Source organism: Alteromonas sp. AWJ4_197 (assembly GCF_056160285.1).
On sequence record NZ_JBSWWW010000003.1, the window covers coordinates 403,700 to 461,370 of the forward strand.

Annotated in this window: 44 protein-coding genes (2 of these 44 running past the window's edge); 16 read left to right on the forward strand and 28 right to left on the reverse strand. The window is 48.6% G+C overall.

The features are described 5' to 3' along the window. Window positions 1-2,048, reverse strand: the 5' portion of a protein-coding gene (locus ACXAGC_RS08395) for a TonB-dependent receptor (RefSeq protein ID WP_474844003.1). 349 nt of this gene lie to the left of the window's left edge; 2,048 of the gene's 2,397 nt are visible here — the first part of the coding sequence; its start codon is at window positions 2,046-2,048; the stop codon falls past the left edge of the window. Window positions 2,049-2,137: 89 nt separating this feature from the next. Here ACXAGC_RS08395 and ACXAGC_RS08400 point away from each other — a divergent pair, with 89 nt between their 5' ends. The 3 genes from ACXAGC_RS08400 to ACXAGC_RS08410 are packed head-to-tail and all read left to right on the forward strand — an operon-like array spanning window position 2,138 to window position 3,782. Then, a complete protein-coding gene (locus ACXAGC_RS08400) occupies window positions 2,138-2,356 on the forward strand; it encodes a hypothetical protein (protein WP_474844004.1) in 219 nt (72 codons plus the stop codon). Then, window positions 2,353-2,772: a TraR/DksA C4-type zinc finger protein gene (locus tag ACXAGC_RS08405; protein ID WP_474844005.1), complete on the forward strand. Its 420-nt coding sequence runs from the start codon at window positions 2,353-2,355 to the stop codon at window positions 2,770-2,772. Before ACXAGC_RS08400 ends, ACXAGC_RS08405 begins: the two co-directional genes overlap by 4 nt. After that, window positions 2,772-3,782, forward strand: a complete 1,011-nt coding sequence (locus ACXAGC_RS08410) for a CobW family GTP-binding protein (RefSeq protein WP_474844006.1) — start codon at window positions 2,772-2,774, stop codon at window positions 3,780-3,782. Before ACXAGC_RS08405 ends, ACXAGC_RS08410 begins: the two co-directional genes overlap by 1 nt. Here ACXAGC_RS08410 and ACXAGC_RS08415 read toward each other — a convergent pair. From ACXAGC_RS08415 to ACXAGC_RS08455, 9 genes are all read right to left on the reverse strand, one after another. Then, window positions 3,772-4,449: a hypothetical protein gene (locus ACXAGC_RS08415; RefSeq protein WP_474844007.1), complete on the reverse strand. Its 678-nt coding sequence runs from the start codon at window positions 4,447-4,449 to the stop codon at window positions 3,772-3,774. The genes ACXAGC_RS08410 and ACXAGC_RS08415 overlap by 11 nt on opposite strands. 128 nt (window positions 4,450-4,577) lie before the next feature. Beyond that, the gene (locus tag ACXAGC_RS08420) at window positions 4,578-4,739 is read right to left on the reverse strand and encodes a DUF533 domain-containing protein (RefSeq protein ID WP_474844008.1); all 162 of its coding nucleotides are present in this window, start codon (window positions 4,737-4,739) and stop codon (window positions 4,578-4,580) included. Between the two features lie 127 nt (window positions 4,740-4,866). Next, window positions 4,867-5,925, reverse strand: coding sequence for an L-rhamnose/proton symporter RhaT (gene rhaT, locus ACXAGC_RS08425; protein ID WP_119499531.1), 1,059 nt, complete (start codon window positions 5,923-5,925; stop codon window positions 4,867-4,869). A 307-nt stretch (window positions 5,926-6,232) separates the two neighbouring features. Then, complete coding sequence (locus tag ACXAGC_RS08430; protein WP_119499530.1) at window positions 6,233-7,378, reverse strand: alpha-hydroxy acid oxidase; 1,146 nt, start codon at window positions 7,376-7,378, stop codon at window positions 6,233-6,235. Window positions 7,379-7,479: 101 nt separating this feature from the next. Next, window positions 7,480-8,775 carry a sugar isomerase gene (locus ACXAGC_RS08435; RefSeq protein WP_474844009.1) on the reverse strand — a complete coding sequence of 432 codons (1,296 nt, stop codon included), beginning with the start codon at window positions 8,773-8,775 and terminating at the stop codon, window positions 7,480-7,482. A gap of 10 nt (window positions 8,776-8,785) precedes the next feature. Beyond that, the gene (locus tag ACXAGC_RS08440) at window positions 8,786-10,978 is read right to left on the reverse strand and encodes a bifunctional rhamnulose-1-phosphate aldolase/short-chain dehydrogenase (protein WP_474844010.1); all 2,193 of its coding nucleotides are present in this window, start codon (window positions 10,976-10,978) and stop codon (window positions 8,786-8,788) included. A 278-nt stretch (window positions 10,979-11,256) separates the two neighbouring features. Then, complete coding sequence (locus ACXAGC_RS08445) at window positions 11,257-12,042, reverse strand: DeoR/GlpR family DNA-binding transcription regulator (RefSeq protein ID WP_119499527.1); 786 nt, start codon at window positions 12,040-12,042, stop codon at window positions 11,257-11,259. A 100-nt stretch (window positions 12,043-12,142) separates the two neighbouring features. Continuing rightward, on the reverse strand, window positions 12,143-13,522 hold the full coding sequence (locus tag ACXAGC_RS08450) for an FGGY-family carbohydrate kinase (protein ID WP_474844011.1): 1,380 nt from the start codon (window positions 13,520-13,522) through the stop codon (window positions 12,143-12,145). Window positions 13,523-13,648: 126 nt separating this feature from the next. Next, window positions 13,649-16,309 carry a TonB-dependent receptor plug domain-containing protein gene (locus ACXAGC_RS08455; RefSeq protein ID WP_474844012.1) on the reverse strand — a complete coding sequence of 887 codons (2,661 nt, stop codon included), beginning with the start codon at window positions 16,307-16,309 and terminating at the stop codon, window positions 13,649-13,651. A 499-nt stretch (window positions 16,310-16,808) separates the two neighbouring features. Between ACXAGC_RS08455 and ACXAGC_RS08460 the strand changes: the two genes are divergently transcribed. Beyond that, on the forward strand, window positions 16,809-20,441 hold the full coding sequence (locus ACXAGC_RS08460) for a family 78 glycoside hydrolase catalytic domain (protein WP_474844013.1): 3,633 nt from the start codon (window positions 16,809-16,811) through the stop codon (window positions 20,439-20,441). Between the two features lie 23 nt (window positions 20,442-20,464). Continuing rightward, window positions 20,465-22,477 carry a glycoside hydrolase family 3 protein gene (locus ACXAGC_RS08465; protein ID WP_474844014.1) on the forward strand — a complete coding sequence of 671 codons (2,013 nt, stop codon included), beginning with the start codon at window positions 20,465-20,467 and terminating at the stop codon, window positions 22,475-22,477. Window positions 22,478-22,594: 117 nt separating this feature from the next. Here ACXAGC_RS08465 and ACXAGC_RS08470 read toward each other — a convergent pair whose 3' ends face one another. The 5 genes from ACXAGC_RS08470 to ACXAGC_RS08490 form a co-directional block, all read right to left on the reverse strand. After that, a complete protein-coding gene (locus tag ACXAGC_RS08470) occupies window positions 22,595-24,427 on the reverse strand; it encodes a glycoside hydrolase family 2 protein (RefSeq protein ID WP_474844015.1) in 1,833 nt (610 codons plus the stop codon). A gap of 29 nt (window positions 24,428-24,456) precedes the next feature. Next, window positions 24,457-27,144: a family 78 glycoside hydrolase catalytic domain gene (locus ACXAGC_RS08475; RefSeq protein WP_474844016.1), complete on the reverse strand. Its 2,688-nt coding sequence runs from the start codon at window positions 27,142-27,144 to the stop codon at window positions 24,457-24,459. Next, on the reverse strand, window positions 27,134-30,016 hold the full coding sequence (locus tag ACXAGC_RS08480) for a TonB-dependent receptor (RefSeq protein WP_474844017.1): 2,883 nt from the start codon (window positions 30,014-30,016) through the stop codon (window positions 27,134-27,136). Before ACXAGC_RS08480 ends, ACXAGC_RS08475 begins: the two co-directional genes overlap by 11 nt. A 419-nt stretch (window positions 30,017-30,435) precedes the next feature. Then, window positions 30,436-31,206 (reverse strand): type I methionyl aminopeptidase, encoded by a 771-nt coding sequence (gene map / locus ACXAGC_RS08485; protein WP_474844018.1) that lies wholly within the window; start codon window positions 31,204-31,206, stop codon window positions 30,436-30,438. Further along, on the reverse strand, window positions 31,199-31,405 hold the full coding sequence (locus tag ACXAGC_RS08490; RefSeq protein WP_303573285.1) for a ParD-like family protein: 207 nt from the start codon (window positions 31,403-31,405) through the stop codon (window positions 31,199-31,201). The genes map and ACXAGC_RS08490 overlap by 8 nt, the downstream gene beginning before the upstream one ends. Before the next feature lie 237 nt (window positions 31,406-31,642). Between ACXAGC_RS08490 and ACXAGC_RS08495 the strand changes: the two genes are divergently transcribed. The 4 genes from ACXAGC_RS08495 to ACXAGC_RS08510 all read left to right on the forward strand — a co-directional run bounded on the left by ACXAGC_RS08495 (window position 31,643) and on the right by ACXAGC_RS08510 (window position 35,551). Then, a complete protein-coding gene (locus ACXAGC_RS08495; protein WP_474844019.1) occupies window positions 31,643-32,785 on the forward strand; it encodes an MBL fold metallo-hydrolase in 1,143 nt (380 codons plus the stop codon). 103 nt (window positions 32,786-32,888) lie between these two features. Further along, complete coding sequence (locus ACXAGC_RS08500) at window positions 32,889-34,097, forward strand: sensor histidine kinase (protein ID WP_474844020.1); 1,209 nt, start codon at window positions 32,889-32,891, stop codon at window positions 34,095-34,097. Window positions 34,098-34,207: 110 nt separating this feature from the next. Then, window positions 34,208-34,570: a RidA family protein gene (locus tag ACXAGC_RS08505; RefSeq protein WP_303573281.1), complete on the forward strand. Its 363-nt coding sequence runs from the start codon at window positions 34,208-34,210 to the stop codon at window positions 34,568-34,570. Between the two features lie 174 nt (window positions 34,571-34,744). Then, window positions 34,745-35,551 carry a sensor histidine kinase gene (locus ACXAGC_RS08510; protein WP_474844021.1) on the forward strand — a complete coding sequence of 269 codons (807 nt, stop codon included), beginning with the start codon at window positions 34,745-34,747 and terminating at the stop codon, window positions 35,549-35,551. On the opposite strand, the gene ACXAGC_RS08515 is transcribed toward ACXAGC_RS08510, so the two are convergent. Both ACXAGC_RS08515 and ACXAGC_RS08520 read right to left on the reverse strand, forming a co-directional pair. Continuing rightward, window positions 35,552-36,049 carry an MFS transporter gene (locus ACXAGC_RS08515; RefSeq protein ID WP_474844022.1) on the reverse strand — a complete coding sequence of 166 codons (498 nt, stop codon included), beginning with the start codon at window positions 36,047-36,049 and terminating at the stop codon, window positions 35,552-35,554. Beyond that, the gene (locus ACXAGC_RS08520; RefSeq protein ID WP_474844023.1) at window positions 36,003-36,743 is read right to left on the reverse strand and encodes an MFS transporter; all 741 of its coding nucleotides are present in this window, start codon (window positions 36,741-36,743) and stop codon (window positions 36,003-36,005) included. Before ACXAGC_RS08520 ends, ACXAGC_RS08515 begins: the two co-directional genes overlap by 47 nt. Window positions 36,744-36,904: 161 nt before the next feature. Between ACXAGC_RS08520 and ACXAGC_RS08525 the strand changes: the two genes are divergently transcribed. Further along, window positions 36,905-37,798 (forward strand): LysR family transcriptional regulator, encoded by an 894-nt coding sequence (locus tag ACXAGC_RS08525; RefSeq protein ID WP_474844153.1) that lies wholly within the window; start codon window positions 36,905-36,907, stop codon window positions 37,796-37,798. A 20-nt stretch (window positions 37,799-37,818) separates the two neighbouring features. Here ACXAGC_RS08525 and ACXAGC_RS08530 read toward each other — a convergent pair whose 3' ends face one another. Together ACXAGC_RS08530 and ACXAGC_RS08535 are read right to left on the reverse strand one after the other, a co-directional pair. Further along, window positions 37,819-38,754 (reverse strand): AraC family transcriptional regulator, encoded by a 936-nt coding sequence (locus tag ACXAGC_RS08530; protein ID WP_474844024.1) that lies wholly within the window; start codon window positions 38,752-38,754, stop codon window positions 37,819-37,821. A 452-nt stretch (window positions 38,755-39,206) separates the two neighbouring features. Continuing rightward, window positions 39,207-39,626, reverse strand: a complete 420-nt coding sequence (locus tag ACXAGC_RS08535) for an acyl-CoA thioesterase (RefSeq protein ID WP_474844025.1) — start codon at window positions 39,624-39,626, stop codon at window positions 39,207-39,209. Between the two features lie 290 nt (window positions 39,627-39,916). Here ACXAGC_RS08535 and ACXAGC_RS08540 point away from each other — a divergent pair, with 290 nt between their 5' ends. Together ACXAGC_RS08540 and ACXAGC_RS08545 are read left to right on the forward strand one after the other, a co-directional pair. Continuing rightward, window positions 39,917-40,624 (forward strand): Crp/Fnr family transcriptional regulator, encoded by a 708-nt coding sequence (locus tag ACXAGC_RS08540; RefSeq protein ID WP_303573276.1) that lies wholly within the window; start codon window positions 39,917-39,919, stop codon window positions 40,622-40,624. A gap of 212 nt (window positions 40,625-40,836) precedes the next feature. Beyond that, on the forward strand, window positions 40,837-41,145 hold the full coding sequence (locus ACXAGC_RS08545) for a c-type cytochrome (protein WP_474844026.1): 309 nt from the start codon (window positions 40,837-40,839) through the stop codon (window positions 41,143-41,145). A 57-nt stretch (window positions 41,146-41,202) separates the two neighbouring features. On the opposite strand, the gene ACXAGC_RS08550 is transcribed toward ACXAGC_RS08545, so the two are convergent. Together ACXAGC_RS08550 and ACXAGC_RS08555 are read right to left on the reverse strand one after the other, a co-directional pair. Continuing rightward, entirely contained in the window at window positions 41,203-42,621 is a 1,419-nt protein-coding gene (locus tag ACXAGC_RS08550) for a sodium/proline symporter (protein WP_474844027.1), read from the reverse strand. Between the two features lie 118 nt (window positions 42,622-42,739). Continuing rightward, window positions 42,740-43,585: a cupin domain-containing protein gene (locus tag ACXAGC_RS08555; RefSeq protein WP_474844028.1), complete on the reverse strand. Its 846-nt coding sequence runs from the start codon at window positions 43,583-43,585 to the stop codon at window positions 42,740-42,742. Window positions 43,586-43,752: 167 nt separating this feature from the next. Here ACXAGC_RS08555 and ACXAGC_RS08560 point away from each other — a divergent pair, with 167 nt between their 5' ends. Continuing rightward, a complete protein-coding gene (locus ACXAGC_RS08560; protein WP_474844029.1) occupies window positions 43,753-44,940 on the forward strand; it encodes a CaiB/BaiF CoA transferase family protein in 1,188 nt (395 codons plus the stop codon). 109 nt (window positions 44,941-45,049) lie between these two features. Here ACXAGC_RS08560 and ACXAGC_RS08565 read toward each other — a convergent pair whose 3' ends face one another. Then, window positions 45,050-45,835, reverse strand: a complete 786-nt coding sequence (locus ACXAGC_RS08565; protein WP_474844030.1) for a GntR family transcriptional regulator — start codon at window positions 45,833-45,835, stop codon at window positions 45,050-45,052. A gap of 383 nt (window positions 45,836-46,218) precedes the next feature. Then, window positions 46,219-47,562 carry a cytosine permease gene (locus tag ACXAGC_RS08570; protein WP_474844031.1) on the reverse strand — a complete coding sequence of 448 codons (1,344 nt, stop codon included), beginning with the start codon at window positions 47,560-47,562 and terminating at the stop codon, window positions 46,219-46,221. A gap of 218 nt (window positions 47,563-47,780) precedes the next feature. Between ACXAGC_RS08570 and ACXAGC_RS08575 the strand changes: the two genes are divergently transcribed. The 3 genes from ACXAGC_RS08575 to ACXAGC_RS08585 all read left to right on the forward strand — a co-directional run bounded on the left by ACXAGC_RS08575 (window position 47,781) and on the right by ACXAGC_RS08585 (window position 52,173). Further along, window positions 47,781-48,656: an alpha/beta hydrolase family protein gene (locus ACXAGC_RS08575; protein ID WP_474844032.1), complete on the forward strand. Its 876-nt coding sequence runs from the start codon at window positions 47,781-47,783 to the stop codon at window positions 48,654-48,656. Between the two features lie 108 nt (window positions 48,657-48,764). Continuing rightward, the gene (locus ACXAGC_RS08580) at window positions 48,765-50,213 is read left to right on the forward strand and encodes an NAD-dependent succinate-semialdehyde dehydrogenase (RefSeq protein ID WP_474844033.1); all 1,449 of its coding nucleotides are present in this window, start codon (window positions 48,765-48,767) and stop codon (window positions 50,211-50,213) included. 52 nt (window positions 50,214-50,265) lie between these two features. Further along, a complete protein-coding gene (locus ACXAGC_RS08585) occupies window positions 50,266-52,173 on the forward strand; it encodes an alpha/beta fold hydrolase (protein ID WP_474844034.1) in 1,908 nt (635 codons plus the stop codon). A 137-nt stretch (window positions 52,174-52,310) separates the two neighbouring features. Here the strand turns inward: ACXAGC_RS08585 and ACXAGC_RS08590 are convergent, their stop codons facing one another. From ACXAGC_RS08590 to ACXAGC_RS08610, 5 genes are all read right to left on the reverse strand, one after another. Continuing rightward, window positions 52,311-52,991: a hypothetical protein gene (locus ACXAGC_RS08590; RefSeq protein ID WP_474844035.1), complete on the reverse strand. Its 681-nt coding sequence runs from the start codon at window positions 52,989-52,991 to the stop codon at window positions 52,311-52,313. Window positions 52,992-53,060: 69 nt separating this feature from the next. Next, on the reverse strand, window positions 53,061-54,611 hold the full coding sequence (locus ACXAGC_RS08595; RefSeq protein ID WP_474844036.1) for a TonB-dependent receptor: 1,551 nt from the start codon (window positions 54,609-54,611) through the stop codon (window positions 53,061-53,063). After that, window positions 54,593-55,516, reverse strand: a complete 924-nt coding sequence (locus tag ACXAGC_RS08600; RefSeq protein WP_474844037.1) for a TonB-dependent receptor plug domain-containing protein — start codon at window positions 55,514-55,516, stop codon at window positions 54,593-54,595. The genes ACXAGC_RS08595 and ACXAGC_RS08600 overlap by 19 nt, the downstream gene beginning before the upstream one ends. Before the next feature lie 269 nt (window positions 55,517-55,785). Continuing rightward, window positions 55,786-57,228: a flavin monoamine oxidase family protein gene (locus ACXAGC_RS08605; RefSeq protein ID WP_474844038.1), complete on the reverse strand. Its 1,443-nt coding sequence runs from the start codon at window positions 57,226-57,228 to the stop codon at window positions 55,786-55,788. Between the two features lie 142 nt (window positions 57,229-57,370). Then, window positions 57,371-57,671 carry the end of a Crp/Fnr family transcriptional regulator gene (locus ACXAGC_RS08610; RefSeq protein WP_474844039.1) on the reverse strand. Its footprint extends 407 nt past the window's final position, so the window shows 301 of its 708 coding nt (coding positions 408-708); the start codon falls outside the window, past its right edge — the gene reads right to left on this strand; the stop codon is at window positions 57,371-57,373.

Genomic DNA, 57,671 nt, shown 5'->3' on the forward strand with positions numbered 1-57,671 from the left:
GAAAATACCTGCGCCTTGAACTCGTCAGTCACCTGCCAGGCAACCTGCGCCTCAAAACCATGTAAAATCGCATCATCTGATTCAAACAGGTAAACCGGCAACTCACTGCTATGATCGTGAGCCTCCTCTGCCTCTTCTTCACCATGATCATGACTGTGACCACTTTCGGCAAACAGCCCCGTATCGATTTGATAGTAGTAATTATCTATCTGGTTATAGAAAGCATTAAAAATGAAGCCAATGTCACCATCAGTTTTTCTGAAGGTCACATCGATGTTGTTTGCCGTTTCTAAATCGATGGCTTTTGAAGCCAGACCTAACGCACTTTCTTCATCACCGGTCAATTCAAACAACGCACCGATCTCATAAGTACGGGTACCGATATGAGGACCAAATGACAATAACTCTGATGCAGAAGGTGCACGCTGAGAGCGGGATACCGAAATACCAATGTTATAGCCGGGTGTAAAATCCCACACTAAACCCGCTGAAAGTGAGACTGGCGTGAATTTCTGATCCACACTAAACACACGGGTAACCGTTGTTTCACTCTCGTGATCATGGTCATGTTCGTCTTCAGCTTCTTCTTCATCATGAGCATGAGCAGAAAGCTGAGGCAACTGCACCTGAGCAGCGTCGAGAGTAACCCGTTCAATCCGCGCACCGAGTTGTAACAGGAAGTCGCCAAAGTGCCTTTCTTCCATCAGGCCCAGAGCAATCATTTCCGCTTCAGACGGAGGAGTAAATGCTTCCTCCCCCTGCGCGGCCACTTCACTGTTTTTATAGTGAAGACTTAAGCCACCCTGCCATTCAGAAAATGGCGAGTGCATAATATCGAAACGGATTTCGTCGGTAGTGTTTTCAAAAATTGTACCGGCAGCGCCGTTTTCAATTTCGGCATGTTCGTAATCGGTATGGCCCGCGCGAAACTGAACGCGGTCAATCCATTCTCCTTTTAGCCGGTACTCACCAAGAACCTGTACCTTTGTTTGCTCAAGATCAGCAAACACATTTTCTTCGGCTTCTTCGCCACCATGAGAATGTCCGGGAATACCGTATTCACGGTTAAACCGTTCTACCGCCACACCCACGTAGCCGTTATCCATCAGATAGCTGCCGCCGAGGGTCAGCCCGTCAGACTTTTCAGCACTGTTTTTAACAACATGTTCAGCATCCTGGCCGTCTTCATCCATGTCCGGCGCAACGGGCGTGTCGTAGTCGTCAGACTCCCGCCAGTAGCCATCTGCATAAACGGCAAATTTATCAACGCCGGTGGTAACATTAAAAGAGCCCAGTTTCTGGTTATTCACCGAGTCAGTTTCGAGCAACCATTCGCCCCGGGTATCATTGTCTGTCGGGATCCGGCCGTCTACCACATTCACTACACCGCCGATTGCACCGCTGCCATAAAATAATGTTGCCGGCCCCCGTAACACTTCTATCTGCTGAGAAGTAGACGCTTCAGAGGCAACGGAATGATCAGGCCCCACGCGGGATACATCACTGACATCCAGACCATTTTGAGCAATCAAAACCCGTGGCCCGCTTAATCCGCGGATGATGGGTGTACTGGCTACATTGCCATGAAAATTCGACTGTACGCCCGGCAGGTTCTCCAGTGTATCGCCCAAAGTAGCTGCCTGTTGACGTCGCAATGACTCTCCGGAAAGAACACTGACCGGCGCCGCCGACTCCATGGATGAAAGATGCATGGGCGTTGCAGTCACATCAATAACTTCGATGGCACTTCTTGTCAGCGCCAGTTGAATATTTGCTGGTGACTGCTCTCCTACCGATATGGTTTTGTGCAAATGAGCATATCCGGGAGCAGAAGCATGGATGACATACTCACCGGGTTCGATTTCCGGAAACACAAAGCTTCCGTTCGCATCAGCGACAACCTCAAGCCCTAATGCTTCAATCTCAATGGTTGCCTTAGCCAGCGTCTGCCCTGACGCATTTTTAACTGAACCCTGTACCCCTTGCGCATTCACGACAAAGGGAATGACTGTCGCGATGGCCGCAGCGACATAGCTTAGCTTAAACATCCACTCTCCAAAGAAATGTTATATTATAACAATTAATAGAATGTTATAATGTAACAAGTGCAATTACAACAGGAAAAGGATGATACGCCGTGACCTCACCACTCATACCACAAAGCTATCAGGAATGGGTGCACTGCATTACCGTTGAATGTGGTCTGCAACTCGACAGTCAATTTATAGCTGCCCGTATCGGGGCACTGAGCAATGAAAAATCTGAACACACACGACAATTCATACAGTTGTATGGAAGAAGTCATCACACCCGGATTTTAGGTTGGTTCCGGCAAGCTGGTCAGGAGGAAAAATGAGGGAACTCACAAAAGAGCAAATACTGTCCGCGTCCGAAGATGAGTATATGAACGATGCGCAGCTCGCCTTTTTCAAATCGTTACTGCTCGAACTTAAAGACAAGACCATGCTTCACATTGAAGATGTAAAAGAGTCATTAAGCTCTCCTCCCGAATTCAGTGATGATGTAGACCGCGCACAGTATGAAGAGGAATCCAGACTGGCCCTGAGAATTCTGGACAGAGAACGCATGCTTCTGGGCAAGATAGCCAAATCATTAAAGCAAATTGAAAACAAAAGTTACGGCTATTGCCTGGAAAGTGGCGATCCCATTGGTATACCCCGTTTATTGATCAGGCCAGTTTCAGAATATTGTGCTGACATCAAGCAGATAAACGAAGGCAAAGAGCAACACTTTTACTCAGGCAGGAAATAATGCGTATTAACCGGATATCGGCGGCGGTACCCACCAACATCATTACCGGTTTTCTGGGTGTGGGGAAAACGTCCGCTATTCTGAACTTACTCAAACAGAAGCCCGGACATGAGCGCTGGGCGGTACTGGTTAACGAATTCGGCGAGGTAGGTATTGATGGCAGTTTAATGCGTGGACAATATTCTGAAGAGAAAGGCGTGTATGTTAAAGAAGTGCCCGGCGGGTGCATGTGCTGTTCAGCAAAGCTGCCAATGCAAATTGCTTTAAATCAGCTGCTGGCGAAAGCCAATCCTCACAGGTTGATTATTGAACCTACCGGGCTCGGACACCCGAAAGAGGTGATTGATATTCTCAGCGAACCTCACTATCACGATGTCATTTCACTGCAAAAAACAATTACGCTGGTTGATGCCAGAAAACTGTGTGACAGGCGGTATACAGAACATGACAAGTTTAACCAGCAAATTGATATTGCGGACCTTATTCTCGCTAACAAGCAGGCGCTTTACTCTGATGCCGACAGGAATGCACTCAGAGGATATATAAAACAGCGAAAAGGAGATATGTTCACTACGCTGTTTACTGACTTTGGCGAAATAGCCGTGAATATCCTCGAAGGAAAAACACAGATATCACAAAGGTGGGGTCACATTTCGGGCCAAACTAAATTTCCGCTGCCGGACACTCAGGGTGCTCCGGACGTCCTTCTTCCTGAAAACGGGATCCTCAAATCTGAAAATAGCGGCGAAGGATACCGGTCTGTGGGCTGGCAATTTGACGTCCGCTATACCTTCAGGCGTAAAGCATTCAGAGATTGGGCTGTGACGTTTAAAAGTAGCCGGATTAAAGCTGTGGTAATCACAGATGAGGGTGTTTTGGGGCTCAACATTGAAGGCGATGAAATGACGGAAATGTTTCTTGATGACTGCACTGAGAGTCGTATTGAAATCATTGCTCCGCAGACAGATGACTGCCGGGAGCAACGATTACTGGACTGTATTAAAGCTTAGCGACATCCTGGGTTTTCACACCGCATGCACCATGACTGCGTTTTTCATGGAAGGCCACTTCCAGTGACTGCATCATCGGAGCATGATGGTCGATAGTCAGCAGATGTTTTTCTACCCGTCTGGCATCAAATGCTGTAAAGAATGATTTCAGGAATACTTCGTTGGTATCGTCCTGCACCAGCACCCGGGCACCGGTCTGCACGATAATAATGTCATCGTCTTTTAAGTTGTAGCGTTTCGCCAGAGACTCGATTTTACTCAGATACGCTTCGGCTTTTTCCGGTGAGTTAGCAAGGATAGCCGGAATTTTAGCGGCTTCAGACAAAGGGATTTTTTCTTTCCCTAAGATGTACATATTGTCCTGCGTGAAGTGTACCCAGTTTTTTGAAGCTTTTTCTACAATCGCAATTTGTGCAGCGTTTTGCGCCTGTTCAAGATAACTCAGTCCTGTTTCAGGATAGTCTGCCAGTAATTCCAGATTCAGTTGCACCTGCGACTGAGAGTTATTGCCGATAACGGTAAGCAGCTTGTTCTGGCTCACATTTTCGGAACTGGCGGTTTCACAAAGATCACTTGGAAGATAATAATACTCACCCTCGCTGATGGCGCTGACGGGTGAAGACACGGCGGCGAACGCCAATACTGCTGCACTACATAACTTTTTCATAATCTGTCCTGAATGGGTATCTGCATCGACTGATTAAAAATGTAGCACAACAATATCGTTTTTATGGTTCTGGAAAAAGATACCTTTGGATGGGATTTGAAAACTTTCAGGTATGAAATTTTATTCGTTTAGGTTCTGCCACTCTCGTTCAGACGGCGTACCATTTCATCATCCAACCGCAGCAAAGCCGCTAATTCTCTGAGGTAGACCTTCTCCATATGGTTCTGTTCATCGATTACCAACAATGATGCCAGGTATATTTCTGCGGCCATTGCGGGTGAAGTTGCCATTGCCGCCACGAAGGTAATTAAGTTTTGTCACTTAACCGGCTGACAATACAGCTCAGCGTACCGGAGAGAGATTAAGCGCGCCAACCTACTGGAAACCATACCAAGGCCGGCGCCAGGGACTGTTACGTTATTGCAGAGAGTTACCTACGCCGATCACCAGCGTGGCAAGAACAAGTAAAGAGATACCGGTCAGCAGCAGCATACGACTCTTTTTATTGCTGCCTTTCCATTCCATCAACGCTAATCCCCACAGCGTGGAGAAAATGATGATACTGGCCATATGAATGGTCCAGCTGGAGAACTCGTACTTACCCATGTTGCTTTCGCCCATGGTGTAAAAGAAGAACTGGAAGTACCAGAATGCACCGCCTAATGCAGCCAGCAGATAGTTTTTCACCATCGTGTTGCCCTGCAGACGCTCAGTGCCTTTGGCGACCTGACCAAAAAACTCTTTGGCAGAACCATTTTTCGCAATCAGATAAATACACCAGACGGCGTTAGTCGTTAAACCACCCAGCAATACAACACACAATACAGGCAATCCCTGCCAGAGATGATCGGTGCCGGCTTCAAGAGTCAGTTCACGGATGGGTTTACCCGCCGCAATACCGAAAGCAAAACAGGCAGACATGACGCCGGAAAACGCGGCGATGGCTAAGCCTTTTTTCATATCAATGGTTTCGGCTTCTTCTGTGGTGCCGAGACTCCGGTTCTTTTCAGCTGTCGCCCTGGCAACAACAATAACTCCGACGAGGGTCATCAACGTACCGCCTACAGCAAACTGGCCACTGGTGGTCGCCAGTACGGCACCGATAGTGCCATCGAATATAGGTGGGCCTAACGTCCCTAATACTGTGGTAAGACCCAACACAATAGCCATGCCGGACGAGATCCCCATGTAGCGTACAGCCAGACCAAAGGTTAAACCGCCAAAGCCCCAGCCCAGACCCCAAAGGAAACATTGCTGCAATGTGCTTGCCGGCGTACTGCCCAGTACACCAAATAAATCTTCGGTCTGGACCATCGCGAAAAACCACGGGCACAGGAACCAGCTGAAAATACCACCGGTCAGCCAGAAGATTTCCCACGACCACTTTTGAATGCGTTTGTACGGAACATAGAAACTGGCAGAGAACAAACCGCCCAGCCAGTGAAACAATACCCCTAGTAATGGATTTGGTGTCATGCCTTTACTCCCGGTACACCACCCGCATGTAATTTTTAAGTAACGGGTTTACATCATTTAAACAATACAATTGCCAGCATACACAATAATTTTATGTAAATCACACACTTTTAATCATTTCCAATCACAAATATTCAAAAGTAGTAATCATGAGGTGCAGGGATACGCATACAGTGATGTATTTAAAGGAGATCCGTAGAACTGTTAACGGATTGGGTCGGGCTTAAAGAAGAGAGGGAGAACAACATAAAGATTGCACGCAAGCTAGCCTGCATGCGTGCTTCATTTTACAAAGCGTACAAAACGCTTATCTGAATCGCACGTGGTCGCGGTTCAGCTCGCTGATTTTGCTGCAGCCCATCAGGCGCATGTCCCGTTCGATTTCAGCCACCATTTGCTGCATCGCACGCTCTACGCCCTTCTGACCTGCCGCTGCCAGAGCATAAAGATAGTAGCGCCCCAGTCCGACTGCTTTCGCACCCAGCGCTAATGCCTTGAGTACATGCGTACCGCGCTGAATACCACTGTCGAACATAACATCAATCTGGTCACCGACGGCATCAACAATTTCAGCCAGGTGATCGAAAGAACTTCGGGAACCATCAAGCTGACGGCCACCGTGGTTTGAAATCACAATGCCGGTACAGCCGATATCAACGGCACGTTTAGCATCGTCGGCACTCATAATGCCTTTGAGACAGAACTGGCCGTCCCAGAATTTCACCATCTCTGCCACGTCTTTCCAGTTCATCGACGGGTCGAGCATATTTGTAAAGTAGTCACCGATAGAGCTGGTTGAACCGCCCATATTAATGTGGGCATCAAGTTGCGGCAGCGAAAATTTTTCATGGGTGACATAGTTAATGCCCCACGCCGGCTTAGTCGCAAACTGCCACAAACCCGCCAGATTCAACCGGAAAGGAATGGAGAAACCGGTACGTAAATCCCGCTCGCGGTTACCGCCGGTAATGGAATCGACAGTAAGCATCATCACTTCGATACCGGACTCTTTCGCCCGTTCCATCATGGCCCTGTTGAGACCGCGATCTTTATGGAAATAGAACTGATATACCTGAGGCGTGTCGTATTGCTTAGCAATTTCCTCCATGCTGACTGTGCCGAGGGACGACACACCAAACATGGTACCGAATTGCTCTGCGACCGCTGCCACAGCCCGTTCACCCTGATGATGAAACAAACGTTGCAGTGCGGTTGGTGACAAATAAACCGGCAACTGCAGTTTTTGCCCCATCACTTCAACGCTCAAATCAATATCTTTCACGCCGGTGAGTACGCGGGGGATCAGATCACACTCACGGAAAGCCGACGTGTTACGGCGTAACGTGGTTTCATCGTCAGCACCGCCATCGATATAGTTAAAAATTGGCCCGGGCAAACGCTTCTGCGCCAACTTACGAAAATCATGAAAATTATGACACTGGCTTAATCGCATTATTGTTTTCCGTTCTCATGCTACAGATCCACAGCCCTCAGATACAAAACAGCCCGCAAACGCGAGCTGTATCTTCAGGCCAGATTCACAGTCCGTCTGAATCAGACGATACCAGAACCGGTGGCATTGGGGTCGCGTGGACGCTCTTTTGCCATGGTTTCACGATAACCAACACCTCGGTAAACACCAAGAGGATTGATTGGTGAACCTTTACGGTAACGCGCCATCGCCAGAATAGGTGATACATCCAGGTTGAACGCATTTTTCAGCTCAAGTGACGCCATCAGTGCATCGTTGTCTTCCTGGAAACCATACAGGGCTTCGCGGTTAACCAGCAATGCTTTTACGTAAGAGCGCTGTACCTCAATGGCTGAATTGATCAGGCTTTCTGCAGGATCGGTCACGTTGTGTGACTGATCAAGCATGTACGCCGGACCGAACTCGTCCTGCTGACGATATTCAGCATCAACCAGTTCGTTGAAGATCAGGAACTGCTGATACGGATGCAGTGAACCACTGTCCAGGTCATCGTCGCCATATTTACTGTCATTGAAGTGGAAACCGCCCAGCTTCTTGAACTGAATTAAACGCGACACAATCATTTCAATGTTGGTATTCGGTGCATGGTGACCCAAATCAACCAGAGACTTACACTTAGGCCCTAAGTGCATAGCGGCCAGCAGGTTTGAACCCCAGTCCTGAATAATAGTGGAGTAAAATGCAGGCTCGAACATTTTGTGTTCAATGTGCATTTCCCAGTCATCCGGCAAGCCTTTATATATTTCTTCCATGCTGGCAAGGTAACGCTCGAATGCACGTTGGAAATGTTGCTGACCGGGATGGTTTGAACCGTCGCCAACCCATACTGTCAGGCTTTTAGCACCGAGTTGCTGACCGTAGCCAATTACATCAAGGTTGTGCTGAATCGCCAGCTCACGGGATTCTTTCTTAGTGTTACTCAAACTACCATACTTGTAAGAATGTTCCTGACCACGCTGATCCTGGAACGTGTTTGAGTTCACCGATACCCACTTCAGACCATACTCATCGGCTTTTTGCTTCAGCTCAGAGAAATCGTCAACCACATCCCAGGGGAAGTGAGGTGATACGCTGTCAGTACAACCTGACATTTCGTTGATCACTGCGCAGTCTTCCAGCTTTTCCCAGATGTTGCGTGGCTCGCCTTCACCCGGGAAACGGGCAAAACGGGTGCCGCCGGTACCTGTACCCCATGAAGGTACGGCAACCTGGAATTCACCGGCCAGCTCAGTGATTTTCTCAATATCGATATCCTGGCGTGCCAGCTTTTCTGCAAGTGCAGCGTAATCTGCGTCTAAGTGCCCTTTCAGCTTTTCGTTGTCATCGCTGATAATGGATGCATCAATTCTTCTTAACATAAGTCACCTCTTATCTCAGGAAAGCTTCATGCAGACCGCCGTCTACACTGATCACTTGCCCGGTTGTTTTGCTCAGTTGACCGGATACAAGAAGATAGGCCGCCTCGGCTTGATCATCCGGTGTGATAGGTTGTTTGGTTAACGTGCGCTGTGCATAGAATTGCGCCAGCTTGTCACGTAATTCTTCCGTGCTTTCACTTTCATCATGAGCAATGTCGTACTTGGTCAGTGATGAAATCACGCGGTCTCTCGGGAACATGTTACTGCCCTGCACAACTGTTGCCGGTGCCAGTGCATTCACGTTGACCAGCGGTGACAAGGTAACCGCCAGTTCGCGAACCAGATGGTTTGCCGCCGCTTTACTGGTGTCGTACGCCAGAGAACCTTTCTTCGATACAGCTGCATTCACGCTGGTAGTCAGTACCAGTGCGCCTTTCAGGCCCTGCGCTTCCCAGATTTTCTGAGCCGTTGAGCCAACGACGTAACCACCTTTCACATTCACGCCGAAGCTCAGGTCGAAGATTTGATCATTCTTCGCCATGTCTGCGCCTTCTGCGATGAATACACCGGCAGTCACAATCACTTTATCCAGACCGCCATACGCCAGCAGTACCTGTGTGAACAGCGCTTCAACGGTTTCACGTTTAGTGATGTCAGCCTGAAGTGCCACAGCCGGGCCACAGGCAGAAATTCCAGTACCGGCTACACCAATTCCCTGACCATACTTGTCGGTAAGTTCTTTCGCGGTGCGCTGTGCATTCTCAAGATTAAGGTCTGCACACACTACGTGGGCACCTTCTTTAGCAACACGGTGCGCTGTCGCTTTACCGATACCGTCACCGGCACCAATCACCACAACCACGTCGCGGGCCAGTGGCGCTTCTGCCGGCATACGCTGAAGTTTTGCTTCTTCTAACGCCCAGTATTCAATATCAAACGCTTCCTGAGCAGGCAGCGCGGTATATTCAGAAATCGCTTCTGCACCACGCATTACTTCAATAGCACAGTTATAGAATTCTGCAGTAACGCGGGATTCACTCTTGTTCTTACCCCAGGCAATCATGCCTACACCCGGAATCAGTACAACCGTCGGGCTCGGGTCACGCATAGCCGGAGAATCTTCACGCTTACAGGCTTCGTAATATGCCGTGTAATCTTCACGATATTTTTCCAGACCGGCTTTAAACTTAGTGATCAGGGTATCGAAATCATCATTCTGCGGATCGAAATCGACAAACAGTGGCTTAATCTTGGTGCGCAGGAAATGGTCAGGACACGATGTACCTAACTCAGCCAGACGGGGCGCATCGACACTGTTTACGAACCGCAGTGTGGCATCGTCAGTTTGAACAGTACCGATGAACTTCACTTTATTAGAAAGCAGGCCACGGGCTACCGGTAAAAAGTCTTTTAACAGATCAGTACGGGCCGCATCGTCCAGAGACTGATACTTCTGACCGCCAAAGGTCATTTCGCCTTTGTCGTGCTCTTCAATGTAACGTGCCGCTGTTTCGATAACCCATAAAGAGGTTTCGTAACAGCTTTTACTTTCAGATGACCAGTTGGTATGACCGTGCTGACCTAACAGAATACCCCAGATGTCAGGGCTCGCAGCGTAAGTGTCTTCACACAGTTTCGCCGCTTCCCAACCGGGACGCATCCACGGCACATAGGCCAGCTTGCCGCCCCAGATCACTTCAGTCAGTTCTTTCTGCGCCTTACAGGATGCAACGGAGATAACGGCATTCGGGTGCAGGTGATCAACGTGCTTTTCGTCAATCATTGAATGCAGAGGCGTATCAATCGACGAGGCCCGTGGATTCAGACAGAAGTTACAGTGCTTGAACATGCCGACCATGCGGTCTTCACCGGCAGACTTATAGCCTTTATCTGAATAGTCCTGATACACGCCGTCAAGTGCGTTCAGTTTGTCCTGGTATAAAGAAGAGAAGTTTTCTTTCTTTGATGTACGCAGGTCGCCACCGGAACCTTTTACCCACAGCACTTCAGTTTCTTCACCGGTCAACGGATCTTTTTCCATTAACTTAGCCGAAGTATTACCGCCGCCGGTATTAGTAATACGCTGGTCTTCGCCCAGCTTATTCGAGCGGTATACCAGGTTTTCTACGGGATCGAGTTTATCTGCAACCTCGTCTTCCCACAGATATTTAACGTGTTTGTATTCATCTGGCTGATAAGGCATTTATAGGCATCCTGTGAAGTTAATTAATTGAAACTGGTCTTTTGTGAGACTCATTAATTCATTAATGATTCAATATACATCCAATACAATCTTTGTCAATCATTTCCAATCACAATATAACAGAATTGTTACAAGTATTTTAAGGGTTGTATAAATCTATTCAGGAATGACGCTTTGCGGATGTTTAGCAGTTGTTAATGAAGGCAGGGCTGATTCAGAGACAGAAGCTGAAAAGAACGCGGAAGGATACCGCGCTCAGTTTGTACGAGTGGTAAATCCTAATCGCAGGCCTCGACCACAATCACATTCACACCGAATTCGCGGATTTTATCCAGTGCTTCCGGTGCTGCATTGCTGTCGGTGATGACCGTATCGACTTCAGACAATCCGCAGAAAATCAGATTACCTTTCACACCAATTTTACTGCTGTCAGCCAGTACGATAAGTTTATCGGCCCGCTTACGGAGTTTTTGCTCCGCCAGAATTAACAACGGATCGGTTTCCATGACGCCGAATTCACTGACACCGGGTGAACCCATGAACATTTTACTGCCACGGTAGTTTTGTGTTGTATCGTTTTCAAATGAGCTGAGAATGATACTTTGCTTGCGGTACACTTCCCCGCCGGGTAGGGTTACCTGATTCTGACTGTTTTCCAGTAGCTCATGTGCAAGTACGAAGGAGTTCGTCAGAATGTTCATGCGTCTTTCGGCGAGAAACTCAGACATCATGAACGTGGAGGTACCGCCATTGATGATAATAGATTCGCCGTCTTCACACATGTCAGTGGCCGCTTTGGCAATGAGTTGCTTGGTACTGGTATTGCGCTCTCTGTCCACCAGAAAAGCATTACCGGAAAGGCGGATATTAGACACGGTCTTACTGTCTAACACCTGCGCGCCGCCGCGAATTTTTTTAATTTTCTTCGCATCAGCCAGTTTGTTTAAGTCTCGACGAATGGTCGCTTCAGACGAGTTAAGTTGCGCGCACAAGTCGCGCACACTCACAAAGGTGCTCTCATCAAGGATATCCAGAATGAGCTGGTGACGTTGCTTCTCCAGCATGGTGTTGCCTGTATAATTGTTATTCGTGTAAGCGATAATATAGTCACCTGTTCAAGCACAATCAATCAAAAAACCAAGTTTTTGATTGAATATGATAGATTCATCCCATCGATTTGTACCACTTTTCCCGGTACGCTTCCAATTTATCAAACGCAGAAGGTTCACAGGGCACTAAGTCCAGTTCAGCTGCAGCCTGCTTATCAAAGTGAATTAAACTTGCCGCGCCCATTACTGTTCCCGTGTTATCACGGGAGAGCATGACAGTCTGGTCCGGACGCAGCTGTGCGACTAACTTGCATAACATGGGGTTCTTCAGGAAAGCCCCTTCTATATATATTGTGCCGGTTGAATGCAGATCAGTTAACCGTTGATCAATCATCAGCGCACAGTACAGCGTCGCAATAGCCTGAGGAGCAGGCGGCGCATCCGGACATAATTGTTTCGCAGTAAGGCCACCGAAGGGGCCATTCCCCTGACTGTAATCCGGCGTCACCATCCAGCCTTTATCCAGCGCCTGCTGAATATCCCCGGCTTCAGCACTCATGCGAATGTTGCCGCCCAGAGAAGTACAGATGCTTTCGTATTCCCGTCCGCCCATGAAACGTGCGCAACTGACGGGGTTAGAGAAAATATCCACGTTGGCCAGGGTATCTTTATAGCTGGCAAGTTTGCCGGTGTAACCGTTTGCCTGCATCAGAATGGTCCAGGTTCCGGTAGAAATCACGTTGAAACTCTCGCCGCTTTTCGCCAGTGACAAATAGCGCAGCAGGCTGGCATTGCTGTCGTGGATACCGGCAAAAATCTCGCACTGTTCAGATAATCCGGTTTCCTTTGCAACCTTCGCTGACACGGTGCCAAGACAATCCCATGCGTTTTTAAGTGCCGGCATTTTTTCCCGCCAGCCACACTTATCAATCAGCGAAGAGTAGTCTTTTTTCTGAGGTTGCCACATATCAGTATGACACCCCAAAGATGTTACTTCTGCAGCCGGTGAGCCGCCGAGACGCCAGGCCCAGTACTGCGGGTAAAGCAAAATGGTTGAGGCTGAGTCGAACGCCTCTTTATACTTCTGCTGTAACCAGAACAATTGTTTACCCAGATTCAAACCTGCAGGCAATGCGGGGGATAAGGTTTCTGAAAAGTCAGGATGCACACTTTCATAAGCATCAGAGCAACTCTCTACGCCCTGAAATTCATAATCAAGGACCGGCAGTGCCAGTTGCTCCCCTTCAGGGGCGTTCGTATTCACTAACGCAGCCGTCGCTCCGTGAGTGGTGACGACAAAAGCGTTGATATCAGGCGTAAGTGTGCATGAGCGTAAGGTTTCTGCCAGCCAGTTCCATATGCCTTCCACATCTGCCTGAGGATACATGCCGGCAATGGGCGCATTCTTACAGCTGAAGCTGGCGCATTCTTTACCGTTATCTACCAACAGCAATTTAATGTGGGTTTTGCCTATATCCAGAACGGCTTTAAGCATGATTTTTCTCCTGCATTTATTGTGTTCCGTCATGTTGCTTTCGTCAGTACTCAGGCCATTTTTAAGCCTTACTTTGAACGACAAAAAGCGGAGTCTGCAGACTCCGCTTTCAGTTCATGCACTAAATTACATCTTCAGATTCAGTCCCAGATAAATCACACGGCCCAGTGTTGAACCACTGATAAAGCCGTTTGCATCATCATAGTAAACTGCATCTTCGTCGAACAGGTTGTCTACGTTTACAGTAACAGATGCTTCTTCCACAAACTCATATTCGCCTAAATCGTACTTACCGAACAGATTTACTGTGGTCAGAGAGTCTGCTGAAGCAACCGCGTTTTCCCAGCCATCGGTGTGAAGAATACGCACAGTACCCAGCATGTTTTCGTAAGTCGCACCTACCTGAGCTAGCAGGTTGTAGTCACCACGCTCATCGGTACCTTTTTCATCCTGATACGCCGCGCCCTGTACAGGCTGGAATGTTCTGTCCAGTGTATAAGAGCCGGCAACGCTGGCATTCACGCTACCAAAGCTGGTTTGCCATTCTTTAGCGATGTCGAAATCGATACCCGACAGTTTTGTGGCCGTCATATTTTTACGGCGGGCATCGAAAAGGACGTAGGCTGAATTGCCGTCAGCGTAAAGACTCTCGATTGACTGACCGTCAATGCGCATGCCGTCAGCCGCTGCCAGCGCCTCATCCAGTGTTGGATTGATTGTGTAGTAATCCGAGTAACCTTCCGTACTGAACAGTACGCTTGGCGTATAGAACGGCGCAAGGCTGATAGCACTTGAATAGTCCACATCGAAATAGGTCATGCTGACTTTCAAACCCTCAGAGAACTCTGGTGTCCAGTCGAAACCTACGCTGTATGACTCAGATTCTTCAGGCTGCAGCCCGTCGCTACCACCGGCCAGAATAATAGTACCGCGATAGAAATCGCTGGCTTCGCTATCTGGTGCCGTCCAGGGGCTCACACCCAGAGTAATAGCGCGGGTATCAACGGCTGCACCGGAGTCTGCCAGACTTGGCGCCTGGAATGAGGTACCCCATTGTGCACGCAGACGTAAGTTGTCAGTAGGAGAATAATCCACACCAATCTTCGGATTAGTTGTACTGCCCACATCGTTGTAACTGTCGTAACGGATGGATGCAGTAAAGTCGATAGTACCGGCATCGATGTCATCCATCACCGGCACAACCACTTCACTGAAAACAGACTTCACGTTACGTGATGCGGATGTTTCTGTCATTTGCAGGGCATCTGCTGCGCCACCGCCGAACGACACGTCGTAGTTTTGCTTAAAGTATTCGGTACCCACAGCCAGCATCACATCACCGGCCGGTAAAGAATAAATAGCACCATCCAGTGTCAGACGGATCTGATGGTGAGTTTGCTTGGCATCGCCCAGTGTACCGTAGTAAGAAAGGATACTGCTCAGTACCGCAGGATCTGTTGAAGCTACATCGTACGGGTTCAGCGCTGTAGATACATCCGTTCCGGCCAGCGCAGTAGCAACGGCAGTCGCATTTACGCCGGTTTCTTCGCCGTGGGTTTCCGCCCAGCCGTAACTGTATGCGGCTTTCAGACGCCAGTAGTTCGGTAATTCTACGGTCAGCTCCGGCATGAAAGAGAATGCTTTAAAGTCGCTGCTGTTTTTCGCGCCCGGGCCAACTACGTCAGAAAAATTGAAGTCGACAGTTTGCGAAGTTTCATCACCGATAGCAGTAAAATAAGGGTTATCTGATGTAATTGTGCCTGAAGCACCCAGATCCGTTAACGCGTTGGTCGCATCGCCGGTAATATCCACGCCCCAGTCACTGTAGTACGTGTTCAGATTAAGGAAAACGTTGTCAGAAAATTCCTGCTCCAGAGCCAGGAAAATGGTGTCCTGCTTTTGCTCCGGTACATAAGAAATACCATCGTTAGGATCACATAAGTTACTGCCTTCGGTCAGCGTGTCCATGCGGTAACTGGTCCCGTTTGCCGTGATATTGCCCGGGCTGCACTGACGGGTACGGTAGTCACCGCCGCCGTTGCTTGTACTGTCAGCAGTAATAAAATCACGCTCAGAGCCCATCACATCACCGTTTTCCGCATGATAGAAAGACAACATCGCCGCACCGGAATCCCATGAAGTGCCGGCAGTCAGGTTAAGGGAACCTGCGGTATAACTGTCACCGAATCCACCTTCGAGGTTTACGGTCACACCATCTTTCGGACGCTGGGTGATAAAGTTAACCACCCCGGCAATGGCATCAGAACCGTAAATGGAAGAACCACCATCCATTACCACTTCTACCGTGCTTAATACTGATGGAGGAATGGCCGCAGCATTTGGTACGGTTTGGATAATACCGGAACCCGGTAAACGTAAACCGTTCAGCAGTACCAGTGTCGTGCTACCACCACCGGTACCGATATCCCGCAGTTTCGGCATTGGCATGCCCTGACCAATATCAGTCGCCATAGTAGGACGGCTGTTGAAGGTGCTGGTCATTTGCGGAATTTGTGCAAGAAGTTCGTTACTGTCAGGCACACCAATTTCAGCGACATCCTCTTCTGAAATCCCTACAACGTTAGTACCTACCGGTGTTGCACCGCGGATAAGAGTACCGGTTGCTGAACCACGAACTTCAATGGTTTCTACCATTGGATCCGGTTCAGATTGTGCAGACTCTGCTTCCTGTGCAACTGCACATTGAGAAAAAGAAGCAGTGATAAGTGCCGCGAGTACAGAACGGCGGAAAACTGGTGTGGTTGTCAGTCCTGAAAATGAAGCCATTTTCAACTCCTTGCGTGGTTGTGTCAGTGATTTATCTAATTTTTGGCAGCGTGTTATTTTTATTAAAACTGCTCGATATTAATTAACATTGAGGCAACAAAGTACATCGACAATCATATACAGTCAATAACAATCACAAACAAATATGATTAATACCAGCTATTGATAAAATTCGCGAATAAAAAACAACCAATTTTTTCTGGACTGACAGATTGACGCAGAACTGAATGTAAAGTTGATAAAACACGCTTTGCAGCGGATCTAAAATGCGCTAATCACTCTACAGAGCACTACACCGGCGCGGGTTATTCAGTCCGGTTGGTACCACTCACACGCCTCCAAAACCTTTCGTTTCCGGTGACCCGCCGTTAACACATTGACAACATCTATGTGCTTAGGGCAACATGCCAATCACTTTCAATCATAACGTTTCAGAAGACTCGCGCTAATCGCAGGTTTCACTGAACAGATTGCCACCAGGTACGTACTGGAGATTTGCATGCGCAAACTAATACTCACTCTTGCTGTTGCAGCACCCGCCACGTTACTTTCAGCTTGCGGAGGAACTGGCAGCGTCGGAAGTGTTACTGATCAGTTTGATCTTGCAGCACTGAAAACTGAATATCGCACTCAGCCCATTGGCATTGACGTCACCGCGCCCCGTTTCAGTTGGCAGATGTCTGCTAAAGGCGGAGCTAAAGGCCTTAGCCAGTCTGCTTACCGGATCCGCGTAACAGATGAAAACGGCGCGCAGGTATGGGACTCCGGCAAACAAAACTCCTCAGAAGCACTGCATATTACCTATAAAGGCAAACCTTTAAGCCCCCGTACACAGTACACCTGGCAGCTGACGGTATGGGACAGCGAAGGCGATGCGAGTGAGGCCACGTCTACTTTTGAAACAGGCTTACTCGATACATCTCTGAATGCCTGGAATGGTGCGACCTGGATTGGTGGCGATGACAACGCCCTCCCCCTGTATGGCGATTATCTGCCTCTCTTCCGTATCGGCGCAGACATCACCATTGCAGAAGGTGGCACAGCCGGCGGTATTGTTTATGCGGCTAATGACCCGAGAATGATGGATAAGTATAAGAACATCTATCAGGTAGAAAGCGGTGAAGACGAGAGTTATTTTAAGATTGAGCTGGACGTGGAAGGTGTTGAAAACGGTGCACCGGCAAAATTAAACTTTTACCGTGCAGGTTACACGCCGGATGACAACGCAGATACGCCGGTAAAATCTTTCGATATTAAGCAATCATTGATCAATGCTTACAACCGTTTTAAACCTCACCACCTGCTTATCAATAATGAATTCGGCAATGTTACCGTTCAGTTAGATGGCAGCCCTGCATTCTGGGTGGGTGCAGATTCTGAAGAAAAATCAGGATTCCAGATGATGTTTCCGCCACTGGTGGAAGGGGCAACGGTACAGCTGAATCCTCTGGGTCACAACCACGACTACGTCACCTATGGCATGCTTAACGATATCGGTGTAGCGGCAGATGCTGGTACAACCGTCACAGTAAGCAACCTGACGGTGAGCAACATGCATACGCCGCACAGCGTGCTGTTTAATGGCGCTGAGCATGGCGCTGAATTCGCAGAAAAATCTACGCAGGTCAGCGATACCAAGGCAGGGATTACTTTCACCGGTTCTGATGACAGCCAGCTGGTTGTTGTTGATACCCAAAGTAACGGTATGCCGCAACTGCGTACTGAGTTTGATGTGGCAGAAAAGGCCGTCAGCAAAGCCCGTTTGTATGTGACCGCGCGGGGCATTTACGAATACTACGTAAACGGTGAAAAGGTCAGTAACGATTATTACAACCCGGGCCTTACCCAATACAACCTGACCCACCTTTATCAGTCTTATGATGTCACCAGTGCCATTCAAAAAGGTGAAAACGCCATGGGCGCACGGCTGGGCGAAGGTTGGTGGAGCGGTATGCTGGGCTTCGGCAACACCTGGAATGGCTTCGGCGATCGTCAGTCATTGCTCGCGCAACTGGTCATTACCTATGAAGACGGTTCTGAGAGTATTGTGGTTACCCAACCGGGCAGCTGGCAGTTCAGCGACACGTCACCGGTAGTGTACGGCAGTTTGTCTATGGGTGAAGTGTACGATGCCCGAATCGCAGAAGCGCAGGCAGGCTGGGCGACCCCGTCGTTTGAAGGCGAATGGGAACCGGCAGCCGAAATTTCTCTTGAAGAAACAAAAGCGCAGAATGTGCAGCCAAATATGATGCGCCCTGCACAAACGCTGTCGTACGACAATATGAAGCTTATCGGGCAAATCGGTGAACCGGCCCGTGAATTTACCACCGTTCAGGCAAAAAGTGTGGAAGAGGTGCGACCCGGCGTGTTTGTCTATGACCTTGGACAAAATATCGTTGGCGTACCTCGTCTGCATTTCCAAGACGGTAAATCAGGCGAAGCCGTTACCGTACGCTTTGCCGAAATGCTCTATCCGGACTTACCGGAATCAGGCCCGAACGTGGGCATGATCATGACAGAAAATTATCGTGCCGCACTCAGTCAGGATATCTATATCATGGCTGACGGCGAGCAAACCTTTGAGCCACATTTCACTTCTCATGGCTTCCAGTACATTGAAGTAACAGGCATTGAAAAACCTCTGCCCCTTGAAGCGGTTAACGGCGTTGTTGTGAGTTCTGTACAGGCGCTGACTGCCAGTTACGAATGTTCAGACGACAAGGTTAATCAGCTATGGTCAAACCTGACATGGTCTAACGTAGATAACTTTCTGTCTGTACCGACTGACTGTCCCCAGCGAAACGAGCGTATGGGCTGGTCCGGCGACATCAACGTGTTTGCCCCTACCGCAACGTATGTGAGTGATGCCTCACAGTTTATGCGTCGCCATTTGCAAGCCATGCGGGATACTCAGGCTGACAGTGGCCGGTATGCAGACGTTGCTCCTGTTGGCGGCGGCTTCGGTGGTGTGCTGTGGGGCGTAGCCGGTATTACCGTCGCGTGGGAAACTTACTGGCAGTATGGTGATAAAGGCTTACTCGCTGAACACTACGCGTCTATGAATGAATACATGACATTCCTGCATGACTCCATCGACAGCGAAACCGGCTTAAGCACTGACTCAGGTTTAGGAGACTGGTTAGGCCCGCAGAACAATCAGTTAGGTGCAGATTATCTGGCTACTGCTTATCACATTTATGCGCTGGATATTATGGCGCAGGTAGCAGCGGTACTGGGCGATGATGCGCAGGCCCGCGAGTACCGCAAACAGTATGATGAACGTAAAGCCTTCTTTAACGATAAGTTCGTTAATGATGAACAGCAAACCGTTGGTCTCGTAGGCGGCCCAAGTATGTTTAATCCGGTGGCTCAACCGGCAGAATGGGCAGTAGCAGACACCCAAACCTCCTTTGCGGTTGGTCTGGCAATGAACGCATTCAACGAAGACAACGCTGCAGCGATGGCAGAGAAGCTGACCCGTTCGGTATCGTCACAAAACGTTGACGATGCAGGGAAAACCCGCCCCGCTTACTCCCTGATGACCGGCTTTATCGGCACGGCTTGGATCAGCAAAGCGCTGTCTGAGAATGGCTATACCGGTGATGCATACCGCTTATTGCTCAACGACCAGTATCCGTCGTGGTTGTATCCTATCGACCAGGGTGCGACAACAATTTGGGAACGCCTGAACGGTTACACGGTTGAAGACGGATTCGGTGGCAATAACAGCATGAACTCCTTCAATCACTATTCATTCGGTGCTATCGGTGAATGGTTAATCAGTCACTCAGGCGGTATTCAGCGACTGAGCCCCGGTTTTAAAACCTTCGCGTTGAAGCCGGAGTTTGATCCGCAGAATGAAATTGACTGGGTAAAAGCAGAATATGATTCACCTTATGGAAAAATTTCGAGCCACTGGCAAGTAAAAGATGGTAAGTTTAACTACCGGGTAACCATTCCTGCTAACACGACAGCAACAATTTCGTTACCCGGCGCGCAACAAGCATTGAAGATTGATGGCGAGAGTGTGAATGCCAGTAAGTTCGTAACTAACGTTTCCCGTGCCGATGAAATGAACACCTTTTCTCTCGGCTCTGGTACTTACCAAATCACAGGCGCCGTTAACGAATAATTATCCGGTCAAGGACACGATTAATGAAAAAGCATACAGCAACATTGGGTAGTGCCTGCCTTATCACTACCGCTATGCTTACTGGTTGTGGCGAGAAACCCTCGCCCGGCCAGGTTGAGCAACCGAAGAAAGATAGCGCCCCTGTAAGCCAGGTGGCGGTTAAAACCACCAGCAAAACCGTTATCGAACAGGACGGCCTGACTTTCCGGGATTTGAATGCCGATGGCAAACTTACCCCGTATGAGGACTGGCGTTTACCCGTTGAAGAACGTGTGGCCGACCTGGTCGCCCGCATGACGCTGGAAGAAAAAGCCGGTGAAATGGTGCATGGCACCCTTCCGGGTAAGAACGGCTTTGCGGGTTTTTCTCAGGATGGCTATGACATCGATGTCGCCACATCATTATTCAAAGACAAACACATCGGCAGTTACATCAGCCGCCTGAACATGTCTCCATCAGATCTGGCCGTTGAGAACAACAAAGTCCAGGCGCTGGCAGAAACCACCCGGTTGGGTATTCCTGCCATTATCAGTACCGATCCACGCAACCACTTCCAGTACGTGTTAGGTGCTGCCGAGTCTACCGATGGTTTCACCCAATGGCCTGAGCCTCTTGGTTTTGGTGCGCTGAACGATCCTGAAGTGACCGAACAGTTTGGTGACATTACCCGTCAGGAATATCGTGCAACCGGTTTTACCATGGCCTTGTCTCCGCAGGCTGACTTAGCCACCGAGCCCCGCTGGCCCCGTATCATTGCCACCTTCGGTAGCGATGCTGGTGAAGTGAGTAAGCAGGTGGGCGCGTACATTCGTGGTTTCCAGGGCAGCTCTGATGGCATCACGCCGGAAGGCGTATCTACCGTTACCAAACACTGGGTGGGTTACGGTGCAGCGGTAGATGGTTTTGATGGCCATAACTACTACGGCCGCAATGCACAGCTGGACGATACCAGCTTTGAAGATCATATCCGTGCATTTGACGGTGCTTTCGAAGCAAAAACCACCGGCATTATGCCCGCGTACCCTATCTTACACGGCATCACTGTAGACGGTGAACCGGTAGAAGCTGTAAGCCCGGGCTTCAATAAACAAATACTGCAAAACCTGCTGCGCGGCGATGCCGGCTTTAAAGGCGTTGTGGTTTCAGACTGGGCGGTAACCCGGGACTGTAGTGAAGAATGTAAGGCACCGACGAAACCACAAGGCGTGCGGGAAATTGCGACGCCGTGGGGGGTGGAGGATCTGACTATTCCTGAGCGTTTCGTGAAAGGTATTACTGCAGGTATCGACCAGTTTGGCGGTGAAGACCAGCCTGAGATCATCGTTAACGCGGTACATGAAGGCAAACTGACAGAAGCGCGCATCGATGAGTCGGCCACGCGTATTCTCACGCTGAAGTTTGAGCTTGGTTTATTCGACAACCCCTACGTGGATGAAGCTACTGCAGCATCGAATGTGGGTAAACCGGAATGGCGGGCACTGGCACGGGAAGTTCAGGCAAAATCTCAGGTGCTACTGAAAAATGCAGATAAGCTGCTTCCACTGGCAGACTCGATGAAGAAAGTGTTCGTTGATGGCTTAAATGCAGAGGCACTCACCGCTCGTGGCTTTGAAGTTGTGACCGATCCGGCCCAGGCCGACTTCGCGATTTTCCGTTTCTCAACGCCAAGTGAAAAACTGCATCCGAACCACTTCTTCGGCAGCCGCCAGAATGAAGGCCGCGTGTCATTCCGCGAAGATGATGAGAAGTATCAGCAAATGTTGGCCGTTAGCCAGCAAGTGCCAACTATTTTATCCGTCTTCCTGGAACGCCCCATGGTCATGGGTGAATTGAACAATACCGCAGGCGCTATTCTGGCTAACTTCGGTAGTGCTGACGATGCCGTGATTGATGTGCTTACCGGCAAGGTATCACCCACCGGCACCCTGCCACTGGAACTGCCGTCTTCTGATGAAGCTGTAGAAGCACAGAAACCCGGTTACGCAGACGACAGCGAAAACCCGCTGTACAAGCGCCGCGCGGGACTGACGTTCTAATCCTGATGTTTAAGCGCTAATGAAAAGGCAGCTTCGGCTGCCTTTGTTATTTTTAGTGTTCTTCATCTCATTGATGAAGTCAGCTTTGATATCAATGAAATAATAAAAGCAGTCCGCCTACTTCTTCTCGTAGTATCGCTTAAGTACGTCGAAGGCCTGTTTTTTCTCGCCTTTTTCAGACATGAGGCCTTTGCGATTAAAGTCGTCCTGTATTTCGGGAAGCAATCGACGAGGAGAGCGAAAATCGGTCAAAATCCAAGGGGACATACCACTTAACCCGTCAATTTTATCCAACATGGTGACAGTTTTATCGTAAAGATCTGCTTGATATTCTTCTGTCCATCGCTCGTCTTTCTCTCCATGCAGACCATATTTCGCGCCAGCACCAAATTCGCTTACAAACACGGGTTTGTCATAAGGAATACGCCACGAAACTTTCGTAAGTAATTCAGGTGTACCACCATACCAACCAATATATTGATTGAAACTAACAATATCGACTGCTTCCGCCAGCGGATCTTCAACCACTGTCAGGTTTTCAACTTCACTGTCCCAATGGTTCTCCATAGCTGCAGAAATCAGGCGAGTACCATCGAGTTCACGAGCAGTATCAATCAAATCGGTAAGAAATTTAGTCCGCTCAGCTTTAACCGGCGTCTCGTTAGCAATGGACCAGATGATGACATTAGCGCGATTGCGGTCGCGAATAATCATGTCAGACAGTTGAGTCTCCGCATTTTCATACGTCTCTTTGTTAGTCCACGCGATTGTCCAGTAAACCGGAATTTCAGACCACACCATGATGCCGCGCTCTTCAGCCAAACGCACCATATCTTCGCTATGAGGATAGTGAGCTAACCGAATGAAGTTCACTCCCAAAGATTTTGCCCAATCTAGTTGAGTTTTTCTGTCCTCGTGAGAGCTTACTCGTCCCCCGCCATTCTTAGCGAACTCCTCGTGCAGGCTTATTCCTTTTAGAAACACCGGCTCACCATTCAGTAAAATCTGCTTACCTTTTGTCTCAATGGTTCTAAAACCCATTTTGTCAGTGATACTGTCGGTTTCACTCTTTATTTCAACTTCATAAAGCTTAGGTGATTCAGGAGACCACAGTGAAAGCTGTGGTGCCGAAATACTAAACGAAGCTAAACCCTGCTTGTCAGTTTTCACTTTAACCGACTTGTTTAACTCAGGAATAGAGACCGTAATAGCCTGCTTTAATTTCTTACCTGACAGCTGGACCTCACCCTTTATGCTGCCTGACTTATGATCTGTAAGCTTTATCTGGTGGCCTGAAATAAAAGTATCAGGCACAGAAATGAGATCGACATCACGAGTCAAACCACCGTAATTCCACCAATCTGTGTTCAGGGTAGGAATTGCTTCTTTGTAGCGTTTATTATCAACCCTCACAATGAGTGAGTTCTCGCCGTTGCGAAGATGCTCTGTAGCTTCAAAAGCAAAAGGTGTAAAGCCGCCTTCATGCATGCCTAGTTTTTTCCCGTTCAGATAAACATCAGCACGATAATTGGCCGCTCCAAAGCGGAGGAAAGTGCGGTCACTATTCGTTTCTGCGGTGAAAATTTTGCGATACCACAGCGTACCTTCATAGTAATAGAGCTTCTCACTTTGTGTGTTCCAGTCACTGGGAACGGTAATTTCTTCTGCTTTGTCGAAACTATACTCTATAAGGTCAGATTTATTCTGCGGCTTTGAATCCAGGAAGAACGCATCTCGAGTAGGGCTCTCTTTTCGATCCCGCTGCTGCCAGCGATAGTCATAAAACCCCAGTTCGTAAGGATCGACATGATATTTCCATTTCCCGTTCAGACTTTGTTTGTCGTGCAGGTAAAGATCAGGAATTACATCTGCCAGTATTTTTGTGCTGCTGAAAACAGCTATTCCCATAACGATCCAGCGCATCATAATTTTAAATTGCCTTTTTTCCATGATTACATCCTTTAATAAGCATTGTGTTGCTAGCGAGGCGAAACTACGTACTTCCCACCGCTAAGCACAAAAATTTCAGAAGCCTTCTGATTCGTTAAAATAGTACCCTTGTTCAATTCAGCTATAGATATCGTCGCTGTGTTACCCCAGCCCAACTTACTCAAATCAACTTCTGCCAAGACATTGGGTGGAACTGAAAACGTAAGTGGCGAGGCAATACGGGCGGAGTTGTAACTCATTTCAACGATCCCTCTAATCGTCGGCACTGTTATGTCAAACGAGGAAACAGAAGCTGGTGCTGGAGATACCGATATCCTGGCAGCTCCCGCGGACAACACTCGAATACCGGCAAGGAATCTGGGTATGATATTGGCCGGTGCCGAGCCCCACGCATGTGAGAAGGTCGTGTTCGGTTTAATCTCCGGGTCCCAGGCCTCCATGACAATAGTCGCATCGTGTTTATTGATCATATTTAGCCAACTGAATGTGGCATCGCTGGTCATTACGCTAAGAGCCGTTTCATATTGCCCCGTCAGATACAGCCCCTCCAGAAGAAATTGCGCTGCATAGGCACTCACTTGAACGCCGCGCTTTTTAATATCTTTAGTTAGCGCTTCGCCGATGGCAGGAAGCTTTGATTTTTCAGCGACACCTAACGCGAGCGCGAAGATAGTGGCATGCTGTGAAGCGTGTATCGATAAATGCCCGTCAAGATATCGGCTGGCAGCGTCATCGAATAGATACTGATTAATTGCCTGTCGCATTCTCTCTGCAATCTGATTAAACCGACGTTGATCTTCTGTTTTACCTAGCACGCCAGCAATGTTCGCAATTGCGATAAGAGACGCATACTGCCAACAATTAACAACAGTATTCACTTCTTTAAAATCAAAGCTGTCACGGTTAGACATTGGCCAATCCACGAGATCGCCATTAACCTCGCTGGATTCCCCAGGCGGCTTTTGCACGAGTCCAACTGGATTGATGTTCTCTAATAACTGATTCTCTAACATCAACGGATAATCTTCGGCGAGTTGATGCCCGTCACCAGAATGAAGATAGTCTTGCCACGCTAGCGTAGACGTCAGTAAACGGTATTCCGTTGGCCAGGTAGGATTACGAATCAGGTAAGAGACAGAGTATTTAGCCAACCCGAATGAACGCTGAGTATAGTATTCGGATAGCTGGTTAATAATTGCATCACCCTCATAAGGGCCGCGTTCCCGGGTTGGTGTATCCTGATATAAATCTTGTCGGGTGGCTTTTATTGAGTAATGACAGAGATCCCAGACTTTATTCAGCGATGCCAGGTTGCTAATGAACGACGACTGCGTATCGTCCCACGGCATCTCTAGTACTTCAGCGGTGAGGGATGATGAAATCTCTAAAGGAGCAGTACTGATGACTTCTGCCCAACGAAAGGCCCGGTATCCCCAATGAGAGAGTGACTGATGCCCATCCCGAAGAGTCCACACATCCCGATAAATCGGGAAAGCCCGCAACTTGTAGCGGACAGTACCGTCAGGGTTTAGTTCTTCACCTAAACGAATTTCAACAATTTGTCCTGCAGTTCCATGCCCTGAAAATGCTATTCCTCCAACAACCTCCTTACCGAAATCAAGGATCCAGTGGTGCTTTCCCACCTGCTCGATAGAAGCTGGTAGCCGCTTTGTAAGCTGAGCAGAATCTACCTTAGCCGGACGCATATCTGACAATGCAATATCAGTAACAGCCGCTGAATTCCACTCTCCACTTTGCTTGCCCGCACTTTTCCAATTCTTTGGTTCGTATCGCGCGTCGATAAATTCATTAGGGCCGTGGTAATACATATCAGTAAAGGTGCCAGCATCCGGCATCCATCTTTCAGCCCCCATCACCATCCAGCTTTCATCAGATAAAACTTGCAGGCGAGAACCATTTTTGAACTGAACTATGAGCTCTGCGGTGAAAAATTGCTCATCAATACTGAAACACTGCGCAGCGAGTGTATTGTCGCCTTCTACAATTAAACCCGTGACATCATAGGTATGGATTCGATGTTCCGATGACATTGGTCGGACAGGTCCAACCCCGACAATTTCGCCATTGAGCCAGCATTTGTAAACGTATTGCCTGGAGGGCTTAGTGCTGCCTCCAGACAACTTTAGCCACGCATGCGCTATGCCAATATCGGAGATAGCGAACGTTTTACGAAAGAATGCCCAGTCACTTTGCTTATGTGTCGCCGGCAGCCAAATTGGTTTTGCTGGCCACTGCCCAGTTTGGGGAGCAGTAATAATTTTATATGGTGCCGACCACTGAGATACATTTTTCTCATCCCATGTACGTACACGCCAAAAATAGACAGCATCAGGCTGCAACAGAATATCTTGGCTAAACTCGACCGAGGATGATTGCGCCGAGATACTTTTACCGCTATCCCATAACGTGTTACCAAGCTCTAGCGCTTCTTCTGATGAAGCTATCTGCACCTGGCTAGCTATCTGGATAGCTTGTGATTCTGGTAAAAGCCAACTAAAGCGTAAAGTCTCAGAGTCGATACCGAGAGCTTCATCTCTTAGTGCCAACATCAGCTTACAAGGACGCTCAGCGATAGAACTAGCAGTAGAATTAGACGCACAGCCGACTTGATGTAACACCAGCGCGCCGCCACCGATAGCTAATCCCGCTTTAAGTACGTGGCGTCGCCCATTATCAATTTGCTGTTTAGAACGCATATCGAGCCCCGACGATAACAGTTCTGCCGTCAAAATCAGTTCTTCTGGGACGATTCATATTCCCTTCGAATTCTACCAGCGGCTCTTCCGTTAAATTAAATGCTTCAAAAGTGAGTACTGCATTTTCTGTAAGGTTATAGGATGCTGAGGCGTCTAGCTGTCCTCTGGCATCAACAGAACGTGCAGCTCCCGAGAATGTGCCGCCAGCAGCCATCTGATACTCATCTCGCCAATTGTATGCAAAACGAATGGCATAACTATCAGCCTCGTAAAACACAACAGCGTTGTAGTTTCTTTCAGATACGCCAGCTAATACGGCATCCGTTCCGTTAATTTGCCCACTGACATCAATAAAAGTAAAGTTGAAAAGACCTCCGAAACCACTCCAAAATCCGTCCAGGAAATCTAAATTTTGCTGTATTGATAACTCGGCGCCAGTAACATCAATAGTGTCAGCCGTATTTTGCTGTTGTGAAACAATAATGCCTGTGCCATCTGGCGTGTAACAATCGAATACACCCTCACTATCCAGTACGCCTGTGCCCGTAAGAGAACTAAACGGAAGTCCACCACCATCTGCCGGGCACAAATTCACCGATGTGATAAAGCCGTCAATTTCTTTTTTGAACAGCGCCACGGTAATCGCACCGCCAGGTCGGTTGTACCATTCCAATGACATGTCGTAGGAATTTGCGCTATAGGGTTCCAGATTTGAGTTACCCAGAGTAGCACTAATTGGATTTGGATTAGTCGTGTCTGTTGATACCGAGACAGTCTGAGCTGGCGAGTTATCGCGATTCAGCGGTCTCACAATAGTGTTGCTATAGGCAAGTCGAAGAATAAGGTCTTCATTTAGGTTTATCGCAACATTAGCTGAGGGCAGAAGGTCATCGTAATCATTGGTAGTCGAAATTTGCTCAATGACACCATTGTTATTCCGCAAGGACTGTAGATCGGTGGTGTAATCAACATAACGAGCGCCAAAATTGCCCCGGTATTCAAAACCAGAAATTACGCCATCGAATAATAACTTAGCGTAAACATCCGTGGATTTTGTTTTCGCTTCATAGTTGCCATTGAGTACAGCCCCATCGAACGGATTTATAACCCAGCCAGCGGTGCCTGGCGCATACCCTTCTGGCACAGTTACAGGTTGCAAGCGGCTTTCTAAGACAGACGGATCAATTGATGTCCAGTTATTCAGAGTAGAGAGTTCTCCTCCCATAAAAGAAGCACCACCAAGATAATGAACGTCATTGACAAAATCGTTATTGATAAATTCTGACGACAGGTTATCGATGCCTAGAACAGTATGTCGCTGACGCATACTTTCTTCTGTTCCATCGGTGTATAAAGCGCCAATCTCCAGTCCATTCACCGCACCGAAATCCAAGTAACGTTTGGCATTAACGCTAAGTACATTCATGTCTGTTTCTATATCACTGTCGGTGTCGGCAATGATGATTCGATTGTATCCGCCAATAGCTGCAGGTGCTTCCAGTACATGCGGAGGTGAAGCAACGTAATCCCCCAGAACATTACCGAGATCCCCTACATCTGCGAAACCAACCCCCGCTCCATCTGTAACATCCATAGAAAACCCTTTCCAGTCGGCGCCGCCTGTAAAGAGATCTGCTACAAGCCCGTTTTCGCCGCCATAACGGTAATCATATTGAATAGTCCGGGTTTCATTTTTACCCCTGGAGTGCGCAATAGCTGCATCAATATTCCAATTGTCCAGCATCCAGTTCCAAGCCCAGTTGATGTTCAAAACTTCGTCTTTCATCGAACCAGGGCGTGGGCCCTGCGTTGTATCAACATTTGTCAGGCGGACATCAGTTACCACATACTCAGGATCTCCGCTTGCATTATTACCAGCGAAAACAGGATCGCTTAGCGCCTCTACATTTGTCGTGCTTCCCTGATCTGATACAACCCATATGTCAAAAGGGCGATCCATATCTCTGCCCGAATACAAAATTGAAAGCTGAGTTTCTACTTTGTCGGACAATTTATATTGAAGGGCCGTTGAAACGCCAAGATTGTTACCGTCATAACTAGATACGATTTGACGAGCTTGACCTGGATAATAAACGTTTCCGCCGTCAGCCATTGTAACCGGGTTGCCACTCGCATCATTGAGCTGGGAATATCGTGTTACCAGTGTGGTATCGCGACGGTAATTGTCCTGTGATGCTACAACGGCAAAAGTAACACCAAGATCATCATTAATATGCTGGGTTGTAGAAAGGAAACCTGACGGGTTAGTCGATTCCGTCAGTGATTCATATGTCCCTTTCACACCGATTGTTGTCGCACCATCCTTCAAGTCCAGTGGCTTAGAAGTCTTCAAGTTAATTACACCGCTTAGCCCCCCTGCAGGAGTGCTGGCTGTGGGTGATTTCATCACTTCGAGTCCGGAAAATAGGTCAGACTGGAATACCCCAAATGATGTACCACCCTCATCAACGGGATCAGCAAACGGAAGTCCATTTATTAAAGTTCTGGAAAAGTCATCGGGTAACCCCCGGAGATTAATACTTGCATCCCTTGGACTGTTATTGGGGTTCGAATTACTGCGATTAATCTGCACGCCTGTAATTCGCTGTAGTGATTCCCCTAAATTTAAGTCGGGAAATGTCCCCATTGAATTGGCAGAAATTCCATCAACAATAGAGTCGGAATTGCGTTTGTTTTGAAGTGCATCCTGAAGGTTTCGGCTGTATGCACCTCGCACCTCAATAGTTTCGATGTCCTCGTCTATGACTTCTGCTTCCTGAGCATTAACACTCATCGTAGATACGCTGAGAACCAAACCTACAGATGCCGCCAAACTACAAATTTTAAATCCATTTTTTTTCAAATTAATCATGCCAAATCCCTCGAATTAAAGGAGCATTGCAGCAAATCAATTCATCAAATTGCTACAATTGTTAATTAAAATCACGCACAAGTAATCACTTTCCATCAAAATTAACTTTTAGTTAACAGTAAATCAAGTGGCTTGACCAATTTTATTTAATTTTTTTCAAATTTGACTGAAAGCGGGTATTGAAGTGACATTTTAGGCAGTTATTCACGAATATAATGCGAGAGGGAAAAATAGGCCTTACCAAAGTAGTAGGATGAAGGAAGTATGATAGGAGATGTTGTGCTCCCGGAATGCTTTTAAAATAAGTATACAGACGACAGCGAAAACCCGCTGTATAAGCGCCGTGAAGGTTAAACGTTCTGATCCTGATGTTTAAGCGCTAATGAAATAGGCAGCGTTCATTCGCTGCCTTTTGGTTTTTAGTGTTCTTCATCCCGCAACGTAAGCACTTCGAACCCGGTTTCAGTCACCAGAATGGTGTGCTCCCATTGTGCTGAGAGCTTTTTGTCGCGGGTCACCACTGTCCAGCCGTCTTTCTTTTGTTTCGTCTTATAGGTGCCCTGATTGATCATCGGCTCTATGGTAAATGTCATGCCCGGCACTAAATGCATGCCTGTGCCCTTACGGCCATAATGCACAACTTGCGGTTCTTCATGCATTTCACGGCCAATACCGTGCCCGCAGTAATCCCGCACTACACTGAAGCCTTCCTTTTCCACATGTGACTGAATGGCATGACCAATATCCCCCAGCGTCGCGCCTGGTTTTACGGTTTCGATGCCTTTCCACATGGCTTCGTAAGTCGTATCTACCAGCTTTTTCGCAATGGGTGATACTTTACCGATGCAATACATTTTGCTGCTGTCGGCAATAAAGCCATTTTTCTCCAGCGTGATGTCCACATTCACGATATCACCTTCCCGCAGCTTCTTTGCCACCGACGGCACGCCGTGACAGACCACTTCGTTTACCGATGAATTAAGCACATATTCATAGCCATACTGCCCTTTGCTGGCCGGTCTTGCCTGCAAAGTATCAGTGATGAATGCATCGACGAAATCGTTCACTTCCATGGTGGTCATGCCGGCCTGAATTTCTTTGTTCAGTGCATGAAATACGCTCGCCAGGAGCCGGCCGGATTCGCGCATCAGTTCGATTTCCTGCGCTTTTTTTATCGATACATTACTCATGAACCAGTCTCACTGTTGATACGTTTTGCTGACGTTTTTCCTGTTCCAGAATTTGTTCATACGTAAGCGTGGGATTCTGCTCTGCAAGTCTCCCGATTTTCATCCAGAACTCTGCCTGTGAATTGATAGAACGCTCCATCACCACACTGTTTTTACGCACTTCTTCATGAAGTTGGTCGGAGATTTTGACAATGCCCATGCCTACACCAATAAAATATGATTTGCTACATATTGCTACACATTATAAGAAGAGTCAAAAGGAAGTCTGCTTAGTCATTCAAAGCCGTATTTCACGATACCTGCATTCGTCGAACCAGTAGTCATCCGGGTTCAACACTCTCTTCCCCCCAGCCTTGCTTTACCAGCCGGAAAACCGGCATAGTACTGACTTGAACGCAGAAAGATTGCGTCCCTGCCGCGATTTAGCTGATAATTTTTGAACGCACTAAATGACGGTGAAAAAGTCGCTGGAGTACCTGCTTTGGGTGTTATGAAGAAACTACTGGTCTGGTCGCTGGCCATTGTGTCGCTGCTGTTTGTCAGCGGTTTTTTATTTGTGAAGTTGTCGCCGTTATTTGGTGGTAAGCCTGATGATCAGACCCGGACGCGGATGCTGGCTTCCGATAACTTTAAAGACGACATTTTTGTTAACCGCCACCCTGTTTCCGACGATCCCGACAGCCCGAAGCCTCCCATGGGAAAGTGGCTGAATTCGGTTATCTTCCCGCCGGCGGGTAAGCACCCTTCCGGCTTGTTGCCGGCGAAATTGCCGGATTTTGCTGCACAGCAAACACCGTCGTTTACCTGGTTCGGACACTCCACCATTCTTATCAATACCGGTTCAATGACTGTGCTGACGGATCCTGTATTTTACCGCGCTTCACCTGTGTGGCTGATTGGCACACCGTATCCGGCGGATAAAGAGCTCACTATCGACGGTCTTCCGTATATCGATGCGGTGCTGATTTCTCATGACCACTATGATCATCTGGATGCGAAAGCCATCGCAGAGCTTGATAGTAAAACGGGTCACTTCTATGTACCTCTTGCTGTGCGTGCTCATTTACTGAAATGGGGTATCGACGACAGTAAAATTACTGAGCTGGACTGGTTCGGGGATGCCATGCTGAAAGACACGCGGTTTGTTTTTACGCCGTCGAAACATTTCAGCGGCCGCAAACCCGGACAACGCAATGACACATTGTGGGGTTCGTGGGTTGTTCAGGCACCTGAAGTGTCGGTATATTTCAGTGGTGACGGTGGCTACAGCCCCGATTTTGCCGAAATAGGAAAGCAGTTTGGTCCTTTCGATATGGCATTTATGGAAGACGGTGCTTACAGCCCCTACTGGCCGGAAATCCACATGTTGCCGGAAGAGTCCGTGCAGGCATCGCTGGATGTAAAGGCTGAAAACGTGATGCCAATTCACTGGGGTAAGTTTGACCTCGCTTTTCATGACTGGAACGAGCCGGTGATCCGGTTCACCAGGGCCGCCGAAAGCAAGAACCTGAATGTAGCAACACCGCACATTGGCGAAACTTTCACGCTGGACTCGCTGCCGCAGCAAAAATGGTGGTAATGACTAGTTGCTTACACTGGAAAAACATGTCATTAAATATTTTAAATGAACAAAACTATTGCGATATCGTTAGTCGATCTGCACCTGTACCCGAGACAAAATAATGCCACACTCCCCGGATGTTTCAGTTTCCATTATTAAATCAATTGATTCCGTACCCCATATTTTAAAACTTGTGGCTGAAAGTACCGGGGTTGGCTTTGTCTGTATCGCGCACGTAACGCCAGATAGCTGGACCGTTTGCGCCATACATGATGAAGTGGACTTTGGCCTTACAGTAGGCGGCAAACTGGATGTGACCTATACACTTTGCAACAGTGTAAGAGCAATGGAAAAAGAAATTGTTATTGAGCATGCGGACGAGGATCCGTTATATGCAGATCATCCTGTTCCAAAGATGTTTAACTTTCAAAGCTATTTTTCCTTTCCACTTCATGATGAACAGGGAAGATTTTTTGGCACTCTTTGTGGATTAGATAAAAAAGCTCTTGCTTTAAACAATGACAAAGTTTTAAGCCTACTAAGTTCATTTTCAGCCCTAATCACCAGACAAATCGAGTATGCTGCAGCATTTTCTGAAGCAAAATACCAGTGGCAGCACCAAAAAGAAGCTGTTCAATTGCGCGAACAAAACATAGCGATACTTGGTCATGATCTACGAACACCGCTCTCTACTATTTCCGTTGGATTAGATGTAATAGAAAATATTACGAACGAACCACAGACTGCGAAAGTAGTTAAAATGATGAGAGCGAGTACATTTCGCATAGAAAGATTAATTAGCGATGTAATGGATTTCGCTCATACCCGGGCTAGCCAGGGCGTTATCGTGCAACGAAGAAAGACGGATGAATTGGGAGACAAGCTTTCTCATGTAGTGGCCGAATTATCGAATAATTATCCCGCCGCGAAAATTACCGGCGACATTGTCATTAATGATGTGATCTACTGCGATCCGGATCGACTTTCGCAACTCTTATCCAACCTTCTGATTAATGCATTGATTCATGGTGAAGATGGCCGCCCCGTAACTGTTAGCGCTCAAGCTGAAAAATCAATGCTTTGTATTGAGGTGGCAAATTATGGCCCTACAATCCCGGTGGAAGCCATTGACAGATTGTTTCAACCTTTTTGGCGGCAAGAAGCCGGACGGGAAAGTGAAGGTCTGGGGTTAGGTTTGTTTATAGCCTCAGAAATTAGTAAAGCGCATGATGCAAAACTATTCGTGAGCTCTGAATCTTCTCACACAGTATTCTCTTTTCATATGCCGGTACTACCAGCTTCAATGACCACCACAAACGATAATCACTAAGTCTCACACAGCGTTATTAGTAAAACTCATTAATGCACAGTAATCCTTCGGGTCGATCTACCAGAGCAAAAATGTCACACTAGACGTTTTGCAATGAAAGCCTCATAGCCATGAAAATACATCGAATTAATCCCACCCGACGCTGGTCTGAAGTCACTGTTTTTAACGGTATTGCGAACTTCGTTGAAGTACCGGAAGACGAAAGCGCCACCACTATCGAAGCACAGGTAAAAGCCGTGTTTTCTCAGGCTGAAGCCATGCTGGCACTGGTGGGCAGCGACAAGTCCCGTATTCTTACTGTCACTATTTACATTACCGACTTTGCCAATGTTGACCGCCTCAATGCCGTATGGGACGAATGGTTTGACGAAGGGACAGCCCCCAGCCGCGCCTGTGTGAAAGTGGAACTGGCTGATCCGGACTGGCTGGTAGAAATGGCGTTTACGGCTGCAGCCGGTGAAGACTACCTGTAAATCCGCCACCCGTTTACCCTCTGAGTGGTGCAAATATGTACCACTTTCTTCCACAACTGACCCGTCACTTTTTTTGCAGTTCTGCTTTTTAGCCACTACGCTTTTATCAGGTACAGCAGGCGACCTATGCTCCCCTGCTTTTTGGTTCTGAGCACTGAAACTGATTTGACGTACATGAACAAAGCATTTGAAAATTCATCCTCTCAAACAGATCAGGAAAAGCAGTTTGAATCTGAAAAAATGGATGCAGTGGGCGGACTGGTCGCCGGTGTTTCCCACGAAATCAACACGCCCCTGGGTGTTAATATTGCAAACTGCACGCTGTTGATGGAACTGCTTGACGAACTCAAACAGGACTTTGACAACGGCGAGCTTGATACCGATAAATTCGCAGAGTTCCTGGAGACTTCTCAGGACATCACTTCCAGTATGCTGAAGAACATGCAGCGCGCATCGAAGCTGCTGACCAGCTTTAAGAAAGTTGCGGTTAAAAAGTCTGAAGAAGCCAGTCAGCTGGAGCAAGTAAACGTATCAGAACTGGTCACAGAATTTATCGCCTCCTATGAGCATCATTCTCAGAATAAAACCATTACTTTTATTCCAAGATTTCCACCGAAAATCATCGTTACCACCTACCCGGCCGTGCTTATTCAGATCCTGACGGCACTCACATCCAATGTGATGATCCACGCCTCAGGCCCGTGTCATGAGCATTGCAAAATTACCATCACCATTGCCCCCGCCGGCGACGGGTATCAGTTTACTTTTGCCGATGACGGTGTGGGGATCACCGAAGAAGAGCTCAAAAAAGTGTTTGAGCCTTTCTACACCACCAAACGGGGTGCCGGAAACGCGGGCCTGGGACTAAGTGTGGTGTACAACCTGGTAAAAGTAACTCTGGCCAGCGACATTTATAATGAAAGCAAACCGGAAGGCGGTTTTGTTGTGTCGTTCAAACTGCATAACCTGATGGCGGAGTAATCACTCCGCCTGAGGCTTTTTAATTCTTTTCCCGCTGCCGACCAGAATTAATGACAATACAGAGAAAAGAACACTACCTGCAAATGTCACCCTGATACCAAAATTGTCGAGCAACACCCCTCCCGCTGCAGCACCCAACAATATAGCGGCCTGAATAGCAGCAACAATAATACTACCCGCTGCCTCTGGCGCATCATCCACATTATGAGTCAGCCAGGTCATCCATCCTATCGAAAGGGCCGTATTGGCAGCGCCCCATAGTGCAAGCAAAAGCCCCACGAAAAGTACCGGTGCTTCAGGCAGAAGCAACCCGGTTGTAACCAGAGCCATAACCATTGGCACGCCCTGCAGAAAACGGACAGTGCTTGTTTGAGCATACCGGCCCCCGAGCCACGTACCTGCAAAACCCGCTATTCCAAGAACCAGCAACAGTTCAGTGAGCAACATTACATCAGCTTTGATGACAGTCTCTACGTAAGGGCGCAGATAGGTAAACATTGAAAATGCACCACACCATGCGCAAACTATTGCGCCGGTTGCCCACAAAAAAATATCGGCGTCTGAACAGAGCGAACAGCTCCGAAAGGCGTTGCTTCTGACCGGCAGGCATTGAGGGTAATGAAATCATCTGCCATAAAAGATTTACAGCAACTAGTGGCACCATTGCCCAAAATACGCCTCGCCAGCCAATGATATCACCAAGAAAACTGCCTAACGGTGCAGCAAAAGCAGCGGCAACGGCCTGTCCGGTGTACATGATTGCCAAAGCCTCAGATACGCTGTCTGCCGGAACAAGTCGCATAATGACTGCGGTCGCCAGCGACCAGAACCCGCCGACACAGATTCCCAGTAACGCTCTGGCCACCATCAGAGTAAGAAAGTCAGGCGCCAGAGCAATTAACATCAGTGAAAGCAGCATACACCCTGTCATCGCCAGCAATACCCATTTCCGGTTCAGTGTTCCTGCTACAGTACTGGTTAACAGACTGGCGACAACGGCAAAAAAACCGCTGACTGAAATTGCCTGACCGGCTTGCCCTTTGGTTGCATGTAATCCGTCCGCGATAGGGGTCAACAAGCTGACCGGCATAAACTCAGAGGCAATCAGCATGGCAACACACAGTGTCATTGAGAACACTGCACTCCAGTAACCGGCTTTGTTACTGTTATCGCTTTGATGATTTTTATTCATTACAACCTGCTCGATAAAATACATATTAATTATATTTGTGTTATTTAGAGGGAACAATTGGCTCACCGTCATCTAAACCATGAATTGATTTCATCAAAGAAGATGTTTTTTATGTTGGCACTGCGTACACTGGATGGCAGATTAGCGAAAGAGATAATGTGATGATCAGAGACGAGCTGGGCGATTTGTCACTTTTTATGGTGGTCGCAGAAGAAAAGAGTTTTACCCGTGCTGCTGTAACACTGGGCGTTTCACAGTCGGCAGTAAGCCACGCGGTGAGAAGACTCGAGGCTTCGGTGGGGATCCGCCTGTTACACAGAACCTCTCGAAAAGTGTCGGTAACCGATGCCGGTGAGAAGTTACTGGCTGCTCTGAAACCCGGTATCAGCCAGATCACTGCCAGAATAGAAGAGCTGCGGATGCTTGGCGATGCGCCCAAAGGAACGGTGCGGATTTCAGCCAGTAAACCTGCCGCCCGTTTTCTTTTGTGGCCGAAGATATCGGGTATTGTCCGGGATTACCCCGAAGTGAATATTGAACTGAACCTCGACAGCCGTCTGAACGACCTTGCTGCAGAACGTTTTGATGCCGGTGTCAGGCTGCGTGAATTTGTCAGCCCGGACATGATTGCAATAAAAATTGGCCCCGCTGTATCACTGGCAGCAGTCGCTACGCCGGAATACTTCCGAAAACATGGTGTCCCCGAACATCCCGACGAACTGGATCATCACGCCTGCCTGTCTTTGCGGTTTAATGCGCTGGCACCGGCCTATGACTGGGAGTTTGAAAAGGACGGTATTGAGATCGTAAAAAAGGTGTCGGGCCCGTTCATTTTCAGTGAGAGCGATATGTGTATTGATGCGGCGCGTGAGGGCCACGGCATTGCCTTTGTTACTGAACAGGAAGTAGAAAATGAAATAGAAAGCGGTGCATTACGCCGTGTACTTGCGGACTGGTGCCCGCCTTTCGACGGCTACCATTTGTGTATTTCCAGCAACCGGCAGATTAGTTCCGCCATGCGACTGGTTATCGACCGGTTGAAATATCAGGAATAAAGGCGCGGTGATATTCACTGTCACCCCGCCTGCAGAGCGTCTTTTTCACCTTCGATCATTCGCCATTGCGCTTCCACATCCCGCTTCGGAGAGTTACCAAAATACCGCGAATATTCTCGGGAAAACTGGGAAGGACTTTCATAGCCCACACGGTATGCAGCGTCCGAAGCGTCAATTTGTTCGCCTATCATAAGGCGTCTGGCTTCCATCAGTTTAAGGCTTTTCTGATATTGCAGCGGGCTCATAGAGGTGAGCAGTCTGAAATGATGATGGAAGGTGGATTTACTCATTTGCGCACGTTCCGCCAGCTCTTCCACGGTGTAAGATTGCGTAAAATGAGTTTTCAACCAGTCGATGGCTTTCGCTATCCTTAAACCCTGGCTCCCTGCTGAAATAATATGACGGAGCCTGTCACCCTGCTCCGAATTCAGAACCCGCCAGTAAATCTCTTTTTTAATCAGCGGAGCCAGCACTGAAAGCGATGCCTTATCGTCCAGCAGACTAACCAGCCTGTCACAGGCATCGAGCAACTCCGGCGTAGTATTGCCAACCGACATACCACTGTTAGAAGAGGCCAGGGTTTTGGTATCTGCAGACGCTTGCATGAGCAGTTCGCTCATTGTGGTGAAATCCAGCCGCAGCGCCAGACCGAGATACGGTTCAGCACGCTCTGCTTTTAAAATTTGCGCCTGCGCCGGTAAGTCCAGTGAGGTAATTAAAAAGCGGTAGCGGTTATAATGAAAGATATCATTACCCAGCGCCATCCGTTTTTCACCCTGCACCACCAGCGCGATACTTGGTTCAACAAAGCAGGTTGTACACTCCGTCGGCGCATCTTTGCGATAAAAACTGAGTCCGGCAATGTCCGTGATCACATTTGACTGACCGGCGGTGTGCCGGCTTATCCGGTCAGCAAGTTTATCGCTGATAATATCGATGGCTGCAGAGTGAAGCATGTTTCTGATCCAGGGTGATAAAAAACGCTGTTTATAACGTTATTTTTAGCACAAGGCAGCCAGAAACGGATAACGTAATTGTCCGGTTTTATTGCCTGATTGTCCGGGGTTCCGGATTTTAGTTACTTTTAATTTCTGCAGTTGCTACCGATTATACTCTGAAAAGCATCAGTTCTATCGCCAGTAAAATACTGAGCGCTATCAAAAAGCAATATACATTCGGGTCGCGAACAACATTGCGAAACCACTGATGCAAACCTGAATATCTGGATTTTTTTATAGCCACGAGCATCATTTGCCTCCGCATTTGTCAGGTGAGAATAAATAAGCGCGAACAAATTGTCGCTTTTTCATACTAAGAAGCTAAATAACTTCCTGTCCTTGACATTTATCAATGCTGAAATAAAAAAATTACGCGCAATCACTAACCCTTTGTATTTAAAGGTACAGAATTATTTCCAGTCAGGATTTAACGTAGAAAGTTCTCTGCGGGTCTGCTCTTCGAGGATTTCCAGCGTTTTACCATGGGGAGCCGGACGACGGGTTTCTTTGTCTATTCGTACGAAAACGATATCGTCAGCCTGGCAAATTGACGTTTTGGTCGCTTTGTTCCTGACAAGGCAGCTCACGGTAATTGAACTGCGGCCTACGGCAGTTGTTTTAAGGCCAAACTCAACAACATCACCTTGCAATGCCGGACTGTCAAAGCTGATTGCGCCAATATGCTTGGTCACCAAGCTGTTTGTCTCTAGCTGACAAGCCGCGTAAATAGCGGCTTCTTCGTCAATCCATTCAAGAATACGACCGCCAAATAACGCGTTGGCATAGTTAAGGTCATTGGGCATGACCAGTCTGCGGGAAAGAAATCTCATTACTACCTCTTGATCTATTGCTATATTTTTATAGCATAAAGATCATCTCAGGTTTTGGCAATGTCAGAACCCGGGGATTTATCCTGCTCCAAAATAGTGCACAACGCCCCAATTAAAAACATTGACATATCATTATGTTTTAACATATTAATAACAAACATGGTGTGCAGGCGCGATTATTACGCGATTTTTGTGCGGTTATTCAGACTGGCGTAAATTATGCTGTAACCGGTCTATGTAAAGTTGGTGAGTTTGACAATTTCGAGCTCAACCTGAATGAGGTTTACAAGATGTCGACGATATTTATTCCCAAACACATCCGGCCGGTTCACTCGCAGCCAGCATACAGTGGCAGCGTGTTGTTCAATGATATGACACCAAACGAACTTGAACAACTAGACATGTGTGCAGAACAAACAAAATGTGGTTCAGGTGAGTACCTGTTCAGGCAACATGATCGTTCGGTTAATGTATTCAACGTTATCAGCGGCACAGTTTCCATAGAACGGGTTTCCAATAATGGCCGCAGACAAATTCTGGGATTTCTCTTCCCCGGCGACTTTGTTGGTGTAACCAGCTCACCGTGCTACGACTACGCAGTCCGCAGTCTGACCAAAGCTGAATTCTATCGCTTTAACCGCAAGAAGCTGTACGATCTGGCAGAAGAAATGCCGCACCTGAAAACGAATCTGACCGAGATTAACTCCCGAATTCTGAACCGTACTATTGATCAGTTATATATCCTGGGGCAGAAGAAAGCCCATGAAAGACTGTGTTTTCTGTTTATGCATCTGCTCGAAAGGCTGCCGGGCGCAAGACCTGACCGCATCGAATTGTATATGACCCGTCAGGATATTGCTGACTTCCTTGGCCTGACAACAGAAACAGTGAGCCGCTCACTGGCAAAGCTGAAGCAGGATAAGCTGATTGCAGTACCTTCGTTAAACCACTTGCAGATCCTGGATATGGAAGCGGTGAGCGAAATGGCCTCAACCTGATATTTCATTCCCTTTAAGCAGATGCAGTGTAAAAGCACTGCTCTGCTGCCCGCCTCTTTTTTGATAATAGTCATAGAGTCTGACGGACGGTCTTCATACTATCTAATACAGAAGACACCACTGATTTTTCAATTATTGTCGTTCAGGTTTTCCTGACCTGTGGTTAAAAATAAAAGACTGACAATGAATGACCCCGAAGACTGGAGTAACCTATGAAACAAGCTAAGCATGCCCTGCTTGCAGCCGTTCTGTCTTGCACGATGAGTGTATCTGCTATTGCTGCGGATGCTGAAAAAGGAAAAGCCAAAGCCACCATTTGCGCCAGCTGTCATGGTGCTCAAGGGATCAGCCCGAGCCCTTTATGGCCGAACCTGGCGGGTCAAAAGGCCCCGTATCTGGAGAAGCAACTGAAAGCCTTTCGTGACGGAACACGTAAAGATCCCATGATGGGCCCCATGGCGAAGCCATTGTCAGATGAAGACATCGCCAATATTTCTGCCTACTTCGCGGCTATGAAATAACACTGTACACTGCCGGGTCAGCAACAGACCCGGCATATTTATAAGCACTTATTTTTTCTATTTCACCAACGCGATCCGCGATTTTCCGCTCATTATCAGCAATATAACCGTAGCTAACAGAAACGGGCCCGCACGTTGTAATAGATCCCCGGGCGTATGCGGCATCATGCTGAACACAAAAGTAGAAAGGCAGCCTGCCAGCATTGCGCCCACTACACCGTTTTTCGCAATTTGTCTGCCCATGAGAGAGATAATAATAACCGGACCAAAGGCAGCACCAATCATATTCCAGGCAAAAATAACCCGGTCAAAAATGCTGCTTGGCAGCGAGATGGCCAGCATAACTGCGGCCGTTGCCAGCACAGTCATGGTAATTCTGGACATAAGAAGCGGTTTGTTTTTAATAAACCTTCCGGCACCGAGATCATGTACAACGCAAGCGGCCGCAACCAACAACATGCTGTCTACCGTCGACATAATGGCTGACAGCACGGCTGCCACCACAATGGCACCTGTGACACCTGGCAGAAGATCAGAGGTAAGCGCAAAGAAAAGGGTTTCAGGGTTATCCAGCTCTGGCAGAAGTGTTCGCCCTGCCAGTCCCAGCATACACATGCCGCCAAATACCAGCGCAAACCAGAACACACTCAATACGCTAGCCTGACGAAGAGCCTTTTTACTTTTTAATGCCATAAAACGGTTGAGTAAATGAGGTTGACCAAACGTACCAAGTCCCACTGCAATGCTACCTGCAATCGTACCCAGTGCCATCCATCCCGCGTTGGCTCCTGTAAATGAAAGCCAGTCTTCAGAAGGCGGGGAAGCAAGGATTGCCTGAAAACCCTCTGCGCCGCCTATGGCAATCCACGACATCACCGGAAGCAGAATGGCGGCAAACAACATGAGAATTCCCTGAATAGTATCTGTCAGACTTACCGCCCAGAAGCCACCTAGCAGGGTGTAAATCAGTATGATTGTGCCGCCCAGTAAGATACTGCCTGAAGAGGACATGGCAAACGTACTTTCAAACACATTACCCGCCCCCTGAAATTGCGATGACATATAAATGATAAAGCAGAAGAGGATGATCAGGGTGGCAATAGCCTTTATGCGGCTGGCATCGCTTTTTGAGGCACCGTCAGCCATAAAGTCAACGACCGTGAGATGACCTTTTCTGGCGGTGACCTCCATCAGACGCGGAGCAATCCAGAACCAGGCAATGGCTGCACCGGCGACGGCACCTGCAGCAACCCATACAGCGGTCAGTCCTATTGCATAAGCCAGACCGCTCATGCCAAGTAACGTCCACGCAGAAGCAGAACTGGAACCGTAGCTGATTGCCGCAACAACAGGGCCGAGTTGACGGCCACCCAGAAAGTAGTCTTCCTGGTCCTGATTCAGGTGCTGTGCCCACAGACCCACAGCAAGCAGGACGCACTTGTAAACAATTAAAGTGATAAGGATAGTTGTGCTCATGATGTTCACTCCCTGATGTGCACAAGGAAAAAGGAAGAAAGCGAGGCTTCTCCATCATGCTATTGCTGCGCGTCCTTCAGCGCTTTGATAATTGTCAGTTCTCCCGGCAACCCCTCCTTCAATAGTTAGGCGGAGGAGTAAAACGCGACTGCCGCGTCATCCAGTCAGGCAAGACCGGCTGGTAGGCCTGATTGTAATTAAATCCGTGCTGGACTTCAGACCACTGATTCACGTGCTCACCGCCTACAAACCGGATAAGAGACAAACTACCGCCCCGTGTACCAAACGGACCGTGAGGGATATGTGGCGGCCGCCAGAAGTAAGCGCCCGGATACATGGTCCCCACATGGCCGGTAAGGTCACCATGTAATTGATAAGCTTCTTCCGGCGTGGGATGCGACTCCTGCGCACCGTGAAAATTAACCGGGTGCGACTGGGGAGACGTCATAAATAAAAAAGTACGCTGACCTGTGACCGGGTCAATACGCAAATTCTTACGGGCAAACCCGAGGTGGGTCAGTTTGATGTCGTGCACGCTGCTGTCCCAGGACATCCGGTAAGTGTCGAGACAAGGTATCGCTTCACGTCCCTCTGCCCGTTCTTTTGCCCCGCCGGCATCCTCTGCCAGGGGTACCGGAGCGTGATCGAAGAAACGCAAAATCACTGCATCTTCAGGTACGTATAGCTTATTGCATTCGAATCCGGCAGGAAAGAAGCCATAACACCCCGGAGAATAAACAAAGTGATTAAGGTAAAAGCAACCATGTAATACATAAAACTCTTCGTTACAGGCCAGCGCATGCGGAGCCGGATTCTGATAGCCGGCAGGATACTTTTGCAGTTGTGTTCTGCCACCGCTGTCTGTGTCGATACTCAGCAACTTGCGCTCTGTACCTTCAAAGCATTCATCGTATTCCCAGGCTAATTCCTGAGTCTGTATAAATTCCACGTAGTCTCTTGCCATCACTTAACAACCTTATTTTTATACTTCATCAGTACTGTGCCACGGTCATTAACCGGCTGATTTGCGCCAAATCAAAAGTTATATTGATAACACATTAATAATTTTACTTGCTGACTAAGATATATTGTTATATCATTCATAATTATTGTCAGAAAACGGAAAAGACTGTGAGTGAAACTGCCGGAACAACGATGCCTTTAAAAGACTTAGTCGTCGTTGAATTTACGCACATGGTAATGGGGCCGACAACAGGTCTTGTATTAGCAGACCTTGGCGCAAAAGTGACCAAGATTGAGCCTCCAGGCGGAGATAAAACCCGTCGCCTGAAAGGCTCCGGCGCCGGCTATTTTCCGATGTACAACAGAAACAAGCGCAGTCTGTGTATTGACCTTAAATCTGATGAAGGCAAAGCCGTCGCGCAAACACTGATCAGCAAGGCCGATATTCTCATTGAGAATTTCAGACCCGGCGCAATGGACAAGCTGGGCTTTGGTTACGAAGCCATGAAAGTGCTTAATCCGGGACTGATCTACTGCTCTTTGAAAGGCTTTCTGAAAGGCCCTTACGAAAACCGCACCGCGCTGGACGAAGTGACCCAGATGATGGGCGGACTGGCTTACATGACAGGTCTGCCTGACCGGCCAATGCGGGCCGGTTCATCAGTTATTGATATAACCGGCGGCATGTTCGGCGTCATTGGTGTACTTTCGGCTTTGCATGAACGGGAAAAAACTGGCAAAGGCCGGCACATCACCAGCTCATTGTTTGAAACCACTGCCTTCATGGTAGGCCAGCACATGGCGCAACAAACCGTGCTGGGAGAAGAGCCGCCTCCTATGTCAGTGCGACGCAGTGCCTGGTCGGTATACGACATTTTCCATTGCAAAAATGATGAACGGGTATTCATAGGCGTCGTCAGCGACACCTTATGGCAAAAGTTCTGCGAAGAATTCGAACTGCATGATTTTGCTGCCGATGAAAGGCTGAGCAAAAACAACGACCGGGTTAAATATCGCGATGAGATTTTGCCTGTGATCAGTGCCATGTTCGCTGAACTGGATAAAACCACTTTGATGGCAAGACTGGAGCGGGCTGGCATTCCCTTCTCACCCATTAATAAGCCATCAGATTTGTTTGAAGATCCTCACCTGAACTGTGGCGGTTTACTTGAGGTAACGACCACAGAAGGTAAGACCAAACTCCCTGCACTGCCTGTTGAATTCGACGGCGAACGCACAGCACTGCACCACGATTTGCCTGCTGAGGGCAAAGACACGGTAGAAGTGTTAAGTGAAGCCGGATTCAGTAAAGAGGAAATAGAAAGATTATTGAAACAGGAAGTCGTCATTAATTAACTGTACAGCGTTCCCAAGCTTAGTCAGCCTTGCTGAAACAAGCACTCCCGAACAACAGATTCTGTTGTTCTCCGTTCAGGGGCATGAATAATGCCCCTGTTTTTTAACGCTAGTCGTTAATTTCCATACTCATCTGATACTGGAATATGGCGGGGTTATAACTGCCCTGCATAATATCCACCAGCTTTCCGTTTGCATCGTACGAGCGTCTTGATACCACAAGCAGCGGACTGAACTCTTTGAGATTTAATTCTTTCGCCACATCAGCGGGAGCGGCTTCTGCACTGATGAATTGATCGATACGGGACAATACTGTGCCCTGCTTTTTCAGCAGTTCAACACGGGTGTGCTTTTGCAGCGCCTTTTCAGAGAACGTATCACTGTTTGTCAGTGTCCAGCTGACGTAGTAAGCAAACGGAAGCTTTTCATCTTCGGTGAGTCTTACCCGCACCAGACGACAGGCCGTTTCACCTTCCGTTAAGCCAAGATCATCACGGACATCAGCTGGCGGTACACGGTCAGCAATGTGGATCACTTTTGCAATCGTGTGGCGACCCATGGTTTCAATGGACTCAAGCATGCCCGTCAGCGGCGCTTTTACCGGCTTGGGTTTGTATTTATACGTGACCGTTGTGCCACGGCCACGACGACGCTCTACCAGCTTTTCTGAGGCCAGTTCGTCCATGGCCCGTTTTACGGTGATTCTCGACAGACCGAAGGCTTCACCCAGTTCGTGTTCCGTTGGCAATTGCGCGCCATAACTGATGGTGCCGTCTACAATTTGTTCTTTCAGTAAGCTGTACAACTTATGATACAGAGGCGTAGGACCGTCCCACTCTAACCCCTGCTGTACCTCAAACTGCTTCAGTATTTCAATAATGGAAGATTTATCCAAAGTGAATCTCCTGTCCGTGCCGTTCATATACCACGTGTTTCAGCACTGTTTTCTATCTTAACCGCGTGTCATCTGTGACCGCGATTGTACATGTGAGCTGACGGATAACCTATATCCGGCTGCAACCTGACGTTTATAACGGATAGTTTCGGCCTGAATACTATCATGACATCTCTACAAGAGCATAATGATAGGTCATTCAAACTTAAGAGGACACAAAGACAACCTTAAATCACAGCGCATCCTGCGCTAAATAACGGATTTAACAACAATCAGAATGGTTATTTGACTTAAAAACAGATGTTTAGCCAGATCAGCATAAACGATGATGCCTGCTAAATATACTTTTATATCATTTAGCAGGCGTATGTATATTTGCAGGATCAGGCAAGCTGAGGTTTTTTCACCGCAAGGACTTTTGCCACTACACTCAGCACTAAATAGCTGATCATAGACATGAGTAATCCGTACAGCGACGGAAACAGCACGTCTGACAAAGGCAATACCACCTGATAAGTAATGGCTGTCGCACAGGCTGCACCGATAAGATAGGCCATGACCGCCAGCGGATTCCATTTGTGCAAATGTGCTAATTTTTCAGGATTAAAACGCTTCCGGTTAACCAGATAATAGTCGACGATAACGGGGCCAATTACGGGCGGAACCAGCGCTGCCAGCAAATTAATCCACTCGAGGAAGTACTGATAAACACCCAGTCCGAGTATGGTTCCGGCCAGCCCGCACAGTAATGTTGTTACCCGCTTAGGACGTTTAAATACACTGGCTGTTTGCACGGCCGGCAAATACAGATTGGTGTCGCCTGTGGTCCACAGCGCAAGACTCATGGCAATCAGACCGAAAAAGCCAATCCAGGGACCCTGCTGGAGCATGTAGGTGGTGAATTCGTAAGTACCGGAAACTATCCCGCCCATGGAGCCGATGATTTGCAGAAACCACTGTGAAATAATTAAAACTACAAACGGAATAGCAATCGCCACCCATGCCTTTCGGGCAAACCGGGTGTAATCTGCCATCACGATAGCGCCAACTATCCAGGAACCCACCACCAGATTCACAGCATCATACATACTCATGGGCGACTTTGCGGCCTGCTGTTCAGAAAGCGCAAAAAATGCCTGCCAGCCACCGGTAGTATCAATATTCAACCACGTCGCATAAATGCCCACTGCCACCAGCATCAGTACAGACGGCATACTGACCTTTTCTAGCGCTGCAACACCCATATACGTTGTACCGGTAAATAAAATGCCGGCGCCAATCGCAACAATATAGAAGGTGACAGAGTCGAATGACTGCGCCCAGGCAAAACCGAAGGCGCCTACGGTAATACCCTGCCAGCCGATGGTTAACAGTGCCACGAAGAGCACGGGAATGTATGCGCCAATATTGCCGTAGGTAAAACGGTATAACAGCCCCGAATTACACGCTGTTTTGTAGCCGATATAACCTACCAGTGCACCAATGACAAAGTTCATCCCGTTACCCAGAAACGAAGCCGTGAGCAAATCAGGGGTAAACGCCAGACCTTTCCCCAGTGCGCCGCCGGTCAGCAAACCGGTAACCAGAAATCCCCAGCCAAAAGCCAGCGCCAGCAAAGGCATAGCGTTGCGTCTTTGTGACGGCGTTAAGGGCAGATGAGGATTGTCATCACTTTGTGCTTCTTCTGTGGCATCCAGCGTCCACCACTGTTTTAGTTTATTTAGCATTTTTGGTCTCCGGAACGGGTCGCCAGATTAAGGCGACATACTCATAAGCTAATCAAAAGCCTTCGCACCGGGCATTAACAAATGTCAAAGAGCCCGCAAGAGTTTTGTGCTTATTGTGTCTGGACTGCCAGCCCCTGCTGTTAATTGATAATTGTCATAGGCACTGCGGGTTAACCACGTAATATGAGGCAGTCGACAAACCTGTTCCGGAGTCCCCTATGAAGTCACCCGTGCAACCCGCCAAGTTGATCCACTTCACTTATTTGCTTGTGTTGCTGATCACATCCAATGCTTTCGCAGCGGTAAAGCCTGAAACCCTGACTCTGCAAACTCACGGACGTGACGTACAAATCTGGCACTGGACACCTGCGGCAAAGGCAAAAGGTATCATTCTGTATTCCCATGGAGCTGCCTCCGCACCGCTTCAATATGTGAGAATAATCGAACCCTGGGTCGATGCAGGTTATGAAGTCTATGCACCGCTGCATGTGGATTCTGTGGAGCATCCCCGCACCAGTGAGTTTCAGGGTCTGGCGTCGTGGAGCGCAAGATTACAGGACATGCAAATGCTGGCAGACGAGTTCGGCAGCGAGGGCTATATTGCCGCCGGCCACAGTTACGGCGCGCTGACCGCACTGGTAAAAGGTGGCGCTACCGGACTGCTACCTGAGGGCACGGATAATCCTGACGATCCGCGGGTGTCTGTGGTGCTGGCATTCTCGCCCCCTGCTGCTATTCCGGGGTTCATTGAAAAAGCCGGTTATGCCACGCTGAGCAAACCAGCACTTATTCAAACAGGCACAAAGGATATTCTCAGTGAGAATATGTCCTGGGAAACCCACCTTGATGCCTGGCATGCCGCTCCGGCATCAGGCGACCACTACGCGCTGGTTCTGGACGATGTGGATCACTACTTCGGCGGAGCAATTTGCCGTTCCGATTTACCCGGCCCCATGCAACTTGAACAACTGCAACTTGCGGTAGATACCAGCCTTAACATGCTGACTGCTTATAACAGCAGCAATAACAAGGCAGATTCAGCGTTGAATAAATCGCTGGGTGAACATCCGCTAATGCAACTCTCCCGAAAGTAATACTTGAAACAGAAAGGCGCAACCAAGTATGCCGGAATGGGACAACAGTGTACTGCCGAACCTGATTGCCGCCGGACTGTAGTAATTCTTAATTAAACGGACACGAATATGAAACTGACTGATATCGCCATTTTTAAGCAAGCTTGCCTGATCAACGGTGCATGGATAACCACTGAGGAATCCCTCTCAGTAAATAATCCCGCAACCGGTGAAGAAGCCGGACGCGTACCTTTGTTAAACGCTGATCAGGTAAATGATGCAATCACGTCAGCCAGCGAAGCATGGAAGACATGGAAAAAGGTTCCTGCATCCACCCGCGGAGATATCGTGCGTAAATGGTATGAACTCATCGTTGAACATACTGATGAGCTTGCCACCATCATGACCACAGAACAGGGCAAGCCCCTGGCCGAAGCCAAAGGCGAAATTGCCTATGCCGCCAGCTATGTTAAATGGTTCGCCGAAGAAGCCATGCGTATTCAGGGTGAGATCCTGCCCGCTGCGGCGGCCAATACCCATATCCGTGTTTCACGGGATCCGGTAGGCGTGTGTGCAGCAGTCACCCCGTGGAACTTCCCGGCAGCAATGATCACCCGCAAAGTAGCACCCGCGCTTGCAGCCGGCTGTACGATTCTGGTGAAACCTGCCAGTCAGACCCCGCTGACTGCATTGGCACTGGCGGAACTGGCCGTGCAAGCCGGTGTTCCTGATGGCGTATTCCAGGTATTAACCGGCAAAGCCAGCGTTATCGGCGATGCTTTCTGCACGAATCCGCTGGTCAGAAAGCTCACTTTCACCGGCTCAACTGAAATCGGCGCACAACTGATGGCGCAATGCGCCGGCGATGTGAAAAAGCTTTCACTGGAACTTGGCGGTAATGCGCCTTTCATCGTGTTCGAAGATGCCAATATAGAGAAAGCCGTTGAGGGCCTGCTAAAAGCTAAATTCCGCAATGCCGGCCAAACCTGTATTTCGCCGAACCGGGTATATGTTCACAATAGCGTGAAAGATGCATTCCAGACTCAACTCAGTGAAAAAGTGGCAGCCCTTAAAATTGGTAACGGCCTGGAAAAAGGTACCGAAATAGGCCCGCTAATTGACAGCAAAGGCGTGGATAAAGTGGAAGAACACGTGAAGCAGGCCGTTGCAGCCGGTGCTAAAGTACTCACCGGCGGAGAACGCTTACCCTTTGGTAACAACTGGTACGCACCTACGGTACTCACCGGAGTTCCCCGTGATGCCCAGTGCGCCTGCGAAGAAACCTTCGGACCACTGGTTCCAATCATCAGCTTTGATACAGAAGACGAAGTGCTGGGTTACGCCAATGACACACCGTTTGGTCTGGCAGCGTATTTCTATACCGATAACCTGCACCGCGCACAACGTGTGGCAGATGCTATTGAGTCTGGCATGGTGGGCATTAACACCGGCGTTATTTCAGCCGCCAATGCGCCATTTGGCGGGATTAAAGCCAGCGGGATTGGCCGTGAAGGTGCCCACACCGGCCTGGAAGAATATCTGGAAATGAAATACCAGTGTTATGTTATTGAAGAGTAGCCCGGGCCAGTTCTGAATTACCGGCGCCTGCCCATAAGGCAGGCGCAACATTTTGACTATTATCAATGCCCGCAACACCCTGAACACCTACTGTAAAGCAACGTTTTTTCTGCAGGAAATGACATTGCCAGAGATACTAAACCACTACATTAATATTCCCGCCGGTCAGATCCATTATCGCGAGACCAAACCGCTTAAAGTACCTGAACACAGGTTGCCGGTGATACTTTTGCACCGCACACCGGCCTGTTCTTCGTCATTTGAAAAGGTGATGCAGATTGCCGGTGAGCACTTGCATATGATTGCCTTTGATACACCGGGTTTTGGGAACTCTTTCGTACCTGATATGGCATCGCCGGAGACAACTGATTACGCGAACTGGTTTCTGACTGCTCTGTCGATGTTAAATATCGACCGGTTTCATCTGGCGGCACATCATACCGGTACCCACTTCGCCACAGAAATGTCTGTTCTTGCACCGCAAAAAGTCGCCTCGCTGTTACTCTCCGGCGTCATGTACGAACCGGATGCAGCAAAGCGCAAAAAAATGCGTGCAGACATTGGTGATGCGCCTGAAATCGACAACGCCGGACACTACATCTCAGACAGCTTTACACTGATGAAAGCCCTGTGTCCGGCCTATGATGCACATCTGGTCCATACCGAAACGCTGGGTGCCATTACACATCTGAAAGGCCGCAATCAGGCATTTGATGCCATTTACAATCAGGACTTTCCTGCGGTATTCAGCAAGGTTACCTGCCCCGTCATGATTGCTCAGGCCTGCGATGATCCGTTAACCCTGAACGGCATGCTTGAGACCATTAAAAAAGATCACCCTCAGGTAAAAACCCGCATCACCGGCGCTGCATTTCTCGCTGCGCCGGAAAAGCAACCCGGCGATTTTTGCCGTGCACTTTTTGAATTAACTCACACTACCGGACACACCATGAATTACACAAAATATTTATACCAAAGGCAGGATGACAGCTTCACGCTTTCTGCTGTGGAATCTCCCCTCCCTTCACCGGGTCCGGGCAAAGTACTGGTTAAGATCAGCGCCGTATCACTGAACCGCCGCGACGCCTCCATTCGCGATCTCTCGTACCCCGTACAGGCCGACGAATTCGTACCATTTTCTGATGCTGCAGGTGTTATTGTGGAAACCGGCAGTGACGTCACCCAATGGAAAGCGGGAGACCGGGTCACCTCCAGTTTCTTTCAGCAATGGTCAGGTGGCAGATTAAACCTCACCGCCATGTTTTCCGCACTGGGCGCTGGTGCCAATGGCGTACTTGCTCAATACGCACTGCTGAGTGAAGAGGGAGTGGTAGCCACACCTGCACGCTGGAGTGATGAGCAGGCTGCCTGTACGCCCTGTGCTGCCACTACCGCCTGGCGGGCACTGGTAACCCTTGGCAACATTCAGGAAGGTGACACCGTGCTCATCATCGGCACCGGCGGCGTGGCAACGTTTGCCGTACAAATCGCAGCAGCAAAAGGCGCGGTACCCATTGTCATTTCATCCTCAGACGAAAAGCTGGCACAGGTGAAACAGCTGGGGGCAGCCCACGGCATTAACTACAAATCCACGCCGGAATGGTCTGAAGAAGTCAGAAAAATCACTAAAGGTGCCGGCGTCAATCACGTGGTAGAACTGGGTGGTGCAGGCACCATGGCACAATCGGTTGCCAGCCTTGCTATCGACGGTCATCTTGCTGTTATCGGTGCACTGGACGGTTTTGGCGGAACCATTGATGTGCAACCTCTCATCTTTGGCGCTCTGAAGGTCAGTGCGGTCATGGTAGGTTCAAGAGCAGACCACGAAGCGGTGCTGAATTTCATGTCAGAACAGGGGGTACTGCCTCTCATCGACAGCCAGTTCGACATCACTGATATTGAAGCGGCGTTTGCCAAAATGAATACCGGCGCCTTCGGAAAAATCGTTATCCGTCTCTGAGCTACCCGCGCCTCCGGGGCGCAGAAATAAAAATGCCGGTGGGAAACCCCCACCGGCAAGAGGCTCAAATAACAAATGTTATTTGACGGGAAACCTTCATAAAACGGTTGTCATAAACACACTGAATCGCTGTGCGCTTACAGGTTATACGCTACTCGAAACTGTCCGTTTGCTTCGCGGACAACTGTAACGGTTGCGTTGTATACCGTCTCTAATTGCTTTAAAAGCGCCTGCTTTTCACTGCCCGGTAATTTAACGCCGTTAAACACTGACAGCCCGCGCAGTGCGCCTGCCGCATTTCCGGGTTCAACGGGTTGCAAACCCATATTCACAACAATCCTGGCATTATTTTGCGGGTAACTGATGAGCATCCGGTAAGAGGTATCGCCGGTTATTTTGTCGCTCACAGTGTAGAACGCAGAACTCCCGTCCAGAGGTGTGGTAATGGTTCTTACCGGTGCCCCGGCGGCTGCCTGCTCTTCTGCAATACCCTTGCTGTCAAGGGACGCACGGGTTGTCTGAACCAGGTGCACACCGCTCTTCGCAGGGATGTCCAGCCCGATAGCGGCACCGTTAAAATAGCCGGCAGGATAGAACTTATCTTCGGTGGTGATCACCTCATCATCCTTTACAGCGATGGTCACAACGCTTTCATAGTCCGGAATTTTGACAGCAAATTTTCCGTCCATGTACATGTTATGACTATGCCAGACACCTTCACTGAGTTGCCAGAATGCAGGCAGCTCTGCCTTAGCCTGTAAGGTCAGGCAAAACATGCTACCGGCGATGGCAGTGATAACTTGCACTGCTTTTTTCATATTAATCGACCCTGTGAACGGAACAACGCTGTCCGGATGCACCTGACGGTACATCCGGACATGTCATTATCAGAATTCGTAACCCGCGCGGATCCCCACTTCTCTTGGCATAATAGGGTCAACCACTGCACCCTGTGTGGCAAAGAAGTTTGGCATGGCGCTGAAGTCGGTAAGACGACGACCTGTTGCCCATCCCTCTTTGTCAGTACAGTTATTACAGTAAAGCTCTACGGATACGCCATTGTCAGTACCAATCAGTTTTGCCCGCAGATTCAGCAAGGTATAGCCCTCAATGGTGGTAAGGTTCAGCTCATCCGTATAAGTTTTGCTTCTGAAGGTGGTATCTGCACGCAGGGCATAATCCCACTCTGCATTCAGTCCGTCCTGCCAGGTGATACCTACAGCACCGCTGTGCGCCGGAGACCGTGGCAGCGTATTTCCGTCTGCTTTGTAGAATGTGCCGTAAGGCAGACCCAGCGCACTTCTGAAAGAGTTACTGTTGTAACTGTCGTACTCAGAGCTGGTGTAACCGTAAGCGAACTGAATGTTGAGGTTGTCACTGGCTGACCAGCGACCTTCAAGCTCAATACCTGTCTGCGTACTTGAGCCGGTCATAGTAGGCGTCAGAAAGTAAGATGTTCCTGTGCTGGTTCCGGTAAAGGTATAGAGGCCGGTAGACTTCATGCCTTCCCATTGCTGATGGAAACCAACCAGTGAGTACCATAAAGCGCCATCCAGAACAGACTGTTTCCAACCCAGTTCATATGACTTAATCGTTTCTTCTTCCGTCTCTGTTTCGATATTAGGATTTGCAGCTAAAAACTCCGCGGCATCATTTGCATCCATAGAATCAAACATACTGTTGTAAGCACCCGGCAACATGGCTTCTGAGTAGGTCAGGAACACATTCGCGTCATCCATTGGCGAAAGCAGCAGACTGATACGTGGCAGGAAGCCGTCGAAAGACAATTCAGCAGAAGGCGATAAGGTGCCTTCGGTGAAACCGGAGCGGTTGTCTGTAGTGTCATCCTGATAGCGCGCTTCGACTACCAGCGTGGCCCAGTCGGTAAAATCGTATTCAGCTGAACCGAAGATACCCAGCGTTTCAATTTTAGTTGCGTCGAGGTAACTGGTACCGAATCCGAACAGCATACCGCCATAGTAGCCATTAAATACGTTCCAGCCACCGTCAACATCACCCATCTGATCGATCACTGAGTAGTTAACCCCGGCCATAGCACGGAAATTATCGTTGTTGTCGTAGTTCAGACGACCTTCCGCAGACCAGGATTCCAGTTCCAGATAGGTTTGTACAATCCACGCCTGTGCATCTGTCTGGTCAGCATCTCTGATCTGCGTGGTGGATTTATGGCTGTAACCCGCCAGACCATCAAAGGAGAAGTTTTCATCTATAAAGTAGGATGCTTCGGTAGAGAACACCAGCATGTCAGAACGCAGTCCGATATGGTCCAGAGAAGGGGTATCTCCTCCTTCCGGACGCATTGCGAGTAATTCGCTCATGCTATAGGTACCGTCCTCCAGTGCATCGCCATACTGAGTTTGTCCGGCGACAGTTACGTCATAAAAACGGGTGTTGCTGCTTACTGTGGTGTACGGCAACGAGCCGGATAACCATGGCGTCGCCCACGTAGCTTCAACAATACCGTTGTTTGTGCGCTGAACGTGTCACCGACGGAAATATTATTATTTTCTGAATACTTTACGAACGTTGATGCTGGCGCACCGTCATCGTCCTGAGAATAAGCGATACGGCTTTTTACCGATAAGTTTTCTGTGGGCGTCATGGCCAGAATTAACGACACACCCGCAGTCTTTTCAGCACCCAGATCACCGCCGTCAGTGGCAGTAAAAGGCGCACCCTGCTCGCGGTTAAACACAGTCAGGCGGGAAGACACATTCTCCGACAACGCACCTTCAACATAAGCATTAAATTCGTTGCTGCCGAATGTCGGGCTGAAGCCTGCGGAAATCTGGCCGCTGAACTCGTCGCCGGGCGTTACCGTGGTATAGTTGATGGCACCGCCGAAAGTGCCGCGTCCAAAGTAGACTGGCTGCGGGCCGCGTAACACCTCAACTTGAGCGATATCGGAGAATGACACTGAGCTTTCGCCCCCCAGCACAGCAACACCGTCAACAAAGAAGCCACCTGTCTGGTTTGTCGGGGTAGATATGGCAATGTCCATACCACGGAAACGGATGCCGGGGTTAAAGCGGCCGGGTTGAGAGTTACCCACATTCTGGAAATCCAGGTTGGGTGTAAAGTTTGCCAGCGATTCCAGCTCGGTTAATCCTGACTCCTGCAAATCTTTACTGGTAAACGCTTTAACAGACAGCGGTACTTCGATGATGGTTTCATCCCGTTTTCTCGCTTTAACAACAACCTGCTCGTATTTATTATCGTCGGCTTTCTTTTCTTCTGTTTGCGCAATGGCTGATGCCACCGGCGACAGTGCAAAAACCATCCCCGCTGCACTTAAAGCGTATTTTTTGTTCCATGAATACATGTTTCCCACCTCACTTGGTACCTGTTGTTATTTGGCTTTTTACACGGCCAATCATTATTTTTGGCGGTACTTTTTTTAAACGGTCAAAGCACCTTATTGAACAGATTATCGCCAGCAAAACGGGGACTCATTAACAAATATCAAAAAACAGCAAGATTATGAAATTGACTAATAAACATCATTAAATCAGTTCATTACAAAGATTGTGGACACAAAAAAGTCACCGTAAACCTGCGCTTCCGGTGACACGTTCAGATGAAAAATTACGCTCAGACTTTTGTCAAAATCTCGTTTGCTGCCCGCTCGCCGGATTCCAGCGCACCTTCCATACCACTTGCCCATTGTGCAGTATGTTCACCGCAGAAATGCAGCCTTGATGTAGGTGTAGCCATTACGTTTGCATAACGGGCAACCTGACCGGGTTTCCAGGTAGCAAAAGATCCCCGTGACATGGGTGAATCCTGCCAGTTAAACAGGCGAACAAATTTCACCGCACCTTTTGCCTCCGGCAAGGCTTCGTAGAGTGATTTTTGGATCAGTGCTGCGGCGTCTTTTTCAGAGAGTTTTTCAACGGCTTCCACGCCTTTGCCGTTAATCCACACGGTCAGATTAGTGATCTTACCGCTTTGTGAAGGATCACTGGCGAAGACTCTCTCGATGACAGAGTCTGACCACACATTCGGCAGAAAACCTTTACCTTTCCAGAAAGGAGAAACCACCTCGAAATGTGCCTGATACACTTTGCCATATTCCAGTTCGTTGATGGCTTCCCGTTGCATCACATGTAAAGGCGCATCAATCTCAACATGACGCAAGGTGGAGAAAGGTACCGACGACAGCACGTATTGTGACTCGTATTCACTTCCGTCATCACAACGCACGGTAATACCGCTGTCGCGCTCTTTAATTTTTGCTGCTACTTTGCCTGTCAGCACTTCACCGCTGAGGTGTTTTGCCATGGCTTCAGGCACCCGCTGATTTCCGCCCTGCGCCATCTTCACACCACCGGGCGTTTGCATAGATTGCATAACAAAATAATTATTGCGATAGAGGAACAGTAAGGACGACTCATCCAGGGTTCTGCCGTAGTTATTAGCAGCCCCCAGCATTTCTATTGCTTTTGCAGAAAGCCCTTTCTCGCGGAGTAACTGACTGACAGGAATGTCCAGATTAAAGTTCGAATCGCTCAGCCAGTCATTCCCTTGTGAAAAAGGTGGTTTGCCGAGCAGCACCGGCAACAGTTGGTCCGGCGTCATGGCTTTAAATTGATCAGGGAACGGGTTGCCGGCACATGTAGCCCAGTCAGCTGGCAATACACGCTGCCCTGCTACCTGCATGACCTGTCTGACAGGTTCATTACCAAGACCAAAATCGACCTGGTTCAGTGGTACACCCACCCGCGATGCATTAAAAATCATACGACCATAGTTGGGACCAATTGTCTGGCCGCCAGCCTCCGGTGCCCCCGGTACATCATCCAGTGTATACAGTCTGCCGCCAATGCGGTTTCGTCCTTCCAGCACGCGTACGGTCAGACCTGACTGCTCAAGAAGGCTTGCTGCATAAAGACCGGACAGACCTGCGCCGATGATTGTGACATCTGTTTTGCCTGACGCGCGGGCGAAGGCAGGGAACAATGCCGAACCCATTACCAGAGCGCTACCTTTAAGAAAGCCCCGGCGGGAGAAACGCGGATCAAATGAATTTGACATAAGTACCAACCTGTTCACTTTTTTTGATTATTGTTAATAGGCTTTTAGGCTATGAGTCCACCGGTATCACCGCATTGATTATTATCAAAAACAGGCTTCTGGTCCTGCAGGTGATTATTACAAAATATGATTTAGCCGGAGGTCAGGTTGCTGCCAGCTTCCTGACTGCCGGAACATTAAGAATCTGCAGATGATTGATGGAAGGAAAGTGAATGAGACCATCGGTTTTCAACTTAGCCAGAGAACGGCTTACCGTTTCAATGGTAAGACCAAGATAGTCTGCAATATCCTGACGGGACATATAAAGCTGGATGTGTTCCGGCGTGGCACCGGGCATACGCTCAAGCAAGTGAACAAAAAGGAAGCACAACCTTTCGTGCGCTTTTTTCTGACCGAGAATAAACAGCTGTTCCATCAGCCGGTAAAATACGTTCGACATGATG

What these genes read in the sequence shown, in the direction of transcription:
- rhaT (WP_119499531.1), bottom strand. Translation starts at nt 5,925, where the DNA reads ATGACACCAAATCCATTACTAGGGGTATTGTTTCACTGGCTGGGCGGT.
- ACXAGC_RS08470 (WP_474844015.1), bottom strand. Translation starts at nt 24,427, where the DNA reads ATGGAAAAAAGGCAATTTAAAATTATGATGCGCTGGATCGTTATGGGA.
- ACXAGC_RS08415 (WP_474844007.1), bottom strand. Translation starts at nt 4,449, where the DNA reads ATGAAAAAGTTATGTAGTGCAGCAGTATTGGCGTTCGCCGCCGTGTCT.
- ACXAGC_RS08570 (WP_474844031.1), bottom strand. Translation starts at nt 47,562, where the DNA reads ATGCTAAATAAACTAAAACAGTGGTGGACGCTGGATGCCACAGAAGAA.
- ACXAGC_RS08465 (WP_474844014.1), top strand. Translation starts at nt 20,465, where the DNA reads ATGAAAAAGCATACAGCAACATTGGGTAGTGCCTGCCTTATCACTACC.
- ACXAGC_RS08455 (WP_474844012.1), bottom strand. Translation starts at nt 16,309, where the DNA reads ATGGCTTCATTTTCAGGACTGACAACCACACCAGTTTTCCGCCGTTCT.
- ACXAGC_RS08580 (WP_474844033.1), top strand. Translation starts at nt 48,765, where the DNA reads ATGAAACTGACTGATATCGCCATTTTTAAGCAAGCTTGCCTGATCAAC.
- ACXAGC_RS08520 (WP_474844023.1), bottom strand. Translation starts at nt 36,743, where the DNA reads ATGAATAAAAATCATCAAAGCGATAACAGTAACAAAGCCGGTTACTGG.
- ACXAGC_RS08450 (WP_474844011.1), bottom strand. Translation starts at nt 13,522, where the DNA reads ATGCTTAAAGCCGTTCTGGATATAGGCAAAACCCACATTAAATTGCTG.
- ACXAGC_RS08555 (WP_474844028.1), bottom strand. Translation starts at nt 43,585, where the DNA reads ATGGCAAGAGACTACGTGGAATTTATACAGACTCAGGAATTAGCCTGG.
- ACXAGC_RS08590 (WP_474844035.1), bottom strand. Translation starts at nt 52,991, where the DNA reads ATGAAAAAAGCAGTGCAAGTTATCACTGCCATCGCCGGTAGCATGTTT.
- ACXAGC_RS08430 (WP_119499530.1), bottom strand. Translation starts at nt 7,378, where the DNA reads ATGCGATTAAGCCAGTGTCATAATTTTCATGATTTTCGTAAGTTGGCG.
- ACXAGC_RS08605 (WP_474844038.1), bottom strand. Translation starts at nt 57,228, where the DNA reads ATGTCAAATTCATTTGATCCGCGTTTCTCCCGCCGGGGCTTTCTTAAA.
- ACXAGC_RS08600 (WP_474844037.1), bottom strand. Translation starts at nt 55,516, where the DNA reads ATGTATTCATGGAACAAAAAATACGCTTTAAGTGCAGCGGGGATGGTT.
- ACXAGC_RS08535 (WP_474844025.1), bottom strand. Translation starts at nt 39,626, where the DNA reads ATGAGATTTCTTTCCCGCAGACTGGTCATGCCCAATGACCTTAACTAT.
- ACXAGC_RS08405 (WP_474844005.1), top strand. Translation starts at nt 2,353, where the DNA reads ATGAGGGAACTCACAAAAGAGCAAATACTGTCCGCGTCCGAAGATGAG.
- ACXAGC_RS08550 (WP_474844027.1), bottom strand. Translation starts at nt 42,621, where the DNA reads ATGAGCACAACTATCCTTATCACTTTAATTGTTTACAAGTGCGTCCTG.
- ACXAGC_RS08445 (WP_119499527.1), bottom strand. Translation starts at nt 12,042, where the DNA reads ATGCTGGAGAAGCAACGTCACCAGCTCATTCTGGATATCCTTGATGAG.
- ACXAGC_RS08575 (WP_474844032.1), top strand. Translation starts at nt 47,781, where the DNA reads ATGAAGTCACCCGTGCAACCCGCCAAGTTGATCCACTTCACTTATTTG.
- ACXAGC_RS08510 (WP_474844021.1), top strand. Translation starts at nt 34,745, where the DNA reads ATGAACAAAGCATTTGAAAATTCATCCTCTCAAACAGATCAGGAAAAG.
- ACXAGC_RS08500 (WP_474844020.1), top strand. Translation starts at nt 32,889, where the DNA reads ATGCCACACTCCCCGGATGTTTCAGTTTCCATTATTAAATCAATTGAT.
- ACXAGC_RS08530 (WP_474844024.1), bottom strand. Translation starts at nt 38,754, where the DNA reads ATGCTTCACTCTGCAGCCATCGATATTATCAGCGATAAACTTGCTGAC.
- ACXAGC_RS08435 (WP_474844009.1), bottom strand. Translation starts at nt 8,775, where the DNA reads ATGTTAAGAAGAATTGATGCATCCATTATCAGCGATGACAACGAAAAG.
- ACXAGC_RS08515 (WP_474844022.1), bottom strand. Translation starts at nt 36,049, where the DNA reads ATGTTTACCTATCTGCGCCCTTACGTAGAGACTGTCATCAAAGCTGAT.
- ACXAGC_RS08440 (WP_474844010.1), bottom strand. Translation starts at nt 10,978, where the DNA reads ATGCCTTATCAGCCAGATGAATACAAACACGTTAAATATCTGTGGGAA.
- ACXAGC_RS08505 (WP_303573281.1), top strand. Translation starts at nt 34,208, where the DNA reads ATGAAAATACATCGAATTAATCCCACCCGACGCTGGTCTGAAGTCACT.
- ACXAGC_RS08410 (WP_474844006.1), top strand. Translation starts at nt 2,772, where the DNA reads ATGCGTATTAACCGGATATCGGCGGCGGTACCCACCAACATCATTACC.
- ACXAGC_RS08490 (WP_303573285.1), bottom strand. Translation starts at nt 31,405, where the DNA reads ATGGGCATTGTCAAAATCTCCGACCAACTTCATGAAGAAGTGCGTAAA.
- ACXAGC_RS08475 (WP_474844016.1), bottom strand. Translation starts at nt 27,144, where the DNA reads ATGCGTTCTAAACAGCAAATTGATAATGGGCGACGCCACGTACTTAAA.
- map (WP_474844018.1), bottom strand. Translation starts at nt 31,206, where the DNA reads ATGAGTAATGTATCGATAAAAAAAGCGCAGGAAATCGAACTGATGCGC.
- ACXAGC_RS08480 (WP_474844017.1), bottom strand. Translation starts at nt 30,016, where the DNA reads ATGATTAATTTGAAAAAAAATGGATTTAAAATTTGTAGTTTGGCGGCA.
- ACXAGC_RS08420 (WP_474844008.1), bottom strand. Translation starts at nt 4,739, where the DNA reads ATGGCAACTTCACCCGCAATGGCCGCAGAAATATACCTGGCATCATTG.
- ACXAGC_RS08525 (WP_474844153.1), top strand. Translation starts at nt 36,905, where the DNA reads ATGATCAGAGACGAGCTGGGCGATTTGTCACTTTTTATGGTGGTCGCA.
- ACXAGC_RS08540 (WP_303573276.1), top strand. Translation starts at nt 39,917, where the DNA reads ATGTCGACGATATTTATTCCCAAACACATCCGGCCGGTTCACTCGCAG.
- ACXAGC_RS08460 (WP_474844013.1), top strand. Translation starts at nt 16,809, where the DNA reads ATGCGCAAACTAATACTCACTCTTGCTGTTGCAGCACCCGCCACGTTA.
- ACXAGC_RS08545 (WP_474844026.1), top strand. Translation starts at nt 40,837, where the DNA reads ATGAAACAAGCTAAGCATGCCCTGCTTGCAGCCGTTCTGTCTTGCACG.